Genomic DNA, 56,671 nt, shown 5'->3' on the forward strand with positions numbered 1-56,671 from the left:
CTCCCCCGGCCCGGGCCCCCCAGCCCGGAGTGACCCCATGAGTGAAAAGCCAGAAACGCCAGAGCCCCCGCAAACCGTCGACCTTGCCGCCGCCTTCGAAGAGAGCGGCGTGCGGGAGGTGCTGCGCGAGCTGGATGAAACCATGATCGGCCTCGCCCCGGTGAAGCAGCGGATCAAGGAAACCGCCGCCCTGCTGCTGGTCGATCAGGCCCGCCGCCAGATGGGGTTGGCCACCGACACCCCCACGCTGCACATGAGCTTCACCGGCAACCCCGGCACCGGCAAAACCACCGTCGCGCTCAAGATGGCCGATCTGCTCCACCGTCTCGGCTACGTGCGCAAGGGCCACCTCGTCACCGTCACTCGCGATGACCTCGTGGGCCAATACATCGGCCACACCGCGCCCAAGACGAAAGAGGTGCTGAAGAAGGCCATGGGCGGCGTGCTCTTCATCGACGAGGCCTATTACCTCTACCGCCCGGAAAACGAGCGCGACTACGGGCAGGAGGCGATCGAAATCCTGCTTCAGGTGATGGAAAACAACCGCGACGATCTGGTGGTGATCCTCGCAGGTTACGCCGACCGGATGGACCGCTTCTTCGAGAGCAACCCCGGCTTTCGTTCCCGCATCGCCCATCACATCGAGTTTCCCGATTACACCGATGGCGAGCTTCTGGAGATTTCGCAGATCATGCTGGGCGAGCAGAATTACAGCTTCGATTCCAAGGCCGAGGCGGCGATGGCGGAGTATATCACCGCTCGCCGGGGCCAATCGCACTTCGCCAATGCCCGCTCGATCCGCAACGCGCTGGATCGCGCGCGACTACGGCAGGCCAACCGGCTCTTCTCCGAGGCAAAGGGTCCGCTTGACGCCGAGGCGCTCTCGACCATAACCGAGGCTGACATCCGCGCGAGCCGCGTCTTCAGGGGCGGGCTCGACCATGACCGCCCGCTCAAGGAGGCCGCCGAATGAGCTTTGACCGTTCCATCAAGATCGCCCCATCGATCCTTTCCGCCGATTTCGCCAACTTCGGGGCCGAGATCCGCGCCATCGAGGGGCAGGGGGCCGATTGGGTCCATGTCGATGTGATGGACGGCCATTTCGTGCCCAACCTCACCTTCGGCCCGCCGGCGGTGAAGGCCTTTCGCCCGCATGTGAAAACCTTCATGGATGTCCACCTGATGATCGCGCCGGTCGATCCCTACATCGAGGCCTATGCCGAGGCCGGGGCCGATATGATCGTGGCCCATTGGGAGGCCGGGCCGCACCCGCACCGCACGCTTCAGGCGATCAAGGCGCAGGGCGTGAAATGCGGCATCAGCCTCAACCCCGGCACCCCCGCCTCCGTCATCTCCGAGCTGCTCGACCTCGTCGACATGGTGCTGGTGATGAGCGTGAACCCCGGCTTTGGCGGGCAAAAGTTCATCCCCTCCAGCGTGGCCAAGGTGCGCGCGGTGCGCGAGATGATCGGCGACCGCGAGGTGCATATCCAGGTCGATGGCGGGGTTGATCCCACCACCGTCGGCCCGCTGGTGGAGGCCGGGGCCGATTGCTTCGTGGCCGGCTCGGCGGTGTTCAAGGGCGGCTCGGTCGATGCGCCCGAGGTTTACGGCGCCAACATCCGCGCCATCCGCGAGGCTGCCGAGGCGGCGCAGCGCGCATGAGCCGCCTTGCCGCCCTCCTCGCCCTCGCCGCCACCCCGGCGCTGGCCTCCGAGGACATCGCCGATAAGTATCCGCAGTCGGTGCTCTACGACAAACCTTACGAGGTGATCCCCGGCGTCTGGTCGGCCATCGGGGCCACAGCACCGCCCACCTATGAGAACGCGGGCCATAACAACAACCTCAGCTTCCTCGTCACCGGCGACGGGGTGATCGTTGTTAACGGCGGGGCCAACGCCAAGCTGGCAGAAGCCCTGCACGAAGAGATCAAGACCGTCACCGACCAGCCGGTGAAGCTGGTGATCAACGAGAACGGGCAGGGCCACGCCATGCTGGGCAACAGCTACTGGGCCGAACAGGGGGTGGATATCCTCGCCCATGTGGACGCCATCGAAGAGTTCCTCGACCGTGGCCCGCAGATCCTTGAGGGGATGCGGGGCTATGCCCGCGAAAATGCCGAGGGCACCGTGCTGGTGGAGCCAACGCAAACCTTCGAAGACCGCCACGAGATCGACATGGGCGATATGCACATCGTTGTCATGCACGCGGGCCCCGCCCATGGCGCGGGCGACACGCAGGTCTGGCTGCCCGAGCTTGGCATGATGATCGCGGGCGACATCGCCTTCAACAACCGGATGACGCCGATCTTCACCGACACCTGCACAAGCTGCTGGATCGAAACCTGGGAAACCGTCTTCGCCCCCCTTGGCGCGACCTACGTGATCCCCGGCCATGGCAACCCCACCAACATGGCGCAGGTCGAGAAGGATACCATCGGCTACCTGAAATACCTGCGCGGCGTGGTCGGCGCGCATCTGGAGGCGGGCGGTACCCTGGCCGACGCCTATTACGTCGACCAGGAGCCCTATCGCTACCTGGACACCTTCGACGAGCTGGCCACCAGGAACGCGGGCCAGGTCTTTACCGAAATGGAGTTCGAGTAATCATGGCCCGCATCGTCTTCGACCTCGACGGCACGCTGATCGACAGCGCGCCCGACATCCACGCCGGGGCCAACCAACTGCTGGAGGCCGAGGGGGCGGAGCCGATCACGCTGGCAGATACCCGGAGCTTCATCGGGCAGGGGGCCTCGGTTTTCATCGAAAAGATGCGCGCCGCGCGGGGCATTCCTGACAGCGAGCACGCCCGCCTGCTTGCCGCCTTTGTCGCCCTTTACGAAACCCTCGTCACCCGCACCGAGATTTATCCCGGCGTGGTCGCGGCGCTGGAGGCGCTTGCGGCGGAGGGGCACAGCCTTGGGATCTGCACCAACAAGCCGCTCGTGCCCTGCAAGGCGGTGCTGAACCACCTCGATCTCACCCGCTTCTTCGGGGTGATCCTCGGCGGTGACAGCCTGCCCACCCACAAGCCCGACCCGGCCCCGCTGGAGGCCGCCTTTGCGGCGCTGGGCGACGGCCCCGAGATTTACGTGGGCGACAGCGAGGTGGATGCAGAAACCGCTCGCCGCGCCTGCGTGCCCTTCCTGCTCTTCACCGAGGGCTACCGGAAGACGGAGGTTGAGGCGCTGCCCCACACCGCCGCCTTCTCCGACTTCGCCGATCTTGGCGCGCTGGTCCGGCGGCTGGTCGCGCGGGCCGCATGAGCCTCGCCGCGCTCATCTTCGACGTGGACGGCACGCTGGCCGAAACCGAAGAGGCGCATCGCGAGGCCTTCAACGACACCTTTGCGGAGGCGGGCCTTGGCTGGCACTGGAGCCGCGCGGATTACACCCGCCTGCTGCGCACCACCGGCGGCAAGGAGCGCATGGCGCGGCACCGTGAGGAGATCGGTGCTTCAGGCCCGACTGACGCCGAGATCGCCGCGCTGCACAAACGCAAGACGGCCCGCTACGGCGAGATCCTCGCCGCTGGCGGCCTCGCGCTGCGCCCCGGCGTGGCCGACCTCATCGAAACAGCCCGCGCCAGCGGCCTGCGCCTCGCCGTCGCCACCACCACCAACCGCCCCAACGTCGATGCGCTCTGCGCCGCCTGCTGGGGCCGCCCGGCGGGGGAGGTCTTCGAGGTGATCGCGGCGGGGGATGAGGTGGCGGCCAAGAAGCCTGCGCCCGATGTGTTTCTGCTGGCGCTGGAGCGGCTCGGCCTGCCCGCCTCCGCCTGTCTCGCTTTCGAAGACAGCCGCAACGGCCTCGCCTCCGCCCTTGCGGCGAGTCTGGCCTGCGTGGTCACGCCTTCGCTCTACACCGCGCGGGAGCGCTTTGAAGGCGCGGCGCTGACCCTGCCCAGCCTCGAAGGGCTCACCCCGGACGCGCTGCCGCAGGTGCCCGCCGCAGCACAATGACGAGCGCGCCCAGCAGCGCCAGCCCGGTCGCCTCCGCCCCAAGGCTCACCGCCCCGCCCACAGGCATCACCAGCGCCACAGTCTGAAGCGCGGCGACGGCCACGAAGCCCGCGCGGGTGCCTGCCGTCAGCGGCCTTATCATCCAGCCTGTCAGCGCCGTGCCCGCCGCGAAGGTGCCCGCGAAGGCCGCCACCGTGGCCAGAGCGATGTTCACCGGCGTCCCGATCAGCAGCAGCTCCGGCGCATAGACGAAGAGGAAGGGTGCGACGACCTTCACAAAGCCCAGCCGGATGCTTTCTATCGCCGTCTCGTTCGGCTCCGCCCCGGCAATCGAGGCCCCCGCATAGGCCGCCAGCGCCACCGGCGGGGTGATGGCCGAGAGCAGCCCGTAGTAGAAGATGAACATATGCGCCGCGATCACCGGCAGGCCGAATTGCTCCAGCGCGGGGGCGATCAGGATGGCGAGCAGCAGGTAGGCCGCCGAGGTCGGCATGCCGAGCCCCAGCACGAAGCTGGCAACCATGGTCAGCACCAGCGTCAGAAACAGCGAGCCTGCCCCGGCGGTGAGGATCAGCGAGGAGAGTTTCAGCGCCATGCCGGTGAGGGTGAGCACGCCAATGAGCATTCCAGCGATGGCAACGGCGGCGACGATCGGCAGCACGTTCTTCACCGTTTCCATCATCACCGCGACGAGGCCCACCGGCCCGATCCGGGTGGCCTTGCCGAAGAGCGAGACAACGAGCGTGGTTAAGATGCAGAGCACGGCGGCGGCAGAGGGGGTGTAGCCAACGGCGAGGAAAACGATGAGGCCCACGAGAGGAATGAGCAGGTGGCCGCGCTTCAGCAGCACCTCGCGCAGCGCCGGGATCTCGGCAGGGTCGGCGCGGCCCAGGTCGAACTTGCCCGCCTCCTCCCGCACGCCCACCAGCAGGGCGAAGACGTAGAGCAGCGCCGGGATCAGTGCGGCGGCGGCGATCACGGCATAGGGCGTCTGGGTGACCTCGGCCATCAGGAAGGCCGCCGCGCCCATGACGGGGGGCATGATCTGCCCGGCAGAAGAGGCCGCCGCCTCGATCGCCCCCGCCACCTTGGGCCGGTATCCCGTGCGTTTCATCAGCGGAATGGTGAAGGTGCCGGTGGTGACAACGCCCGCCACCGCCGAGCCGTTGATCGAAGAGAACATGGTGGAGGAGACAACGGCGGTGAGCGCCGGCCCGCCCTGCACCCGCCCCGTCGCGGCATGGGCCAGGTCGACGAAGACCTGCCCCAGCCCGGTCTTCAGCAGCAACGTGCCGAGCAGGGAGAACAGCAGGATATATTGCACCGCCACCCCCATCGGCAGGCCGAACAGCCCCTCGGTGCGCAGGAAGAGGTTGGAGGTGACGCGCGAGAGAGAATAGCCCGCGTGGCCGTAGGTGCCTGGGATCATGTCGCCGAAAAACGCATAGGCCAGCGCCAGCACGCCAAGGCCGACCATGACCCAGCCGATCAGGTAGCGCGCGAGCACCAGCACGGCTGCGGTGCAAATGGTGAAAAGCGCCATGTCGAGCTGGCTGGCGATGCCGCCCGAGCGAACGATGGCGAGGTAATTGATCCAGAGATAGGGGCCGGGGATGAGCACCCCGGCGGCGAGTGCGTAGAGGCCGGGCCGCAACCATCCGGGCCGCTCGGTGGCGACCACGACGAGCCCGGCGGCGACCATCAGCGAAAAGAAGGTGGAGCGCAGCACCAGCGCGGTGATCGAGCCATACCAGGCCGACCAGATGCAAAGCGCGGTGACGGCGATGGATAGCGCGGCCAGCGCGGCGGTTGCTGCGAGGCGTTCCCAGCGGGGCAGGGCGCTGCCGGGGAGAATATCGGTGAGTGGAGTCATTGTGGGTATCCTGCCGCTTGGCGCGAAGGGCGCGCAGGCGGATGGGGCGGGGCCGCGTCAGCCCCGCCAGAGAGGCTTATTGCCCGTCGAAATAGGTCTGCGCGCCGGGGTGCAGATCAATCGGCGTGGCGGTGGCCCGCTCCATGCTGATCTTCTTCGCCGCCGGATGCACCGCACCCAGCTCTTCGAGGTTGTCAAAGAGCGTGGCGGTGATGCTTTCGATCAGCGCCGGGTCGGCATCGGCGGCGGCAAAGAGGATTGCCGGGTCGCCGACGGCCACAACGGCCTCGGATTCGCCCTCATAGGTGCCGCCGGGGATTTCGACGACCTCGTAAAACGGGAACTCTTCAATCAGCCCGATCACGTCATCGGCCACCACGGGCACCAGCTTCACGTCTTCTGTGGTGAAGAGCTCGATGAAGGCCGAGGCCGGGGTGCCCGCAAGGATCATCGAGCCCTCAAGCTGCCCGTTCTTGATCGCCCCGGTGGCCTCGCCATAGCTCAGAAAGCTGACGTTGCCGACGTTGAAGGCCCCCTGCGAGGTCAGCAGCCGCTCGGAAAAGACCGAAGAGTTGGAGCCCGGGGGGCCGATGGAGATTTTCAGGTCGGCCAGGTCTTTCACCCCGGCGGCTCCGCTCGCCTCGGTGGCGGCGATCTGAAGCAAGGCAGGGTAGAGATAGGCGATGGCCGCCACGTTCTGGGCGTCGCCGTCAAAGGCGCCGCTGCCGCTCTTGGCCTCGTATAGCGTGGAGGCAGAGGAGAAGCCGATGGTCATCTCGCCGGCCGAAACCCGGCGGATGTTCTCGATCGAGGCACCCGTCACCTCGGCATTGGCGCTCACCCCGTCGAGCTTGCGCGTCAGCAGGTCTGCCATGCCTGCGCCCACGGCGTAAAACACGCCGCCGGTGCCGCCGGTGCCGATGGAAACCCGCTCCTGCGCGGATGCCGCGAAGGCGGATGCACCGATGAGTGCGGCCGCGAGGCCGATGTGTTTGATCATGATGACCCTCCCGTCATACGTGTTCAGCCGGAACCGCCCTGCGGGCGCCGGATGGCGCAAGCTAGGCAGAAACCTGCTGCAAGCATCCAATACAAATCGCGGTCAGGCTATTCAAAAAGCCGAAAAGCCGCCCCGCCTCCAGCGCTCTGGCCCTCCCGCGCCGTGGCCCCTAAGGTCGCGCCAAACCAGCGGAGGCCCCATGACACAGACACATGCCAACACCCACGCCCTCATTATCGGCGGCACCCAGGGGCTGGGGCGCGCCATCGCCGAGCGCCTTGTGGCCGAGGGCTGCACCAACCTCGTCATCGCGTCGCGCAACGTGCCGCGCGGCGAGGCGGTGGCCGAGGCGATCGGCGCAACCTTCATGCCCGTCGACCTGCTCGACACCGCCGCAACCGTGGAGCTGGTCGAAAAGGCCGCCGCCCACATGGGACGGCTGGATGCGCTGGTGAACTCGGCGGCCCTGACCGACCGGGGCACCGTGCTCGACACCACCCCCGAGCTTTGGGACAGGCTGATGACGGCCAACGCCCGCTCGCCCTATTTCGCCCTCCAGCGCATGGCGCAGCTCGCCATCGAGGCGGGCCACCCGGCGGCGATCCTCAACATTCTCTCCATCGTCGTCCACGGCGGGCAATCGTTCCTGTCGCCCTATGCCGCCTCCAAGGCGCTCATGGTCAATGTCACCAAGAATGCCGCCAGCACCCTGCGCCACCACCGCATCCGGGTGAACGGCCTGAACATCGGCTGGATGGACACGCCGGGCGAAGACGAGATCCAGCGCAAGTATCACGACGGCGGCGATGACTGGCTGGAGAAGGCCGAGGCGAAAATGCCCTTCGGCCAGCTGGTCAAACCCGCCCATGTCGCGCCCCTTGCCAGCTATCTCCTCAGCGAGAACGCGGGCGTCATGACCGGCGCCTGCATCGACTTCGACCAGCAGGTGCCCGGCATGTATCCGGAGTAGAGGGCCGGTTGGGGGGCTGCTCTTCGGCCCTTGGGGTCCTCCTCGCAGCTGCGATGAGGGGCCGAAGCGCCCCGAAGAGCTGCCGTGAAGGGCCTACCCCGGCGCCGAGCCCATCGCCCGCGCCGCGAGTGCGGCCTGCCGCTCCGGGGTCACCGCCTGATGGCGCAGCCGCCCCTTGCCGTCGCGCAGAAAGCGGATCGTCGCGCCGGTGTCGGGATCGGGCGCCCAGAAGTCGGTGATCCGGGCAAACCACGGGCCAATGTCCTCATCCGCCGCCGCCCGCATCATCGGCACAAACACACGTGGGTCATAGTAGCGAAACAGCACCGCCTTGCCGGTGGGCAGCACCACCTGCTGGCATTTGCGCAGGCTGTGGCGCACCTCGCGCATCGGAGCCGGGGAGTAGCAGGCGATGCCCCAGAAGTCTCCCCAACCGACCGACTGGAAGGCCTGCTTGAAGGGGGTGCCGGGCCGGATCGGCACGATCCAGGGCGCGGCGGCGGCCAGCGCCGGGTCGATCCGGCCGCCGAAGAGCGAGCGCGCCTCGGGCTCGGTCTGCACCAGCGGCCAGATCTGCGGCGCGCGGGCGGCGTCCACGAGGGCATAGCGCGCCATGACCTCAGCCCTCCGCCCCGCCGCCGGGGGCCTCCGCGCCATAGGCGCTCATGTGGTCGCCCTCGTCCTGCTGGCGCTCCTTCTCGGCCTCCTCGCGCTGCCGGTCCTGCGTCCGGCCCGCCTCGCAGCAGGCCTCGACGAAGGGCACGCCGCTTTCGGCGGCCTCGCGCAGCCGCTCGGCCTGCGCCGCCACCTCCGACATCGAGGCGGCATCAGATACGCCCTCGGGCACCATGCAGACCATCCCGCTCTCGCCGCTCTCGAGGCTGCCTGTATGGAACCACTGGCCCACCTGGTTCATCACCCACTGCCCGAAGGCGGCCAGCCCGCCCATGCCGCCGCCCGCTGCGCCGCTGGTGCCGATCAGCACGTTCATCGCGCCGGTAGTGATGACCCCGCCGTGCAGCGTGCTGTCGCCCATCCGGGCGGCGGGCATGTTGCCGATGTGCACGTTGAACGCCCCGCTCAGCACGAGGTCGGGCACGCCCGCGCAGGTGCACATGTCGGTCACCCGCGCGGCGGGCGACATCGCCACCAGAACATTGGGCTGCCCGCTCACCACCGGCCCGCCGACATGGGCCACCGGCGGCAGGAAGGGCCCGGGCGGCAGCACCAGCGGGCAGGTGTGAAAATCCATGATCCTTGCAGCAGGCTGGCTCATTGCCGAAACACCTCCACCTTGCAGTTCTCCAGCGGCAGCGCGATCTGACTGTCGCGCAGCGTGACCGCCGCATCGTGGAACCTGTCCGAAATCTCCACCTCCAGCGCGATCCGCCCCAGATCGGCGGGGCGGGCCTCGGCGAAGCGCGAAAACGCTTCGAAGCTCTCCTGCGGGTCGAAAGTGACATGGGCAATCCGCACCTCTCCACCCGCTGTTTCCCACGACGCCCGGAGAGCCAGTGGGGCTGCGCGGTCGGGCCACGGATCTTCCCAATCCGGCGCGGCGTAAATCTCGCGCTCGCCGTTCAGGCTGTCGATCCAGAGGTGACGATGCGTGCCGGGGCAGAACACGGACGGCGTCCAGCCAAACCGCCGCCGCCAGCGGCCCCACTGGCCCAGCGGCACCTTGGCCCCCATCACCGCCGCGCGGCGCGCCTCGGGCAGCGCCCGTGCCCAGCCATCGCGGCAATATCCGGCCAGATCCACCCCCGGCTCTTCCTGCGCCCAGTCCAGCGGCTCCGGCGCGGCCTGAAACCCCATGACCGACCGGGTGAAGGCGCCGTCGGTGAGCCAGACAACAACATCGCCGCCCGGTGCCATGCCGACCGCAAGCTTTGTCCACGCCCCGCGCCGGCCCTCCACCGGGTCGTCGATGCCCTGCGCGAAGAGCCGCGCCAACCGCGAGCGCGGCAGGCTGAAGCTGCCGCCGTAATGCACCCCCTCCGCCAGCGACAGCCACGACAGCTCAACCCGCTCCGGCAGGGGCTTGTCCGGATCGCCGGTCAGCAGGGTCGATCCCACCGCCCCCCAGCCATTGGCCACCGTCCGCCGCAGCGGCAGCGCCAGCCCGCGCGCCTCGCCCTCGGGGAACACGCCGAAATAGGTCAGCTCGGCGGGATAATCGCGTGGCGCGCATTCCGTCGGCAGCCATGCATGGCGGCTCATGCGCCCTCTCCCGCGTCATCCTCGGGCAGGCACTGCTCTTCGCTCCAGTCGATCTGCGCGGGCTCCGGGCCGTCCATCGGGCCGTTCGCGCCGATGTAGCGGCGCCAGCGCTTGGCCAGCCGCGCCCCTTCTGTCACCCAGTAGGGCCGCATCACGAACTCCATATCGTAGTTGGCCGACATGTGCAGATAGGTGTTGCGCAGCCAGCCCGCGCGATAGTCGTCCCACTCGATCCACTGGTCGGGCGTCGAGGCCCCGCCGCCCTCGGTGGCCCGGCAATGATCCATCAGGATGCCGTAGAGCCATGTGAGATCCGGGTGGATGCGGTAGCGGCGCTGGCTCAGTTTCGAGGTGTCGTAAACCACCCCGTGCTCCTGCGCGAAGGTCGCCATCAGCTGCATCGGCAGCCGCCCGTAGTAGCCATAAACGCGCTTGCGGTGCACCTTTGTCACCACGCCGCCGCCGTGCAGCACGATCTGGCCGGGCTTGTACCAGCCGCTCTCGATGAGCCAGTTCCTGTCTTCGACCCGGGCCGCCGCCCCGTTGAACAGCCAGTTGCGGGTGGAAAACGCGATGCTCTTTTCCTCCGCCACCTCGTTGTAGCCGCCGCCGACGTCCGAATGCGCCCCCGGCAGAAATGCCTCGAAGCCGGTGGTCTGGCCCTTGTCGATCGGATTCAGGGCAAAGCCGTAGCGATATTCCTCCGCTGCGGCGAGATGCACGCAATAGGTGGCGTGGCGCGTCGATCCGAGGCCAAGCTGCTGCCAGTCGTTATCCTGGTTGAGCGTGCCGAGCGCCGCCACGGTGTCGAACAGCCCCATGAACTCGATCTTGAAAGACCCGGTGATATCGCCCAGCCGCGCCTCCAGCGGCGCCTTGCCCTCCCGCGCCTCCCAGATGAAGTTGCGCGCGGCGGCCGCGCCCCGGCTGAAGCCGAAGGCGTCAATCTGCAATCGGCTGATCTCGCTCGCGCCGCTCGATTTGTACCTGGCCCGTGCCTGGTTCACCAACTCGGTGTAGCCCCACTGCACCTTCGCGCGGACGCCGGGCAGGGTGTAGCCGAACCTCGGGTGCCAGCCGCTGCCGCCCCCCGCCGAAGAGATCGGATCATCCGCGCCGCCCGTGCGCGTGCCGATCCCCTCGATGTAAATCGGAATGTCGTCGTCCACGCCCTCATAGGGCAGGTAAAGGTTGTGCAGCAGCGCCACGTTCGACAAGTCCGACTGGTAGCTGTCGCTCCAGTCGCTGGTGTCCTCGCCGCGCTTGCGCGCCTCCTTGCCCTCGGTGACGTTATACCTGTTGTTGCCCGTACCATCGAAGTAGAGCCCCGCCCGCAGGGTGATCGGCCTGGGCTGGGGCTCCAGCGGCAAGGCGCACTCCTGCACCGGCAGCGCGCTCACCTCGCCCGCGTTCGGGTCGTCGGTGCTGTAATCCTCGTCCGGCGGGCTGATGCTGGAGCTGCCGCCGGTGTAGTCGATGCCTTCGAAGAAGTCCTCGCTCATCGTGTCGGTCATCGCGCGGCCCTCCGGGCCGGCAGGTCATCGCGCAGCGTCACAAGCTCCGGCACCTCGCCCGTCAGCACCGCGCGCGTCAGGCGCATCACGCGTTCGTCCTCGGAAAACCCGGCGCGGCGCAACAGGTGCGCCTGCCAGCGGGGCAGGGGGATGGCAAAGCCGGTGCGCCGGTGCAGCACCATCAGCTTCTGCACGTTGATCTCGGCAAATACCCGGTGGCGCACCGCGAACTGGCTGATCCGGTCGATGTAGCCGCGCAGCGCATCCTCGCTCTCCCGTCCCGCCGTATCGGAAAAGGTCTGCCGCAGAAAGGGCAGGCTCTTCTGAACGAACCTCTCGTAGGAGGCGGCAGACAGGCCGGAAAGCTGTGCATCGGACAATCGAAACATGAGTGTGCCTTAAATCAATGGCTTGAGCCTACGCGGCAAGGGCCAGGTGCCGCAAGTGACTTACCCTGTCATGACTGCCCCCTTGCGCCCGATGCTTGACGGTGTCAGGCTTTCCCGAAAACCAGGTGATATCCCATGACAAGCTGGCCCGGCCCCCGCATCTTCGACGGACATAACGACACGCTGCTGCGAATCCTGCGCGGCCAGATCACGCCCGAGGACGTGGCCCAGGGCCTGCCCGACGGCCATATCGACCTGCCCCGCGCAAGGGCGGGCGGCTTCGGCGGCGGCTTCTTTGCCATCTTCGTGCCCAGCCCCGCCGACAAGGCGGTGCGCTACGAGGTGATGGAGCATCCGCCCTACGATCTGCCCCTGCCAGACCCGATCCCCCAGCCCGAGGCGTGGGATTTCGTGATGCGCGGCTTCGAGGCGCTCACCGGGCTGGAGCAGGCCGGGGCGATCACGCTTTGCCGCACCGCGGGCGAGATCGAAGAGGCCCTGAAGGGCGACACCATGGCCGCCGTTGCCCATATCGAGGGCGCCGAGGCCGTGAGCGAAAGCTGCGTCGAGCTGGAAGAGCTGCATGCCATGGGCCTGCGCTCGCTCGGCCCCGTGTGGTCGCGGCCCACGGTCTTCGGCGAGGGCGTGCCGTTTCGCTACCCCTCCACCGGTGACATCGGTGGCGGGCTGACCGAGGCGGGAAAGCGCCTTGTCGCCGAGTGCAACCGGCTGAAGATCATGCTCGATCTGAGCCACTTGAACGAGCAAGGGGTGGATGACATCGCCGCGCTGTCAGATGCGCCGCTGGTGGCCACCCACTCCAACGCTCATGCCGTCACGCCGCACTCGCGCAACCTCACCGAGCGCCAGCTTGAGCAGATCGCCGAGAGCGGCGGCATGGTCGGCATCAACTACGCCTCAGCCTTCCTGCGGCCCGACGGAAAGATGCTGGCGGAGTTTTCGCTTGACCTCATGATGCGTCACCTTGACCATCTGATAAAATTTCTCGGCGAGGACGGCGTGGGCTTCGGCTCCGATTTCGACGGCGCGCTCGTTCCCGAAGAGATCAAGGATTGTGCAGGGCTGGTCAATCTCAGGGCCGCATTGCGCAAACACGGGGTGGACGATGCACTGATGAACAAGTTGGCCCACGGTAACTGGTTGCGCGTGTTGCGCGCCACGTGGGGAAAGTAGCGCCATCCATAATGAGGCGGCAGGCAAATGACCGCATCAACAACAGGGAGTTCCAAACCATGAAACATCGCAACTTGCTGCGAACAACAGCCATCGTGGCCGCGCTGATGGGCGGGGTGGCCGCCCCGGTGATGGCCGAGACGCCGCCCAACATGCTGGTGATCGCCAACCGGATCGACGACATCAAGACCTTCGACCCGGCAGAGAGCTTCGAGTTCGCCGGCGCCGACGTGTCGCGCAACGTCTACCAGAAGCTTGTCAACTTCGACCCGATGGACCTCGACGCAGGCTACCAGCCCGACATCGCCGAGAGCTGGGAAGTGGCCGAGGACGGAAAGTCGATCACCTTCACCATCGCCGAGGGCAACACCTTCTCCTCCGGCAATCCGGTGCGCGCCGAAGACGTGGTCTTCTCGCTGACCCGTGCCGTGAAGCTCGACAAGACGCCCTCCTTCATCCTCACCCAGTTCGGCTTCACCCCCGACAACGTGGACGAGATGATCACCGCCGACGGCAACACGGTGACGATCAAGCTCGACAAGGAATACGCCGTTTCCTTCGTGCTCAACTGCCTGACTGCCACCATCGGCGGCATCGTCGACATGGAAACCGCCATGGCCAACGAGGTTGACGGCGACATGGGCAACGAGTGGCTGCGCACCAACACCGCCGGCTCCGGCCCCTACAAGGTGATGGAGTGGAAGCCGAACGAAAGCGTCCTGATGGACCTCAACCCCAACTTCGCCGGTGAAAAGCCCGCGATGGAACGGGTGATCGTGCAGCACATCCAGGAAAGCGCCACCCAGCGCCTTCAGCTTGAGCGCGGCGACATCGACGTGGCCCGCAACCTCTCGCCCGAAGACGTAGCCGGGCTTGAGGGTGTCGAGGGCGTGAAGATCGTCGACGAACTGCGCGGACGGCTGATGTATTTCTCGGCCAACCAGAAGAACGAGATGCTCTCGGACCCGAAGGTGCTCGAGGCGCTCAAGCTGGCGACCGACTACGAGGGCATGGCGAACAGCTTCCTCAAAGGCCAGTATACCGTGCATCAGGCCTTCCTGCCGCTGACCTTCCTCGGCGCGCTGGAAGACAAGCCCTTCTCCTACGACATGGACGCCGCCAAGGCCGCGCTGGCTGAGTCGGGCCACCCCGATTGCGGACCGATCAAGATTTCGGTGCGGGAGGCGCAGGAGCGGCTCGACATCGCCCAGTCGCTCCAGAACACATGGGGCCAGCTTGGTTGCGACATCGAGCTTGTCGTCGGCACCGGCGCCCAGACGCTGGATCGCTACCGCGCGCGCGAGCACGATATCTACCTCGGCGCATGGGGCCCGGATTATCCCGACCCCAACACCAACGCGGGCACCTTCGCCTACAACCCCGACAACTCCGACGAGGCAGGGGCCACCGGCCTGCTGGCCTGGCGGAATGCCTGGGACGCGGGCCCGATGAGCGACGCCACCCTCGCCGCGGTTCAGGAGAACGACACCGACGCCCGGCGCGAGATGTATTTGGAGATCCAGAAGGAGCACCAGCAGGTTTCGCCCTTCGGCGTGATGTTCCAGCAGATCGAGCAGAACGGCATGGGTGCAAGCGTCGAAAACTTCGTCGCCGGTGGGGCAACCACCGCTGTCTCCTACTGGGTCATCACCAAGTAAGTGCCCCTGTAAGTGTCAGAGATTTCACAAACCCGGGACGGCCAGCAGGGCCTGGCCGTCCCCCCTTGGCTCAAGAAGCTGGTCGCCACCCTGCTGACGGTGGCGGTCACCTTGTTGGGCCTCCTCTTCGTGACCTTCATGATCGGTCGCGTCATGCCGATCGACCCGGTTCTGGCCGTCATCGGCGAGCGGGCGACACAGGCGCAATACGATGCGGCCTTCAAGGAGTTGGGCCTCGACAAGAGCCTGCTGGAGCAGTTCCTCATCTACGTCCGCGATGTGCTCTCGGGCGATTTCGGCAAATCCATCCGCACCGGTCAGGAGGTGACAACCGACATCGCCCGCGTCTTCCCCGCCACGCTGGAACTGGCGACGCTGGGCACGGTGATCGGCATCGTGCTGGGCGTGCCGCTGGGCGTGATGGCCGCCGTCTACCGGGGCTCGTGGATCGACCAGCTGGCCCGTTTCGTGGGCCTCATCGGCTACTCCATGCCGATCTTCTGGCTCGGCCTCGTGGGCCTGCTGATCTTCTACGGCATATTGGACTGGGTCGAAGGCCCGGGGCGCCTCGGGGTGTTCTACCAGGGCCTCGTGCCCGAGCGGACAGGGCTGTTGCTGGTGGACAGCGCCATCGCGGGGGACTGGACGGTGTTCAAGAATGCCTTCGGCCACATCATCCTGCCCGCCTCGCTGCTGGGGTATTATTCGCTGGCCTACATCAGCCGGATGACCCGCAGCTTCATGCTGGAACAGCTCAACTCGGAGTATGTGACGACCGCGCGGGTGAAGGGCCTCAGTGAGCGCAAGGTGATCTGGCGCCATGCCTTCCGCAACATCCGCATCCAGCTCATCACCGTGATCGCGCTGGCCTATGCCAACCTGCTGGAGGGCTCGGTGCTGACCGAGATCATCTTCGCCTGGCCGGGGCTCGGCAGCTACATCACCACCTCGCTGCTGGCCAATGACATGAACTCGGTGCTCGGCGGCACGGTGGTGATCGGCACCATCTTCGTGGCGCTCAACATCTTCTCCGATCTGCTCTACCGCGTCTTCGACCCGAGGGCGAAATGAGGGCGGCGCAGCTCATCGGGGTCTTGCCTCACGGCGCGACCCCTCTTCGCAGCCGGGAGGGCGCATGACCGAACTTCCGAACCCCCAGCCCAAGCCCGGCTGGCGCGAATGGCTTCTGACCGATGCCCCCGCCTCGCGCGGGCAGGCGCGGGCGGCGGCGTGGTATGCTGGCTGGCTCGCCCTGCGCGGCAACACGCTGGCCATGTTCGGCCTGCTGGTTCTGCTCTTTCTGATCCTCTGTGCCCTCTTCGCGCCGCTGCTCGCCAGCCAGGACCCCTTCGTGCAAGACCTCGGCGCGCGCCTGCTGCCGCCGGGCAGCGAAGGCTACATCTTCGGCACCGACAGCCTGGGCCGTGATATCTATTCCCGCCTGCTCTACGGCGCGCGCATCTCGCTTTATATCGTGGCGCTGGTGGCGCTGGTGGCCCCGCTGCTGGGCCTCATCATCGGCACCATCGCGGGCTACGCGGGCGGCTGGGTGGACGTGGTGCTGATGCGCTTCACCGACATTTTCCTCGCCTTCCCCCGGCTGATCCTCGCGCTGGCCTTCGTGGCGGCGCTGGGCGCAGGCATCGAGAACGCGGTGCTCGCCATCTCGCTCACCGCCTGGCCGCCCTATGCGCGGATCGCCCGGGCCGAAACGCTGACGATCCGCAACTCCGACTACATCCACGCGATCCGCCTGCAAGGGGCGGGGCCGGTGCGGATCATCACCCGCCACGTCTGGCCGCTCTGCATCTCGTCGCTGGTCATCCGCGTCACGCTCGACATGGCCGGAATCATCCTCACCGCCGCCGGCCTCGGCTTCCTCGGCCTCGGCGCGCAGCCGCCCTCGCCGGAATGGGGGGCGATGGTGTCGGAGGGGCGCAAGTACATTCTCGATCACTGGTGGGTGGCGACCATCCCTGGGCTGGCGATCTTCGCCATCAGCCTCGCCTTCAACCTGCTGGGCGACGGGCTGCGCGATGTGCTGGATCCGAAGGAGAGCAAGTCGTGACGCACAGAGATGAGGGCAGCGCCCGCACCGCACGGGGCGGCCCGAATGGCAGACCAACGGCCCCAAAGTCCCCGACGCCTGCGCATGGCACCTTCCTCGCCAAAAGCGCCCGCCCCGTGGGGGGGCGGTGCGGGCGCTGCCCGGCGTGCCGCCGGGCAGGAGGCATCTGTTATGTCTGACACCCTGCTCGACGTCGAAAACCTCTGGGTGAAGTTCCCCACCCGCAACGGCATCTTCGATGCGGTGCGCGGCATCTCCTTTTCCCTCGGGCGCGAGCGGCTCGGCATCGTGGGCGAAAGCGGCTCGGGCAAGTCGATGACCGGGCGCGCGGTGCTCAAGCTCATCCGCAAGCCCGGCTTCGTGGAGGCCGACCGGATGGTGATGGGCGGGACCGACCTGCTCACCGCGACCGAGAAGGACATGCGCGCCATCCGGGGCCGCCACGCCGCGATGATCATGCAGGACCCGAAGTTTTCGCTGAACCCGGTGATGACCGTGGAGCAGCAGATGGTCGAGGCCCTGACCACCCATGAGAAGGTGAGCAAGCGCGAGGCCCGCACCCGCGCGCTGGAAATGCTCGACGCGGTGGCGATCCGCGAGCCAGAGCGGGTGCTGAAGCTCTATCCCCACGAGGTCTCCGGCGGCATGGGCCAGCGGATCATGATCGCGATGATGCTGATCCCCGATCCAGAGATCCTCATCGCCGACGAGCCCACCTCGGCGCTGGATGTCTCGGTGCAGCTTCAGGTGCTGGAGATCATGGACAAGCTGGTGAAAGACCGGGGCATGGGGCTGATCTTCATCAGCCACGATCTCAACCTCGTGGCCAATTTCTGCGACCGGGTGGCGGTGATGTATGCCGGGCGGATCGTGGAGGTCTGCGAGGCGGGCAAGTTGCACGAGGCGCAGCACCCCTACACCCGCGGCCTGCTCAATGCCGTGCCCGACCTCGAACATCCCCGCGAGCGTCTGGAGGTGCTGGAGCGTGACCCGGCCTGGCGGGAGACACCTTCGGTGAGTGCAAGGTGATGGCAAACGAGATGAACGCAGACCGGACAGGCGCTATCGACATCCACGACCTTCATGTGTGGTTCGGCGTCGGCGCGGCGCGCAACATGGCGGTGAAAGGGGTGAATCTCACGGTCGACGCAGGCCAGAGCTATGGTCTCGTGGGCGAAAGCGGCTCGGGCAAATCCACCGTGCTGCGCGCCATCGCCGGGCTGGTCGAAAGCTGGGATGGCACCATTGCCGTGGGGGGCGAAACCCTGAAGCAACGCGGGCGCTCCAAGGCCTTCTACAAGACCGTGCAGATGGTCTTCCAAGACCCCTACGCCTCGCTCCACCCGCGCCACACGGTTGACCGGGTGCTGGGCGAGACCCTGCAACTCCACGGCTTCTCCGATATCGACGCCCGCATCGCCCGCCTGCTCGACTCGGTCGGTCTCGGCGGCGGTTTCCGCTTTCGCTACCCGCACCAGCTTTCGGGCGGCCAGCGCCAGCGCGTCGCCATCGCCCGCGCCCTCGCGCCCGAGCCGCGCATCCTGCTGCTGGACGAGCCGACCTCGGCGCTGGACGTGAGCGTGCAGGCCGAAATCCTCAACCTGCTCAGCGACCTGCGCAGCGAGATGGGGCTGACCTACCTGATGGTCAGCCACGACCTGGGCGTTGTGGGCCACATGTGCGAGCAGATCGCGGTGATGCAGCAGGGCGAGATCGTGGAAGAGCTGGGCGTGGCCGAAATGCGCAGGCTCCAGGCCAACCACCCCTACACCCAACACCTGCTGGACAGCTCGCTGGGTGCGATCCGCTAGAGGATCGGGCCGCACGCGGGCGGCCCCTGCGGGATTGAGTATTTGCAGCAAGAAAATGCAGCAGGATGCGCTCCGTTTCTGCGGGCGCACAAATATCAGGCAGCGCGCCCGAGGATTGCGCAGGGCCGAAGCGCGGGGACTTGAGGCACACATCAGGCCTCGCCACCGCTTGCTGGCCGCTGCGCTGCAGCATAGGCATGGGCGGCCAAACCGGATTGCCTATAGATGTCGGACAAGCTCTCCATCATCGTGGTCGAAGCCGACCGCGAACGTGCCCTTCTCATCGTCGACAGCCTGCGCGATGCGGGTGACTTCGATGTCACCGTGATCTCCGAGGTCACCGGCCTCTCCCGCCGCATTTCCGAATTGAACCCCGATGTCGTGCTCGTCGATGTCACCTCGCCCTCGCGCGACATGCTCGAAGAGCTCACGCTGGCCTCCGGCCCGATGGACAGGCCGGTGGCGCTTTTCGTGGATCGGGACGAGGGCGGGCTGACCCGCGCGGCGATCGAGGCGGGGGTGTCGGCCTATGTGGTCGACGGGCTGCGCCGCGACCGGATCAAGCCGATCATGGATGCTGCCATTGCCCGCTTCCACATGTTCAGCCAGATGCGCGCCGAACTGGCGGCCACCCGGCAGGCGCTGGAGGAGCGCAAGATCATCGACCGCGCCAAGGGACTGCTGATGAAGGCCAAGGGGCTGGATGAAGACGCCGCCTATGCCCTGCTGCGCAAGACGGCGATGGACCAGGGCGTGAAGCTGGCCGATGTGGCGCAAAGCCTGGTGACGGCGGCGGGGCTGCTCTCATGAGCGCGCCGCTTGTCGCGGGGTTCATCCCGCTGGTCGATGCCGCGCCGCTGGTGATTGCCCGCGAGATTGGCTTTGCCGAGGAGGAAGGGCTGGCGCTGGAGCTGCGGCCCGCCGCCTCCTGGGCCACGCTGCGCGACATGGTTTCGCTGGGGCAGGTCGAGGCCGCCCACATGCTCGCCCCGGTGCCGGTGGCCATGGCGCTGGGGCTGGGCGGCGGCGGTGCCCGGCTCGACGTGCTCCAGGTGCTCTCGGTCAACGGCAATGCCATCGGCGTCTCCACCGCGCTGGCCGACATCATGCGCGAGGCGGGCCACCCCTTCGACTTCGCCGATCCGGTCGCGGCTGGCCAGGCGCTTCTGGCCGCCAAGCCCGAGGGCCTGCGCATCGGCGTGCCCTTCCCGTTTTCCGGCCATGCGGAGCTGCTCTATCACTGGCTCGGCGCGCTGGGCGCCGCCGTGCCGCAGGCGCTCTCGGTGCACACCGTTCCGCCCCCGCTGATGGCCCAGGCGCTCGCGGCGGGCGAGGTGGAGGCCTTCTGCGTCGGCGCGCCCTGGGGCACGCTGGCGGTGGAGAGCGGGGCAGGGGAGCTGCTGCTGCCCGGCACCGCCATCCGCCGCTTCTCGCCCGAGAAGGTGCTGGCCGCGCGCCACGACTGGGCCGAGGCCGAGCCGGAGCTGGCGGGGCGGCTGATGCGGGCGATCTGGCGGGCGAACCGCTGGCTGGGGCAGGGGCAAAACCTCACCACCGCCTCCGAGATCCTCGCCCGCAAGCCCTACCTCGACACACCCGCCGAGCTGATCGAGCGGGCGCTCTCGGGGAAGCTCATCGTGACCCAGAAGGGCGAGATGCGCACGGTGCCGCGCTACGTCACGTTCTTCGAGGGGGCGGCCACCTTCCCCTGGCGTTCCACCGGCGCGCTCATCGCCGACCGGATTGCCGCGCGCACCGGGCTCGACAGGCCCGCCGCCCGGGCCGAGGGCGCGCGCGTGTTCCGCTCAGATCTCTACCGCCAGCACCTCGCCCGCACCACCGCCGACATGCCCGGCGCCTCCGAGCGGATCGAGGGCGCGCTCACCGAAGACACCCCCGTCGCCTCCCCCTCGGGCCGACTCACCCTTCCGGCGGACTCGTTCTTCGATGGCTTCATTTTTGACCCTTCCGGCGAAGAGTGACGCGAAAATAGGCAGAAACCAACGGGTTTCGCCGCGAAGGCTCATGCTGCACCGCGGAAATTAGGAACATCTTGACCCTGTGCGCAGGCTTGGGCATCTAGGCGGCAGATGAGGCAAGGGCGTCTCATCCGAAGAATTCACCCTCGAAGATGCGGGTAACCCGAGCACAGCCGCTCGACCCATTGCGCCTCAAACGCGCGATGACGGTCAGCGGCTTTTTTGTTGTTTCCGGGGCTTCGAACAGCCCTCAATCCAAAGGACGACCCTAAAGATGAAACACCTCTTCGGAATCGTTGCCACCACGGCGACCCTTCTGACCGGCACCGCCTTCGCCCAGTCCCTGGAGCTGGAAAAGGACGAGCTGACATTCGGCTTCATCAAGCTCACCGACATGGCGCCGCTCGCCGTTGCCTACGAACAGGGCTACTTCCTCGACGAGGGCCTCTTCGTCACGCTTGAAGCCCAGGCGAACTGGAAGGTGCTGCTGGATGGCGTCATCGGCGGCCAGCTTGACGGCGCCCACATGCTCGCAGGTCAGCCGCTGGCGGCCACCATCGGCTTCGGCACCGAGGCCCATATCATCACCCCCTTCTCGATGGACCTGAACGGCAACGGCATCACCGTGTCCAACGAGATCTGGGAGCAGATGAAGCCGAACATCCCCACCATGGAAGACGGTCGCCCGCAGCATCCGATCAGCGCCGAGGCTCTCGCCCCGGTGGTTGAAAAATACAAATCCGAGGGCAAGCCCTTCAACATGGGCATGGTCTTCCCGGTCTCCACCCACAACTACGAGCTGCGCTACTGGCTCGCCGCAGGCGGGCTGCACCCGGGCTACTACTCGCCGGAAAACATCTCGGGCCAGATCGGGGCCGATGTGCTGCTTTCGGTGACGCCCCCGCCGCAGATGCCCGCCACGCTGGAGGCCGGCACCATCTATGGCTACTGCGTGGGCGAGCCGTGGAACCAGGCCGCCGTGTTCAAAGGTATCGGCGTGCCGGTGATCACCGACTACGAACTGTGGAAGAACAACCCCGAGAAGGTCTTCGGCATCACCGCCGCCTTCGCGGAGGAGAACCCCAACACCACCAAGGCCGTGGTGAAGGCGTTGATCCGCGCGGCGATCTGGCTGGATGAGAACGACAACGCCAACCGGATGGAAGCCGTGGAGATGCTCGCCAGGCCCGAATACGTGGGCGCGGACGCCGAGGTGATCGCCAACTCGATGACCGGCACCTTCGAGTACGAAAAGGGCGACGTGCGCGAAGTGCCCGACTTCAACGTGTTCTTCCGCTACAACGCGACCTACCCGTTCTACTCCGACGCCGTGTGGTACCTCACCCAGATGCGCCGCTGGGGGCAGATCCCCGAGGCCAAGAGCGATGAGTGGTATGCCGAGACGGCCGCCTCGGTCTACCGCCCCGACATCTACCTCGAAGCCGCGCGGCTGCTGGTGGATGAAGGGCTGGCGAACGAGGCCGACTTCCCCTGGGACAGCGACGGCTACAAGGCGCCGACCCCCGCCGCCGACGTCATCGACGGCATCCCCTACGACGGCAAAGCCCCCAACGCCTACCTCGACAGCCTGCCGATTGGCCTGAAGGCCGAGCAGAAGATCGTCGGCAACGAGGTGCAGGGCTGAGGCCCGGATGGCGGGTGACGCTCGCGCTGCCGCGCATCGCCCCACCCGCCATCCCGCAACACCGCACGTCCCCGCCCGATTGGGTGCGTGCAGCCCGTTAACCCGGTCGGACGGCTGAATTCTCGTCTGCATGGGTTCTGCATGGGATGTGCATCGAATGTGCATCTGAAGTTTTCATCGTTAACCCGGCCACAACGGCGTGGCTTCAGCAAAAACGCACACATCTGAGAGATCTCGAATGACCGCAATCGACCCTCAATCGCTGGACGCCGACGCCGCCAAGGAGGCCCGCCGCGCCCGCCTCTTCACCCGGATCAACAAGGCCGACAAATGGTTCTCCGTGCTTGGCCTGGCCTGGATCACGCCGATGCTGAAGGCCGCCGCCGGCGACAACCCGAAGGCGCAAGCCTCTGAAATCTGGCGGCTTCTCGGTGTGCCCCTGCTCGCCATCGCCATCTTCCTCGCGGCATGGGGCGCGCTTGCGCCCCGTGTGCAAACCTCGCTCGGCGCGGTGCCCGGCCCGGCGGAGGTGTGGCATGAGGCGGTGCTGCTGCATGAGGATGCGCAGGCCAAGGCGGCCAAACAGGCGAAATTCGAAACGATGGTGGCCAAGCGCAATGAAAAGCTGATCGCCGAGGGTAAGGAAGATCAAGTCAAATCAATCGCTTACACCGGCTCGCCCAGCTACTACCAGCAAATATGGACCTCGATCAAAACGGTGTTCTTCGGCTTCCTGATCGCCACCGTCGTCGCCGTCCCCCTCGGCATCGCCGCCGGCCTCTCAAGCACCGCCAACGCGGCGCTTAACCCCTTGATCCAAATCTTCAAACCCGTCTCCCCGCTGGCCTGGCTGCCGATCGTCACCATGATCGTCTCGGCGCTCTACGCCACCAATGACGGGCTCTTTTCCAAGTCCTTCCTGATCTCGGCCATCACCGTCACCCTCTGCTCGCTCTGGCCGACGCTGATCAACACATCTCTCGGGGTCGCCAGCATCGACAAGGACTTGGTCAATGTCTCCAAGGTGTTGAAAATGAACACCTATACCAAGATCACCAAGCTGGTGCTGCCCTCCGCCCTGCCGCTCATCTTCACCGGTCTGCGGCTTTCGCTGGGGGTGGGCTGGATGGTGCTGATCGCTGCCGAGATGCTGGCGCAGAACCCGGGGCTGGGCAAATTCGTCTGGGACGAGTTCCAGAACGGCTCTTCCAGCAGCCTCGCCAAGATCATGGTCGCCGTCTTCACCATCGGCATCATCGGCTTCCTGCTGGATCGGGTGATGTATGCCCTCCAGTCCCTCTTCACCTTCTCCAACAACCGGTGATCCCCATGGCCATCCTGAAATTGCAAGACGTTTCAAAGAGCTACGGCGAGGGGATTCATGAAACCCCGGTGCTGCAAAACATCGACCTCGAGGTGGAGGAAGGCGAATTCCTGGTGCTCCTTGGCTTCTCCGGTTCGGGCAAAACGACCCTCATCAACCTGCTCGCCGGGCTGGATGCGCCCACCAAGGGCCGCGTCACCTACAAGGACAAGGAGATCACCGAGCCTTCGCCCGAACGCGGGGTGATCTTCCAGAGCTATTCGCTCATGCCCTGGCTCACCGTGGCGGGCAATGTGGGGCTGGCGGTGGATACGGTGTTCCCCGGTCTCTCCAAGGCGGAGAAGGCGGAGAAGGTGGCGCATTACGTGCAGATGGTGGGCCTTTCGCACGCCACCACGCGCCGCCCGGCGGAGCTTTCGGGGGGCATGCGCCAGCGGGTCAACGTGGCGCGGGCGCTGGCGATGAAGCCCGAAGTTCTGCTGTTGGATGAACCCCTTAGCGCGCTCGATGCGCTCACCCGGGCCAACCTCGCCGACGAGATCGAGGCGATCTGGCAGGAAGAAAAGCAGACCTGCGTGCTCATCACCAATGATGTGGACGAGGCGATCATCCTTGCGGACCGTATCATCGCGCTCAACCCCGACGGCACGCTGGGCGAAGAGTTCAAGGTGAGCATCCCGCGCCCCCGCGAGCGGGGCGAGATGAACCATGACGACACGTTCAAGAAGCTGCGCGCGCAGGTCACGAACTACCTGATGGACGTGGGCATCGAGGCCAAGGCCGAGGGCGTGCGCAACCTGCCCAGCGTCACCCCGATCCACGGGTTGCCGGCGGCGCAGGCCAAGGCGCAGGAGGGGCTGATCGATGAGCGCTTCCTCGATTTCTCCCAGCTCCACAAGGTTTATCCCACGCCGAAGGGTCCGTTAACGGTTGTTGAAGATTTCAACCTCAAGATGGACCGTGGCGAATTCATCTCGCTCATCGGCCACTCGGGCTGCGGCAAATCCACCGTGCTCACCATGGCCGCCGGGCTGAACGAGATCAGCAAGGGCGCGATCAAGCTCGATGGCCGCCACGTGATGGGCGCCGATCCCGAGCGGGCGGTGGTGTTCCAGTCGCCCAACCTTTTCCCGTGGCTCACCGCGCGGGAAAACTGCGCCATTGGTGTCGACAAGGTCTATCCCAACGCCTCCCAGGCCGAACGGCAGGAGGTGGTGGAATACTACCTTGAGCGTGTCGGCCTCGCCGACGCGATGGACCGTGGCGCGGCAGATATGTCCAACGGCATGAAGCAGCGCGTCGGCATCGCCCGCGCCTTCGCTCTCTCTCCCAAACTTCTCCTGCTCGATGAACCCTTCGGCATGCTCGACAGCCTCACCCGCTGGGAGCTGCAGGAGGTGCTGATGGAGGTCTGGGACCGCACGAAGGTCACCGCGATCTGCGTCACCCATGACGTCGACGAGGCGATCCTGCTGGCCGACCGGGTGGTGATGATGACCAACGGGCCGCAGGCGACTATTGGCAAGATCGTTGATGTGGACCTGCCTCGCCCGCGCAGCCGCAAGGCCCTTCTGGAACATCCGGATTACTACCTCTATCGCGAGCAAGTTCTTAATTTCCTTGAGGAATATGAGCATGGCGCGAAGGGCAAGACTGAACAGAAAAGCGAGGCGTCCGGCGCGAAGAAGGCGGCCTGAACGGGCTGGCTATCCGCAGGGCAGTCACAGGGATCACGGGCGGACGCAGGAGCGCGCCCATGCAGTTGAAAGGAGACGGCATCATGGATGTCGCAGTTGATACCCCGGCCAAGACCTTCATCCAGGTCGCCGAAATCTGGGTGCCAGAGGGCGAGACGCTGGTGCACGGCGGAGGCAGCTACGGCGACCTCGGGGCGTTCGAAGCCGCCTCCCGGCGCGAGAGTTTCGCCAAGGGCGAGGGCCTGCCGGGCAAGGCCTGGGCCGAGGCGCGCCCGGTTGTGCTGAAGGGCTTTGACGGCAGCTATTTCAAGCGCACCGAGGCCGCCACAGAGGCCGGGCTGACCACGGCGGTGGCGATCCCGGTTTTTGCGGGCAAGGCGCTGAAGGCGGTGCTCGTGGTGCTCTGCGGAGACGACGCAAACCGCACCGGCGCCATCGAGATCTGGCGCGAGGCCGACGGGCTGCTGATGCTGGATGATGGCTACTATGGCGCCGCGAAGCACTTTGAATGGGTTTCCCAGCACACCCATTTCCCGGCGGGGCAGGGGCTTCCCGGCGGGGTCTGGGCCTCTGAAACGCCGATGCTGATGCGCGATCTTGGCTCCGGCTACCGCTTCATCCGGGCCGACAGCGCGGGCAAGGCGGGGCTGACGACCGGCCTCGGCGTGCCCATTCCCGTTCCCGGCGAAAACACTTTCGTGCTCACGCTGCTCAGCGCGCGCGGCACCCCCATCGCCCGCCGGTTCGAGCTGTGGGATGCCCGCGCGGCCAAGGTCGGCAAAGACGGCGGCGCGGCGCTGGTGGATGGCATCTGCGCCCGCGAAGGCGCGCTTTGGGATCCGGAGAACGCGGGCAACGAGCGCCGCGCGGAGGCCTGGCAGGGCAGCATCGGCAAGGTGCTGGGCTCTGGCCTGCCGGTGGTGGAAAGCGGCAAGCCGGGCCTCGCGGCTGGCTATTCCTCGATGGTCGCGCTGCCGATCTATCTCGGCGGCGAACTGGCGCACATCGTCGCCTGGTACGTGTGAGGCCGCGCCCATGATCCAGTTTGTCTTCGACCTCTTCGTTCTTCCGCAGCCCGTGCCCCAACCGGTGCACGTGGCGCGCGTAACCCCCTGTAAAGGAGGCAGGAAATGACCGAGAAACTCGTTGTCATCGGCGCAGGCATGGCCTCGGGCCGGATGCTCGAAAACCTCTTCGAGATCGCGCCAGACGCTTTCGATGTCACCCTCTTCAACGCAGAGCCGCGCGGCAACTACAACCGCATCATGCTCTCCCCCGTGCTCTCGGGCGAGAAGAGCTATGAAGAAATCGTCACCCATGATGCCGCATGGTACGAGGCCCATGGCGTGACCTGCCGCTTTGGCGAGCGCGTCACCGCGATTGATCGGAGCCGCAAGGTGGTGATCGCCCCGAATGGCGAGGTGCCCTACGACAAGCTGGTGCTCGGCACCGGCTCCTCCGCCTTCATCATTCCCTGCCCGGGCCATGACCTCCCTGGCGTCGTCGCCTTCCGCGACCTAGAGGACACCACGGCCATGCTGGAAGCCTCCAGCGGTCAGGGGGCCAAGGCCGTTGTCATCGGCGGCGGCCTTCTGGGGCTGGAAGCCGCGGCGGCCCTGCGTCTGCGCGGCATGGAGGTGACGGTGCTGCACCTTGCCGGGCACCTGATGGAGCGCCAGCTCGATGAGAGCGCGGGTTACCTGCTTCAGAAAGACCTTGAAAAACGGGGCATTACAGTGCTCACCAAGGCCTCCACCAAGGCGATCCAGGGTGAGGGCAAGGTCGAGAAGGTGGTGCTGGAAGATGGCACCGTTCTGGAGGCCGATATCGTGGTGATGGCCGTCGGCATCCGCCCCGCCGTCTCCGTTGCCGCCGAGGCCGGGCTGGAGATGGGCCGCGCCGTGAAGGTGGACGCCCAGATGCGCACCTCCGACCCTGACATCTTCGCCGTGGGCGAATGCGTGGAGTTCAACGGCCAGCTCTTCGGCCTAGTCGCGCCGCTCTACGATCAGGCGAAAGTGCTGGCCAAGACGTTGACCGGCGAGGAGGAGGCCTTCACGCCCAAGGAGCTCTCGACCAAGCTCAAGGTCACCGGCTGTGACCTGTTCAGCGCGGGTGACTTTGCCGAGGGCGAGGGGCGCGAAGACATCGTGTTCCGCGACCCGGCGCGCGGCGTCTACAAGCGCCTCGTCATCGAGGGCGAAAAGCTGGTGGGCGCGGTGATGTATGGCGACACCGCCGACAGCAACTGGTTCTTCGGTCTCATCAAGGATGGGACGGATGTGGAAGAGATGCGCGAAACGCTCATCTTCGGCCCCGCCTTTCAGGGGGGCGGCTCCGTGGACCCTATGGCGGCCGTTGCAGCCTTACCGGCTGACGCAGAAATCTGCGGCTGCAACGGCGTGTGCAAGGGCCAGATCATCGAAGCCATCGAGGGTGGGGCAACCACCCTCGGCCAGATCAAGGCCACCACCAAGGCCTCGGCTTCCTGCGGCACCTGCACCGGGCTGGTCGAGCAGGTCATGGCCGTCACGCTGGGCGACGGCTTCGAGCTGCCCAAGGCGGTCAACATCTGCGGCTGCACCGACCTCTCCCATGAGGACGTGCGCCGGTTGATCAAGAGCAAGGAGCTGAAGAGCCAGCCCGCCGTCTGGCAGGAGCTGGGGTGGAAAACCGTCAACGGCTGCCACGTCTGCCGCCCGGCGGTGAACTTCTACCTCCTGGCCGACTGGCCGCTTGATTACGCCGACGACCCGCAAAGCCGTTTCATCAACGAGCGGGTGCATGCCAACATCCAGAAGGACGGCACCTACTCGGTCGTGCCCCGGATGTTCGGTGGCATGTGCACCCCCGACGAGCTGATCGCGGTGGCCGAGGCGGCGCGCAAGTTCGGTGGCACGCTGCACGTCACCGGCGGCCAGCGGGTTGATATCCTCGGCATCCGCAAGGAAGATCTGCCCGCCATCTGGGCCGACCTGAATGCGGCGGGCCTTGTCTCGGGCCACGCCTACTCCAAGGGCCTGCGCACCGTCAAAACCTGCGTCGGCACCAACTTCTGCCGCTTCGGCACGCAAGACAGCACCGGCCTCGGCATCAAGCTGGAGCAAAAGCTCTGGGGCTCCTGGACACCCCACAAGGTCAAGCTCGCCGTCACCGGCTGCCCGCGCAACTGCGCCGAGGCCACCTGCAAGGATATCGGCGTAGTCTGCGTCGACTCTGGCTACCAGATTGGCGTCGGCGGCGCGGCGGGGATGGACGTGAAGGAGACCGAGCGGCTGGTGGACGTGAAAACCGAGGAAGAGGTGATCGAATGGACCACCGCCTTCCTCCAGCTCTACCGCGAGCACGGCAAATACCTCGACCGGCCCTATAAATGGCTCGCCAAGGTGGGGCTCGACTGGGTGAAGGAGGTGCTGGCAGACGCGGACGAACGCGCCGCGCTGAACGATCGCTTCGAGGTGTCCCAATCCGTCTATCGCAAAGACCCGTGGGCCGAACTGGCCAAACCCGAACCGGCGAAGAGCTTTCTGCCCATCGCCGACCTGACCCAGGAGGCTGCCGAATGAGCTGGATCGACATCTGCGCCATCGAGGACATCCCCGAGCGCGGCGCGCGCATCGTGAAGACGGCGGAGGGCTGCGTGGCGGTGTTCCGCACCGGGCCCGAGGAGGTCTTCGCCACCTCCAACAGCTGCGCCCACAAGGGCGGCCCGTTGTCGGAGGGCATCGTGCACGACCGCAAGGTCACCTGCCCGCTGCACAACTGGGTTTATTCGCTGGAAACCGGCGAGGCCCAGGGCGCCGACCAGGGCCAGATTGCAACCTACCCCGTCCGGATCGAGGCCGGGCGGGTTCTGCTGGACGCCGAGAGCCTTGCGAGGCGGTCGGCAGCCTGAACGGACCAGGCCGCGCAACGGCGTGCGGCGTCACCATCACCGTCAACGGCGACGGCGTAAAGACCAAACGAAACCAGTTATTTAGGGGACTGCACCCATGTCTTACGTCATGCCCAAGGAATTCGCGGCCAAGATGGTTGATGCCGGCGAATCCAAGATCTTCATGGCCACCAAGGATACGCTTATCCGCGCCTTCATGGCCGGGGCCATCCTTGCGCTCGCCGCCGCCTTCGCGGTCACCATCGCCGTCAACACCGGCAACTTCCTCGTCGCCTCGCTGCTCTTTCCGGTTGGCTTCTGCATGCTCTACCTGCTGGGCTTCGACCTGCTGACCGGCGTGTTCACCCTCTGCCCGCTGGCGGTGATCGCCAAGCGCCCGGGCTGCACCTGGAACGGCGTTTTCCGCAACTGGGGCCTCGTCTTCGTCGGCAACTTCGCCGGGGCGATGACCACGGCGGTGATGATGGCGGTGATCTTCACCATGGGTTTCAGCCAGGAGCCGAATGCAGTGGGTCAGAAGATCGGCGTGATCGGTGAAAGCCGCACCGTGGGCTACGCTGCCGCGGGTGCCGCGGGCATGCTCACCGTCTTCGTCCGCGCAGTGATGTGCAACTGGATGGTCTCCACCGGCGTGGTCGCCGCGATGATGTCCAGCTCGGTCTCGGGCAAGATCATGGCGATGTGGATGCCGATCCTCGTGTTCTTCTACCTCGGGTTCGAGCACTCCATCGTCAACATGTTCCTCTTCCCCTCGGGCATCATGCTGGGCGGCGAGTTCACCTGGTTCGACTACCTCGCCTACAACGAGATCCCGGTGATCCTCGGCAACCTCGTGGGCGGCCTCACCTTCGTGGGCGGCATGATCTACATGACCCACTTCCGCGAGAGCCCCAAGCGCAACGCGCACCTCAACACCGACACCGGCGTTCCCGCCGAGTGATGTGACCCTCGCGGGCCCCGCCGCCCCCGTGGGGCCCGCCTCTTCCTCTCGCCGGAGCACGCCCATGCCGAAGGACAGCACCATAGCCCGCGACGGCCTGCGCGTGAGCCTCGGACAGTTCTCTACGGCCGGGAAGAAGCCGGTGAACCAGGATTTCCACGGCGCCAGCGTGCCCACGGGCTCCGCGCTCAGGATGAAGGGCATGGTCCTGGCCGTCGCCGATGGCATCAGCTCCTCACCGGTCAGCCGCGAGGCCTCCGAGACGGTCGTGAAGGCCTTGCTGACCGACTATTACGCCACCGCAGATGCCTGGTCGGTGCGCACCGCCGCCACCCGCGTGATCCAGGCCACCAACGCCTGGCTCCATTCCCAGAACGCCGCCTTTGACGATATCAACGCAGGCCGCGTCTGCACCCTCTCTGCGCTGATCCTCAAGGGCAGCGAAGCGCATGTCTTCCATGTCGGCGACAGCCGGGTGTCGCGCCTCTCGGGCGGCAGCCTTGAGCCGCTGACCCGCGAACACCGGGTGGCCTTGCCTGCCGGTGTGCACCACCTTGCCCGCGCCATGGGGGCGGCGGCGGAGGTGGAGATTGATTATTACGCCCAGCCGGTGAAGGCGGGCGATATCTTCGTGCTCACCACCGACGGCGTGCACGAGCACCTCGGTTTTCATGCCCTGCGGGACAGCATGGGCCAGCCCAGCCTCGATGCGGTGGCCGAGGCGCTGGCGATGTCGGCGCTGGAGGCGGGGAGTGACGATAACCTGACAGTGCAGGTGCTGCGCATCGACGCGCTGGCGCAGGATGATGCCGGCTTCGCGCTGGACCGCGCCGACCTGCCGGTGCCGCCGCTGCCCAAGTCAGGCGACAGGATCGACGGCTTTCGTATCGTCCGGCCCGTGCAGAGCACCGCCCGCAGCCATGTGTTTCTGGCCGCCGACGAGGCCGGGCGGCAGGTGGCGCTCAAGGTGCCCACCCGCGAGATGGCCGATGACGCCGACTACCGCCAGCGGTTCGCGCTTGAAGAGTGGATCGCCCGGCGCATCCGCAGTCCCCACGTTGTCGCCGCCTCGCCCGCGCCCGACGCCCGCAGCTGGCTCTACTCGGTCACCGAATGGGTCGAGGGCGTGACCCTCCGCCAATGGATGACCGACAATTCCCAGCCCTCCCACGACGCGGTGCGCGACATCGTCCGCCAGATCGCCGAGGGCCTGCGCAGCCTGCACCGGCGCGACATGCTGCACCAGGATATCCGCCCCGAGAACGTGATGATCGATGCCGAGGGCACGGTGAAGATCATCGACCTCGGCTCCACAACCGTCGCCGGGGTGGAAGAGGCCGCCCACGGGGCGCTGGGCGCGATGCCGGGCACCTTCCAGTACACGGCGCCCGAATACCTGTCCGGCGACACGGTGAGCTGGCGCTCCGACCAGTATGCCCTCGCGGTGATCGCCTACGAGATGCTCACCGGTCGCCTGCCCTACGGCACCCAGGTCGCCCGCATCCGCAACCGGCAGGACCAGCGCCGCCTGCGCTACATGCCTGCCCATGACGACGTGACGGGCGTGCCGCTCTGGCTCGACGATGCGCTGGCCCGCGCGCTCCACCCCGACCCGCTGCGCCGCTACGACGCGCTTTCGGAGTTTCTTGCCGACCTCTCCCGCCCCGGCGCCACCTACAAGGCCCGCCATCACGTGCCGCTGGCCGAGCGCAACCCGCTCCGCTTCTGGCAGGGCGTCTCTGCCGTTCTGGCCCTGCTCTGCATCATTCTCGCCCTTCAACTCGCCAACTGACCCAACAGGAGCAAGACCCATGAAAGACGTTGTCGCAAACGACATCCTGACCAAGGAAGACGCCACCGCCCTGATCATCGCCGCCAAGAAGCAGGCCGGGCTGACATGGGAGGGGATCGCCGGTGAGATCGGCATGTCCCCGGTCTGGACCCATTCCGCCTGCATGGGGATGAACGCTTTCCCGGCGGACAAGGCCGCGGCGCTCTGCGCCCTGCTGGAGCTGCCAGAGGGCGCCGCCGAGGCGCTGGAGGAAAGCCCCACGAAGGTCTGGGCGCAAACCGTGCCGACCGATCCCTGCATCTACCGCTTCTACGAGATCGTTGGCGTCTACGGCCCCACGCTCAAGGCGCTGATCCACGAGAAGTTCGGCGACGGCATCATGTCGGCCATCGACTTCGACATGGAAGTGACCCGCATCCCCAACCCCAAGGGCGACCGGGTGGAAGTGAAGATGAGCGGCAAATACCTTGCCTATAACGCGTGGTGATCTGATGACCCTTGCGCCCTCCTGCCAGATCAAGACGACCTGCCCCTATTGCGGCGTGGGCTGCGGCGTGCTGGCCGAGCCTGATGGGGCAGGGGGGCTCAAGGTGGTGGGCGACAAGGCCCACCCCGCCAACTTCGGGCGGCTCTGCTCCAAGGGCTCGGCCCTCGGCGAGACGGTCGGGCTGGAAGAGCGGCTGCTGAGCCCCCGGGTGAATGGGGCGAAGGCGGGGTGGGACGAGGCCCTGGGTCTCGTGGCCGACCGCTTCCGCCAGACCATTGCCCGGCACGGGCCGGATTCTGTGGCCTTCTACGTCTCCGGCCAGCTGCTGACCGAAGATTACTACGTGGCCAACAAGCTGATGAAGGGCTTCATCGGCTCTGCCAACATCGACACCAACTCCCGCCTCTGCATGGCCTCCTCGGTGGCCGGGCACAAGCGGGCCTTCGGCACCGATACAGTGCCCGGCACCTATGAAGACCTCGAAGAGGCCGATCTGATCGTTCTCACCGGTTCCAACCTCGCCTGGTGCCATCCGGTGCTCTACCAGCGGATCGTGGCGGCCAAGGCGGCCCGGCCCGGCATGAAGATCGTGGTGATCGACCCGCGCCGCACCGCCACCTGCGACGCGGCCGACATGCATCTGTCCATCGCACCGGGGGCTGACGTGGCGCTCTTCAACGGCCTTCTGCGCCGTATCCGTGATGCCGGTGCCGTGGACTCGGCCTTCGTGCGCGGATCGGTCGACGGATTTGACGAGGCCATCTCGGCGGCGACCAGCGAGATCGGGGCGACAGTTGGCGTGGAGGGAGGCCTGCTGCGCCGGTTCTACGACCTCTGGCTGCGAACGGAGAAGGTGGTGACGGTCTATTCCCAGGGCGTCAACCAATCCTCGCAGGGCACCGACAAGGTCAACGCGATCATCAACTGCCACCTCGCCACGGGCCGCATCGGCAAGCCGGGCATGGGGCCGTTTTCCGTTACCGGGCAGCCGAACGCCATGGGCGGGCGCGAGGTGGGGGGGCTCGCCAACATGCTGGCCTGCCACCTCGACATCGAGAACGCCGAACACCGCATGGCGGTGCGGGATTTCTGGCAGGCCCCCGCGATGCCCGAGAAGGCCGGGCTGAAGGCGGTGGAGATGTTCGATGCCATCGAGCGCGGTGAGATCAAGGCGCTCTGGGTCATGGCCACCAACCCGGCGGTCTCCATGCCCGAGGCCGACCGGGTGCGCGCGGCCATCGCGGGCTGCGATTTCGTGGTGGTTTCCGACATCACTGCCAACACCGACACCGCCCGCCTCGCCCATGTGCTGCTGCCTGCCACCGGCTGGGGCGAGAAGGACGGCACGGTGACCAACTCCGAGCGCCGCATCAGCCGCCAGCGCACCGCGCTGCCCGCGCCCGGCGAGGCCCGGCACGACTGGCGCATCCTCAGCGATTTCGCCGCCCGGATGGGCTGGGGCGCGGCCTTTGATTACTCCTCTCCCGCCGAGATCTTCCGAGAATACGCCGCGCTTTCAGGCATCGCCGCAGGCATGGGAAAGGATTTCGACATCTCCGGCCTTGCCGATATTTCGGACGCCCAATACGCCGACCTCGCCCCGGTGCAATGGCCGGTGAGCGCCACCCGCAGCGGTGGACGCTTCTTCGGCGATGGCCGGTTCTTCACCGAAAACGGGCGGGCGAAGATGCTGCCCGTGCGCACCACGGCCCCGGCCACGGCGGTTGACCGGCGCTACCCGTTCCGGCTCAACACCGGCCGCGTGCGCGACCACTGGCACACCATGACCCGCACCGCCAAGTCGCCGCGCCTGAGCCAGCACATGGCCGAGCCCTATGTCGAGGTGCACCCTGATGACGCTTCCCGCCTCGGGTTGCGGCCCGCCGGGATTGCCGATGTGGAAAGCCCGTCCGGGCGGATGCTGGCCCGTGTGATCGTGACCGAGCGGGTGCGCCCCGGCGAGGTATTCGTGCCGATGCACTGGACTGCGGAAACCGCCTCGCTGGGGCGGACCGATGCGCTTGTGGCCTCTGTGACCGATCCGATCAGCGGCCAGCCCGACAGCAAGGGCGCGGTGGTTGGCATCGCGCCATTCGCTGCCGCGTGGTTCGGCTTTGCCGTCTCCGCCGCCAAGCCCCGCCCCGATGCGCCCTATTGGGCGATGGCCCGGGCCCGGGAGGGCTGGCGGCTTGAATTGGCTGGCGTGGAGGCCCCGGAGGATTGGGAGGCCTGGGGCCGGATGGTCTTTGGTCTTCCGCCCGAGGCCGAGGCGCTGGTTGTCATCGACGCGGCACGTGGCGGCGCGCGGCTGGCCTTTCTGTCGGAGGGCAAGCTGGCCGCCGCGCTCTTCGTGGCTGCCGAGCCGGTGGCGGTCTCCCGCAGCTTCATGGCGGCTCAGCTCGGCGCGCCAGCGGCCCCCGCCCAGCTCTCCGGCCAGCCCGGACAAGACATGCCCGACCCGGGCGCAACCGTCTGCGCCTGTTTCGACGTTGGGGTGAACACCATCCTCGCCGCGATCCAGAGCCAGCACCTCGCCTCTGTCGAGGCGATCGGCGCGGCGCTTCAGGCGGGCACCAACTGCGGCTCCTGCCGCCCGGAGCTGGCCGCGCTGTTGGCTTCCGCCACCAACCGGGAGGCCGCCGAATGAGCCTTGCACCCTACGTTCGCATCCTTGGCCGGGGTCCGGGCCGGTCGCGCTCGCTGACGCAGGAGGAGGCCCGCGAGGCCATGGCGCTGATCCTCTCCGGCGAGGCCGCGCCGGAGGCCGTGGGCGCGCTGCTCATGCTGATGCGCTTCCGGGGCGAGACGGCTGGCGAGGTGGCGGGCTTCGTCGAGGCGGCGCGCGCCACCCTCGCGCCCTGGCCCGGCGCGGCTCCCGCGCTCGACTGGCCGAGCTACGCGGCGGGCCGCACCCGGGGCTTGCCGTGGTTCCTGCTCTCGGCCCGCCTTGTGGCGCGGGCCGGGGCGCCGGTGTTGCTGCACGGCTGGAACTCACACCAGAAGGCGGCGGCCTCGGTGCGGGCTGCGCTGCCTGCGGCGGGCATTGCCGAGGCGCAGTCGATGGAAGAGGCCAGCGAGGTGATGGCGCGCGATGGCATCGCCTATTTGCCGCTTGAGGCCTTCGCCCCGCGCCTCCTTGAACTTCTCCGCCTGCGCGACGTGCTGGGCCTGCGCTCCGCCGTCAACACCGTGCTGCGTGTGCTCAACCCCGCGCGCGCCCCCGCGGCGGTGCAGGGCGTCTTCCACCCGCCCTATCGCGCCCTGCAGGCTGATGCCTGCGACTTGCTCGGCCAGCCCGCGATGACCGTGCTCAAGGGCGGCGGTGGCGAGTTTGAGCGGCACCCCTCCAAGGACATCGCGCTTTACGGCACGCGCGGCGGCACCCGCTGGGAGGCTTCGGCCCCCGCGCTGGAGGAAGAGACCCGCCGCCTTGCCGATGAAGCCCCAGACCCGAATGACCTTGCCCGCCTCTGGCACGGCGAGAGCGAGGATGACTTTGCCCGCGCCATCGTGCTGGGCACCGCCGAGCTGGCGCTGGAAACCTGTGGCCTCGCGCCCGGGCTGGCGCAGGAGCTTTGGGCCAACCGCCACGCCGCCCGCGCGGCCTGACTGGAGAGAAGAGATGAAGACCTTTCCGATGTTCCTTGCCATGGCAGGCCGCCGCGTGGTGATCGCGGGGGGCGGAGAGCAGGCCGCGCAGAAGGCCCGGCTGATGCTGAAGACCGAGGCGAAGCTGGTGTTTCTGGCCGAGGCGCTGGAGGACGAACTGGCCGCGCTGGTAGCCTCGGGCCGGGCAGAGCACCACGCAGACGGGATGAGCGCAGACAGTTTCGCTGGCGCGGCGCTGGCCTTCATTGCCACAGGCTGCCCGGGGCGCGATGCCGCCTTCGCCGACCTCGCCCGCGCCGCCGGGGTGGTGGTCAACGTGGTCGACCAGCCCGACCTCTGCGATGCCTACACCCCCTCCATCGTCGACCGCGACCCGCTGGTGGTGGCCATCGGCACCGAGGGGGCGGCCCCGGTTCTGGCGCGGCAGGTGAAAACGCGCGTGGAAGAGATGCTGGAGCCGCGCCTTGGCGATTTCGTCTCCATGGCAGGCCGGATGCGCGAGGCCGTGGCCCGTCGCGTGCCCCGCGCCGCCCGGCGGGAATTCTGGCGCTGGGCCTTCTCCGAAGCGCCCCGCCGCCTGCACGCCGCTGGCGCCGAGCGCGACGCCGCAGCCGCGCTCAAGCAGGCAATTGCGGCAGGCGGCGCGCCCGATACCCGGTCCGAAGGGCTCATCTCCCTCGTCGGCGCAGGCCCCGGCGCCCGTGATCTGCTCACGCTGCGCGCCGTCCAGCGCCTGCAAGAGGCCGATGTGATCTTCTATGATCGGCTCGTCGACCCCGATGTGCTCGAACTGGCCCGCCGCGATGCCGAGCGTGTCTTTGTCGGCAAGGAGGTGGGGGCCTGTGCCTGGCCGCAAGAGCGGATCGACGCGGTGATCGTCGCTGCCGCGCGCAAGGGGCAGCGCGTGGTGCGGCTCAAGTCGGGCGATCCCGGGATCTTCGGGCGCGCCACCGAAGAGCTGGCCGCCGCCCGCGCGCATGGGATCACGGTTGAAATCGTTCCCGGCGTCACCGCCGCCTCCGCCGCCGGGGCTGCCATGGGCCGCTCGCTCACCGAGCGCGGCGAGACCGACCGGGTGGTGTTTGCCACCGGCACCTGCCGCGAGGGGGATGCCGCGCCGGACTGGGGCGCCATCTGCATTCCCGGCACCACGCTGGCGCTCTACATGGGCGTGCGCAAGGCGCGCGAGATCGAGGCGAGCTTGCTGGCCGCCGGGGTGCCGGCGGCGGCGGAGGTGGAGATCGTCTGCGCCGTCTCCACCCGCGACGAGCGGCACTTCGCCTGTCGGCTCGACGGGCTGGCTCACGCGGTGGCGGGGCAGGGGGTGACGAACCCGGCGATCATCTTCGTCCGCCATCCGAAACCCCGCGTGGAAGCGCTCGTGGCGCCGAACCCCGCCGCGCGCTTCGCCGTGGCGGGGTGACCGGCTCGACAGGCCGGAAGTTTCGCGCAAGGCTGCCGGCATGAGTGCAACAGACAGCCTTGCGCAGGCCGCAACCGCCCTGCTTGGCGCCACGGCCAGACGCATCACGCCGCTCCATGGCGGCGATCTGAGCGATGTGCTTCTGCTGCAGCTCTCGGATGGGCAGGCGGTGGTGGCCAAATCCGGCACGGCACCCGAGGCGGAGGCGCGGATGCTGCGGGCGCTGGCCGAGGCGGGTGCGCCGGTGCCGCAGGTGCTCGCGGTGTCCGGCGCGGTGCTGGTGTTGAGCCATGTCGAAAACGACGGCGGGCCGGATGAGGAGGGCTGGGCCGACCTGGGCACTGCCCTGCGGCGGCTCCATGCCACGCAGGCCCCGCAAAACGGTTGGCCCGAGCCTTTCGCCTTCGCCAACCTTCCCATCGCCAACAGCCCGGCCGCAACATGGCCCGCCTTTTGGGCCGAGCGCCGCCTGTTGCCCGAGGTGCCCCACCTGCCGCCTGCCCTGGCCCGCCGCATCGAGGCGCTCGCCGCCACCCTGCCGGAGCATCTGCCACGCAACTCCACCGCCCTGCTGCATGGCGATCTCTGGTCCGGCAACCTGCTGGCGCGGCGGGGCCGGCTTGCCGCGCTGATCGACCCGGCCTGCTACCACGGCGACGGCGAGGTGGACCTCGCCATGCTCCACCTCTTCGGCAGCCCGGGCCCCGCCTTTGCCGAAAGCTACGGACCGCTGCCGCCCGGCGCCGAGACCCGTCGCGCCATCTACCAGCTCTGGCCCGCCATCGTGCACGCCCGGCTCTTCGGCGCGGGCTATCACGGGATGATCGACGCGCTCCTCTCCCGCACCGGCCATTGATGGCCATTTGCACAGCAAAGAGGCATCTGCCCCTATTGAGATCAAATCCAACCCCTCCGCGCCTTGAAAGCGCTTTGGCTTTGATGTTTTACCTGAAGAGATGCCTCCAGCACGGACCCGCCCGATGAACAAACCTACGCCCTCGGTCAAATCCAGAACCGCCACGCTGCTGGAACAGATCTACCCCGAACACGATTGCCACGCCCTCGCCGCGCAGGTGCAAGAGGCCTTCTGGCCCGAAGGCGCGCATGTGCGTTCGCGGGCGCGGACGGCTGGCAACAACCTGTGGAGCGAGGCGGATACGCTCGTCATCACCTATGCCAACAGCCTTGTGGACGGGCACCACAAGCCGCTCGACCTGCTGCGTGACTTTCTCACCCATTATCTCCAAGGGGTGATCTCGGGCGTGCACATCCTGCCCTTCTTCCCCTTCACCTCCGACGATGGCTTTGCCGTGGTCGATTACCGCGCGGTGAACCCGCAGGTCGGCGACTGGCCCGACATCCGGCGAATTGCCGAAGAGTTCAAGCTCATGTCGGACCTGGTGCTGAACCACGTGTCGAGCTTCTCGAAATGGTTTCACGACTATCTCCAGGGCCATGAACCTTACGACAAGTTCTTCTTCGAGGCCTCGCCGGACGACGACATCAGCCAGGTCGTGCGCCCCCGAACCTCCTCGCTGCTGCGCGAGGTGCAAACGCCCTCTGGGCCCAAGCACGTGTGGTGCACCTTCTCGCACGATCAGGTGGATCTGAACTTCGCCAACCCCGAGGTGCTGCTGGAATTTCTGCGCATCATCCGGCTGCACATCGACAATGGCGTGCGGGTGATCCGCCTCGATGCGGTGGCCTTCCTCTGGAAGGAGATCGGCACCAACTGCATCCACCTGCCGCAAACCCACGCCATCGTGCGGCTGATGCGCCTGCTGTTCGATTATGCCGTCGAGCCGGTGATCCTGCTGACCGAAACCAATGTGCCCAATGCCGAAAACCTCAGCTACTTCGGGAACCGCAACGAGGCCCATGCGATCTACAATTTCTCGCTGCCGCCACTGGTGCTGCACGCGCTGCTGACCGGCTCCAGCCGGGCGCTCAACCAGTGGCTCATGGCCATGCCACCCGCCCAGCTCGGCTGTGCCTACCTCAACTTCACCGCCTCACATGACGGTATCGGGATGCGCCCCGCCGAGGGGCTGCTTTCGGAGGAGGACATCCAGAAGGTGATCGGCGCCGTGAAGGCAAACGGCGGCCTCGTCTCCATGCGATCGCTGCCGGGCGGGGGCGAGAAGCCCTATGAGCTGAACATCACCTATTTCGAGGCGCTGAAGGGCACGGTCGACGGCCCCGACGCGCACCAGATCGCGCGCTTCCTGTGCAGCCAGACCATCGTGCTTTCGCTCGAGGGTATTCCGGCCTTCTACATCCATTCCCTGCTGGCCACGCCGAACGACCATGACGGCGTGGAGAAAACCGGCGTGAACCGCGCGATCAACCGGCACCGCTGGGATTATCCTTCGCTGCGCAAACTGCTGGACGATCCGGAGACGATCCACGCGCAGGTTCTCGCGCGCCTCAAGCGCCGCATCGCCATCCGCACCCGGCAGCCCGCCTTCCACCCCAATGCCACCCAGTTCACCCTGCAACTGGGCGAGGGGATCTTCGGGGTCTGGCGGCAAAGCCTGGACCGCTCCCAGTCAATCTTCGCGCTGCACAACCTGACGGGCGAAACGATTGCCCTGCCGGTCTTCTCGATCAACCTGATCGGCGGGGAAAACTGGGTCGATCTGCTCTCTGATGAACCGGTGGACGCCGCGCGCGGCGAGATCGAGCTGGCGCCCTACCAGTGCCGGTGGATCTCCAACCGGCACTGAACAGGCTGCGCCAGCCCGAGGTGCGGCCTCAGGCGGCCAGCGCCTGAACCTGCGTGTCGATGAGGCCCCGAGCCTCGGCGATGGAGGCCTCGCGCGGCTCGGGGCCCATCGCCAGGTTTTCGGCGCGGATCACGGTGATGTCGGTGATCCCGATGAAACCGAGGAGGGTGCGCAGATGCGGCTCCTGGGCGTCGAACGCCGTGCCGGGCCCTTCGCTGTACTGCCCGCCGCGGGTGATGAGCGCGATGGCGCGCTTGCCCTTCAGCAGGCCTTCGGGGCCGGCCTCGGTGTAGCGGAAGGTTTCACCGGCGCGCAGCACGTGGTCGAACCAGGCCTTGAGGGTGGAGGGGATGCCGAAATTGTACATCGGTGCGCCGATCACCAGTGTGTCGGCGGCCTTGAGTTCGTCGATCAGCGCCTCGGTGCGGGCGCGCACGGCCTTCTGCTCGGCGCTGGCGGGCTCTGGCACGGCATTGTCGGCTACGAAATGCGGCAGCGGCGCGGCGCCGATGTCGCGGTGGATCACCTCCGCATCGGGCTCGGCGCGGGTCAGCACGTCGAGCGTGCTCTGGACCAGTTGGCGTGAAACCGAAGCGTCGCCGAGGGCGCTGCTGTTGAGTGCGAGAATGGTTGTCATGGTGGGGCCTTTCATCTGGAAATCTCTCGTCGGCCCCTATCTATTGTTGCAGCCCGTGCGCCGGAATGACCATAAGCTGCACAACTTTGTTGCATCCAAGGGAACGCGATATGGACGACCCGGAAGACCTGCGCGCCTTTGTCGAAGTTGTGCACAGCGGCGGGTTCAGCCGCGCGGCCGGACTGCTGGGCGTGTCGAAATCCATGGTAAGCCGGCGGGTCTCGCACCTCGAGGACGGCCTCGGCACACGCCTGCTCGACCGCAATACGCGCGGCGTGCGGCCGACGGCGGCGGGAGAGGAGCTGCTGGTGCGGGCCGAGCGCATCCTGGCAGAATACGAGGAGGCGCGCGAGGCGGTCTCGGCGCGCGGAGGCCGGGTGATCGGCACCCTGCGGGTGACGGCGCCGATCTCGCTCGGGGTGTTGCACGTGGTGCCGGTGCTCGGGCGGCTCGCGGCGGAAAATCCGGGCCTGCATGTCGACGTGGATTTCTCGGATGGCGTCGAAGACCTGATCCAGGGGCGTTACGATGCCGCCATCCGCGCCGGTACGCCGCGCGATTCCAGCCTCGTCATCCGCCGCCTTGCCAGCGCCCGCGGGCTTCTGGTGGGCAGCCGTGCCTATCTGGACGGGGCGGGCTGGCCGAGGGAACCCCGCGACCTTGCGCAGCACGAATGCCTGATCTACGGCAACGCCCCTTCCAGTGACTGGCGGTTCATGGCGGGCGACGATCTGGTTCTGGTGCGCCCGCGCGGGCGGATCGTCACCAACAACGGCGAGGCGCAGCTGCAATGGGCGATAGACGGGCTGGGGCTTGCCTTGCTGCCCGACTTCATAGCCCGCAAGGCAGTGCGCGATGGGGTGCTGGAGCACCTGTTGCCGGAGTATCCGACGCCCGAGTTCCCCATCAGCGTGATCCGCCCGCCCGGGGCCTTTGTTCCGGCCAAGGTGAGGGTTCTGATTGACGCTCTGGTCGAGGCCTTCAGCGCCTGCCCGGATATCGGCACCGAGCCGGTCTAGGCGGCGAACTCCTCGTTATCGGCCCGGATCGCCGCCGACATGTCGCGCATCAGGTCGGGGTCGGCCGAATGGACCCGGCTCCAGTTGGGGATGAAGGGTGTTTCCATCGGATTTTCGAGGAAGACCTGGCCCGCCTCGACGATGTTGGAGGCAAAGAGCTCCACTGTTGTCTCTTCGCGGTGCCGGTCCACATAGAGGCCGTTCATCGCGGCGTCATGGGCGTAGATCTCGATCATGTCGAGCGCGATCCGGTAATAGGTGGCCTTCAGCGAGCGGAAGACGTTGGGCGTGAACACCGTGCCATCCGTCGCCAGCTTCCGATAGAGCGCCTTGCAGATGTCGATGGACATGCGATTCAGGCCGGTGGTCTTGTCATCCTCGCTCACCGTCTGGTGCTTGTGGTCGTAACGGTCTGATATCTCAGCCTGACACACCGCCTTGGGGCTGAGGTTGCGCCAGGCCTCCGAGAGCACGCCGATCTCCAGGCCCCAGTCGGAGGGGATGCGCATGTCGGGCAGGATGCTGGTGCGCATGGCGAACTCCCCGGCCAGCGGGTAGCGGAAGCCGCGCAGGTAATCGAGGTAGTCGTGGTCGCCCAGCACCTTCTTCAGCGCCAGGAGAAGCGGGCTGACCAGCAGGCGTGAGACCCGGCCGTTAAGCTTTCCGTCAGCAATCCGCGGATAGTATCCCTTGCAGAGCTGGTAGGGAAAATTCGGGTTGGCCACGGGGTAGACGAGGCGGGCCAGCATATCGGTGTCATAGGTGAGAATGTCGCAATCGTGCAGGGCGACCACGGCGCTATCGGCCTGGGCCAGCGCGTAGCCCATGCAGAACCAGACATTCCGGCCCTTTCCCGGCTCCTGCGGCGAAAGGTTGAGCCCTTTCAGCCGCGCGTCGATGGCCTGAAGCCGCGGGCCGTCGTTCCAGAGCACCATGTGCTCTTGCGGAAGCCGCGAGAAGAACTTCTTGGCGTCGCGATACTGGCTTTCATTGGCCCGGTCGAGGCCGATGATGATCCGGCTGATGAAGCGCACCTTGGAGAGCTCGTCGAGAATGGCCGGCAGGGCCTCGCCCTCAAGCTCCGAGTAGAGCGAGGGCAGCACCAGAACGATCTTTCGGGTGGCGGTGATGGTTTCGAGTTCGCGGGCCATGGCCGCCGGATCGAGCGTGCGCAGGTTGTGCAATGTGGCGACGCTTCCGCTCTGATGAAAATCGGCCAATGCTCGGGCTCCCTTGGTGTTGTTCCGGTCTGTCTGGCGCTCAGTCCCGCAGCTTTGCGGGGGCCAATGTGTCAATCATGTCGAGCACCGCTTCGTTCCATCCCTCCGGCCCGGGCCTCGTGCTGCGACGGATCCGGCCGGTGGATTCACCCGCCAGTGTATCAATTTGCGCGCCCTGTGGATTGGCAATGATGATGCCGGTATCGGCGGCCTCGAGCATGCCGATATCGTTGGGCGCGTCACCCAGGGCCATGACGTGGGCGCCGGGCGCGATCCTGTCGGCAACCTCGCGCACCCGATCCGCCTTGTCGGCGCCGAAGGACAGGGTCAGAAACCGCCCACCCTGCCGAGCCGTCACACCGCCCTCCGCCAGAGCTTCGATGAAGGCCGCCCGTGTTGCCGCGTCACCGCGCCAGAGGCCCGGCTCGGAAAACGCCCGGCGCGCGGCCAATGCGGCTTGTGCGCGGGGCAGCCCGGTTTCGCGCGCCACGCCCTCCGGCCCCCAGTCCGTGAACCCTTCGAAGGGGGCGCGCAGCGCGGGCGGCAGAGCATTCAACACGGCCATGAGGGCGGGGTGACGGGCCTCTGCCTGCGCGTCTTCTCCGGCCCAAATCACGCCCGCGCCATTCTCCACGATGAGCGCGGGGACACGTAGGGGTAGATCTTGTGCAAGCCCTTGCATCTCATGCGAAGTTTTGCTGCTGGCGAGCACCAGTGGCAAATTTTTTTTGCCCAGACACTCCAAGGCGCTCTGCGCTGCAGAAAACGCATAGGTCTGATGGTCGAGCAGGGTTCCATCAAGATCGGAAAAGACGATCAAGTTGGGCTGCAAGGTATCGGATTCTTTGAACATCTGGCGTGAGACTAGCGGCTTCTCCATCGCTTGACCACAGCGACTCACCGCTTTTGCCTGGCCCGTCCACTGCGATCGCGGCGCCGTATTACGCTGCAGTGCAGCAAAGAGATGCCTTTGGGAAACCTGCGCAAAGGCTTAGGATCGCCTCGTTTCTCTGCGTTCACAGAGAGAAACCAGCGCGGCGTCCAGCCGTCCGTAACAGAGTGTTAGTGAGACCCATGCAAAGTTTTGCAACCTAAGTCGACCCGGAGTTCGAAGTGCAGTTTCTCAACATCATTATTTTCCTGGTGTTCGGTTTCGGCGCTGTCGGTCTCGTCAACCAATTCTTCTCGCCACACTGGTTTTGGCTGGTCGCAGCCTATTGTGCCGGCAGCGTGCTCGGCCTTGGCGCGATCTACCTCGCCTACGCGTTTCCAACGCGCGCGCGCAGGCCCCCCCCTGTCGAAACCCGCGAGACCTCGGCCGAAACGGTCAATAACAGTTCCTGAAGCGCTTGCTTCCTGCTTGCCCCTGCGGACCTGCACGATAGGTTCCGGTCCAACATGAAACGGCAGGGACGACCTCCAGATGAAGATGCAAAAGCTCGGCCAGAGCGACCTTGAAGTGCCGATCTGGTGCCTCGGCACCATGACCTTCGGCAACCAGACCCCTGAGGCCGAAGGCCACGCTCAGATTGATGCGGCCCTTGAGGCGGGGCTCACCTTTCTCGACACCGCCGAGATGTATCCGGTCAACCCGGTGCGGGCAGAGACGGTTGGGCGCACCGAAGAGATCATCGGCAACTGGGTGGCCAAGTCGGGCAAACGCGACGACGTGGTCATCGCCACAAAGATCGTTGGCCCGAGCAAGCTGGTCCGCGATGAGCGCGGGATCACGGCTGAAACCCTGCGCGAGGCGGTGGAGACTTCGCTGCGCCGCCTGCAAACCGATGTGATCGACCTCTACCAGTTTCACTGGCCGCAGCGCGGATCGTATCACTTTCGCCAGCATTGGGAGTTCGCGCCCGAACAGCAGGACCGCGCCGCCACCCGCGCCAACATGGAAGAGGTGATGGCCGAGATGGCGCGCCTGCGCGATGCGGGCAAGGTGCGCCATTTCGGCACCTCGAACGAAAGCGCCTGGGGCATGACCCGCTGGAACCAGCTTGCCGCAGAGACGGGTGGCCCGCGCATGGAGACGGTGCAGAACGAATACAGCCTGCTCTGCCGGATGTATGACACCGACATGGCCGAGATGTCGCACCAGGAGGAGGTTTCGCTGCTGGCCTACTCGCCGCTGGCGGCCGGTTTGCTCACTGGCAAATACGCGGGCGGCGCCCGTCCCGAGGGCAGCCGGGCGTCGATCAACGGGGATCTTGGCGGGCGGATCACGCCCCGCGCGGAAGCGGCCACCGCGGCCTACGTGGCGCTGGCCGAAGAGCACGGGGTGGACCCGGTGCACATGGCCCTGGCCTGGGCGGCGGAGCGGCCCTTCATGGGATCTGTCATCTTCGGGGCGACGACGATGGCACAGCTCGAGCACATCATCGCGGGCATGGATTTTGTGCTGACAGATGAGCTGCGGACAGGCATCGCGGAGATATACCGGGCGCATCCTTTGCCATATTGAGGTTCACGATCTCGTCAGCCCCCCATATATAGCGGTTCCGGCTGGACTTTTGCCGCGTATCTGGCAGTCTCCCCGCGACCTGTGAGGAGCCTAGGCGTGGTGCGAAAACTGTGGATCGGAACCCTCGGGCTGGCCGTTGTGCTGGCTCTGGGCGGCTGCCAGCTCCCCGGTGGCCTGGGAAGCAAGGCGGAGGTGCCCGCCGAGGTCACCGAAGCCGGGCCCGATGATCCGCGCCCACGGCCAAGGCCCGGCAGCAAAGCCGCTCGGCCCGCGCCTGCCGCGCCGAGTTCGCCCGACCTCGAGCCGCCAGCGCCGGCGCGCACCCCGGATGCCGAGGATGATCTGTTGCCCCAGGCGGCAGAGACCGAGGCCAGCGCCGAGGAGGAAGCGGCAACTCCTGCGCCCGAACTGCCCGACGAACTCTACAAGGCCCCCGAGCCGCCCCCGGTGCCCGCCGCGCTCACCGGACAGGCGGCGCAATGCACCAAGAAGAAGGGCCGCTTCGTGCAGCGGGGCGAGGGCGGCACCTTCACCTGCGTCCTGCCGACCCGCGATGCCAACAAGCGCTGCGATGACGGCTCGGATTGTCAGGGCATCTGCTTTGCCAAGTCCCGCACCTGTGCGCCCGTCACGCCGTTGTTTGGCTGTTATGACGCGCTGGAGAATGGGCGGGTGGTGAACATATGCACCGAATGATCCCGGCGCTCCTGCTCGCCGGCTGCCTCGGGGCGCCCGCATCCGACGGCTATCGCGACGCCACCGCACCGATCAGCTCCATCGCGCTTTTCGACAGCGCCAAGCTTGCGGGCGAATGGCGCGAGGTGGCCTCGTTCCGCGAGGCTGGGGCCTGCCTGGTTTGCCGCGCGCGCTTTGCGGCGACGCCGGGCGGGGTCGAGATGCAAAGCGCGGCAGGGCAGGCGCGGCTCGTGCCTGCCGGTCCCGGTCGGTTGGCGCCGAAAGGTCTGAAGGGCGCGCTGTCAGAGCCGTGGTGGGTGCTGTGGGTGGATGCGGACTACCGCACGCTTGTCATTGGCACGCCCTCGGGCCGGTTCGGGGCCATCCTTGACCGCGGCGAGATTGGCCCGGATCGCCGCAGGGCCGCCGAGGAGATTCTGCGCTGGGCGGGCTATGATATTGCCCGTCTGCGCGCTGCCGCGATGTGAGGCACGCGGGCCGGGGTGCCGCTTAGGCAAACGGATCGTCCGGGTAATCCACGGCCCGCAAATAGAGCCCGTAGGGCGGGCAGACGGGGCCGCAGGCGGCGCGGTCCTGCGCCTCCAGCACAGCCTTCACATCCTCGGGCGCCCAGGCCCCGGCACCGACGCGTTCCAACGTGCCGACGAAGCTGCGGACCTGGTTGTGAAGGAAGCTCCGGGCCGAAAGGTGAAAGCGAAACTCGCGCCCGCCGGGATAGTCGAGTTCTTCGATGTCGAGACGGTCGAGCGTTTTCACCGGCGATTTGGCCTGGCATTCCGAGGCGCGGAAGGTGGTGAAATCATGCCGCCCGAGCAGATGTGCCGCGCCCTCTTGCATGGCGGCAAGGTCGAGCGGCTGCATCACCCGCCAGGCCAGCCCCGCGTCATGGGTGAGCGGCGCGCGGCGCACCACGAGGCGGAAGAGGTAGTGCCGGGCCTCGGCCGAGAAGCGCGCGTGCCAGTCGTCATCGACGGCGGCACAGGCGACAACGGCCACAGGGGCGGGCTTCAGGTGATAGTTCAGCGCCTCCGAAAGCCGAAACGGCTCCCAATCCTTCGCCATGTCGCAATGCGCGACCTGCCCGAGCGCATGAACGCCGGTATCGGTGCGCCCCGCCGCCGCGATCGTGTGCTCCCCCGGCTCCAGCATCGCCAGCGCCGCCTCGACCGCGCCTTGCACCGAAGGAAGCTCGGCCTGGCGCTGCCAGCCGTTGAAGGGCGCGCCGTTGTATTCGATTTTCAGGGCATAGCGGGGCATTTCGGCGGTTTACGACCCCGGAGGCGGCGGCGCAATCATTTGCGGGGCTTGGCGCGCAGGGTCGGGTCGGCCACCGTCGGGTCGTCCGGCCAGGGGTGCTTGGGGTAGCGGCCCCGCATGTCCTTGCGCACGTCGGCGTAGGAGCTGGCCCAGAAGCCGGGAATGTCCATCGTCGTCTGCACCGGGCGGCCTGCGGGGGAGAGCAGGGTGACGCGCAGCGGCTGCCCGGCCACGGCGGGGTGGGTGGTTTGGCCGAACATCTCTTGCAGCCGCAGAGAGATTTCGGGGGCCTCGCCAGAATAGTCGATGGGTATGGCGCGCCCAAGCGGCGTGGTGAAGCTGGGCGGCGCGGCGCGATCGAGCGCCTGCATCCCGTCCCAACCGATCCGGGCCTTGAGCGCCTCGGTGATGTCGAGCGCGGCGATGTCGGCGGCGGTGCGGACCTTGCCGAGCCAGGGCAGCAGCCAGTCTTCCGCCTCCGCCAGCAGGGTGTCTTCGGAGCAATCCGGCAATTCGGGCATCAGCGCGATGCGCGCCAACAGACGCCGGGCCTTGTCACTCACCGGCAGCCCAAGCTCGCGCACACCCTCCAGCGCGGCGGCGGCGAGCGCCTCGTCGGGCGCATCTTTCCAGTGCCGGTCATCTAATACCAGCGCGCCCAGACGTTCCTGCCGCCGGGCCACGACACGGCGCTCGCGCTTCGACCATTCGGCCACCTCCTGCCACGCGGGTTCAACCCCCGGCGTGCTGCGCAGCTCGCTTTCACTGATCGGCAGGGCCAGGCGGATGCGGGCATCGCGGCCCTCACCCTCGACGTCGGCCACCACGATGAGGCGCTGCCCGGCAAGGTCGTCCTCCGCCCCCATCTGAGCCCCGCGCCCGCCGGAGAGCAGGAAGCGCGGCAAATCGCCGGGACGGCGCAGGCCGATACGGTCTGGATAGGCGAGGGCGAGGGATTGCGCCGGGGTCAGATCGGAGGGCGGGCCACCGAGGCGCGCGAGCCGCTTGCTCTCCTGCGCAATGCGTTTCAGGGCCGGGCGCGCGGCCTCGGGTGCACCGCCGGGATTTTGCAAGGCGCGCAACTGCTTGGAGAGGTCGGCTCCTGCATTTCGGAGCGGGTCGCGTTCATTGAGCAACGCCGCAATCGGGGCGGCATCAGACCCCGAGAGCGCCAGCATATGGCCAAGGCGCGGATGCACCGGCAGGGCGGAGAGGGCCTTGCCATGGGGTGTGATCCGCCCGGCGTCGAGCGCGCCCAGCTCTTCCAGAAGCCGGGTGGCGGCGGCCATCGCGCCCTCGGGGGGCGGGGTGAGAAAGCGCAGGCCATCGCCGCCGCCCCAAAGCGCCAGTTCCAGCGCCAGCCCTGTGAGGTCGGCGGCCTCGATCTCGGCGGGGGGGAAGGCGGGCAGGGCCCCGTGGCCCCCCTTCGTCCAAAGGCGGTAGACGCGGCCCTCTTCCACGCGCCCGGCGCGGCCCGCGCGCTGGGTGGCCTCGGCCCGGCTCACCGGCTCGGTCACGAGGCGCGACATGCCTGTGCCCGGGTCAAAGCGCGCGCGCCGCGCCCGGCCACTGTCGACGACGGTGCGGATGCCGGGGATGGTCAGCGAGGTTTCGGCGATGGAGGTGGCGAGCACCAGCTTGCGGGTTTGCTTGCCGCCGGTGCGCAGAGGGCGCATCACTGCGCGTTGCTCGGCGAAAGGCAGGGCGCCGTAGAGCGGCATCACCGCGACTGTTTCCGGCAGGCGCAGCGCGGCGGCGAGGCGGCGGATTTCGCCCTCGCCGGGCAAGAAGGCTAGCATGTCGCCCGTGGTCTCGTTCATCGCTCGCGCGATCAGCTCGGCCATCGGCCCTTCCAGCCGCGCGCCGGCGGGCAGCGGGGCTTCGGCCCAGTGCTCCTCGACCGGAAAGCTGCGCCCTTCGGAGGTGATAATCGGGGCCTCGCCCATCAGCGTGGCCACCGGCGCGGCATCCAGCGTGGCCGACATCACCAGAAATTTCAGATCGGGCCGCAGCGCCTCGCGCGCTTCCAACGCCAGCGCCAGCCCCAGATCGGCCTGAAGGGAGCGCTCGTGGAACTCGTCGAAGATCACCACCGAGACGCCGGAAAGCTCCGGGTCGGACTGGATCATCCGGGTCAGGATACCCTCTGTCACCACCTCGATCCGGGTGGCGTTGCTCACCTTCGCTTCGCCACGCATTCGGTAGCCCACGCCTGCGCCAACCTTTGTGCCAAGAGTCTGGGCGAGGCGCTCGGCGGCGGCGCGGGTGGCGAGGCGGCGGGGCTCAAGCATCAGGATGCGGCCCGCTTCCGCCAGCCCGGCCTCCCAGAGCGCAATGGGCACGCCGGTTGTCTTGCCCGCGCCCGGCGGGGCCTGAAGCACGGCCTGCCCGCCCGCCTTCAGCGCCGCGACGAGCTGGGGCAGCACCTCCTCGATCGGCAGGGTGATGGCAAAGGGGTCGTCAACCTTTCGCATGGGGTGGACATAGCCCGCCGCGCCGGGGCAAACCATGGAAAATCGAGAGGGCGGCAGTGTGGACACGGGCGATCTGGCAGAACGGGTGAAGGCGGGCGAGCGACGGGCGCTGGCGCGGGCGATCACGCTGGTGGAAAGCGCCCGGGCGGATCACCGGGAGGCCGCGGCGGAACTGGTGGCTGAGGTTGGCAAGGCCGGGCAGCAGGCCTTGCGCATAGGCCTTTCGGGCACGCCGGGCGTGGGCAAGAGCACCTTCATCGAGGCCTTCGGGCTGTTTTTGGTGGAGAAGGGGCTGAAGGTGGCGGTGCTCGCCGTCGATCCCTCTTCCGCCCGCTCGGGCGGCTCGATCCTGGGCGACAAGACCCGGATGGAACAACTCTCGCGCCACCCTATGGCCTTCATCCGGCCCTCCCCTTCGCAGAGCCAGCTTGGCGGCGTGGCGCGCCGATCCCGCGAGGCGGTGGCGCTTTGCGAAGGGGCGGGCTTTGACGTGGTTCTGGTTGAAACCGTGGGCGTCGGCCAGTCGGAGACCATGGTGGCCGGGATGGTGGACCTCTTCCTGCTGCTCCTCGCGCCGGCGGGCGGCGACGAGTTGCAGGGGGTGAAACGCGGGATCATGGAGATCGCCGACATCCTCTTGGTCAACAAGGCGGACGGCGCGTTGAGAGACGTGGCCCGCCGCACCTGCGCCGACTACGCCGGTGCCCTGCGGCTGCTGCGCAAGCGCCCGCAGGATCCGGAGGGCTTTCCGAAGGCGCTGCTGGTTTCTGCCGTCGAGGGCACCGGGATGGAGGAGGCCTGGGCCGAGATGGAGGCGCTGGTGAACTGGCGGCGCGACAGTGGCGCGTGGGACCGCACGCGCGCCGAACAGGCACAGCACTGGTTCGAGGAGGAGGTGCGCCATGGGCTGATGCGGCGGCTCACCGAGGACAAGGCGCTGGCCGCGCGGATGCGTGAGTTGGGCGCGGCGGTGGCGGGCGGTGAGCGCAGCCCGGCCGAGGCGGCGACGGAAATTCTGTCGCGCCTGGGTTAAGCCATTTCCGGAGGCAGCTTTGGAAAGGCGATCTGGATGCCAAAGCCCTTGTCGGCCTCCAGCAATGTCAGCTTGGCCCCGTGCCGCGTGGCGATGGCGCGCACCAGCGCCAAGCCCAGCCCGTGGCCCGCCACCTCGCGGTCGCGCTCGGCGCGCGCAAACCGCTCGAACACCGCCTCGCGCTCTTCGGGGGGCACGCCAGGCCCGGTGTCGGAAATGCTGAGAATGTGACGCTCGGCTGTCTCCTCCAGCGAAATGGTGATCGCATCGCCCTCCCGGCAGAACTTGATCGCGTTATCGACAAGGTTGGAGAGCAGCTGGGCGATCAGGTTGCGATCTCCCAGCACCTTGCAGCCCGCCTCGATCACCGCGCCATAGTCCAGCGCCTTCTCTTCGGCGAGCGGTTCGTAAAGCTCTGAAACTTCGCGGGTAATCTGGCTGAGAGAGACCGGAACCAGACCGGTGCCGCCGCCACTCGCGGCCTCGGCGGAGGAGATTTCAAGCAGGCTGTCGAAGATGCGCACGGTGCCGCGGATTTCCGATGACACGGCGGCGATGGCCTCGGGGTCGCCCTCCAGCTTGTCGAGCTTGCCCTGTATCCGGTTGAGTGGGGTGCGCAACTCGTGGGCGATGGTATCGGACAGGCGGCCATGGGCACGGGTGAGGTGGCCGATGCGGTCCAGCATGGTGTGAATGTGCCGCTCCAGCGCGCCAAACTCATCATCGGCGCGCGGGCCGGGCAGGCGGGCGGAGAGATCACCGGCTGCCACCTGATCGGCAAGGCAGTTGAGCCTGTCGATCCGGCGCATGATGAAGCGGGAGGCGAGCCAGCCCGCCACGAGCGAAAGGCCGATGAGCACAAGGGCCGTGGCGAAGATTTGGGCGCGGGTCGCCGCCAGGGCGGCCTCGGTGGGCGCGCGGGAGCGAGCGACAAGCATCGGGAAGCCGCCGCGCAACTCGCGGGCCACGCCGAGGTAGCGGGTGTCGGCAAACGTGAAGGCGACGGGGTTGGAGGCATCTATGTCACCGGGAACTGGGGAAAGGCCCCGCGGCAGAGCGTCGATATTGCCCGCGAGCTTCGTGCCTTCGCGGTCTTCCAGCAGGTAGAGCATGCCGGTTTCGGGCGCGGCAGCGGAGCGAAACTCCATGGCCTGCCGCAGCGCGATGATGCGGCGCTGATCGTAGAGCGCGGCGAGGCCGGCCAGATCGGCGGCCAGCAGGGTGCGTTCCCGCCTGTCCAACTCGGCCGCCGTGGCCCGGTATTGAAGCGCCATTGCACCGAGCGAAAACACGATCAGCAGGGCGGAAAGCCCCAGCGCGAGCCGGAGCGAGGCCTTGCCGCGAAGTCTGCGCACCCGCGCCTCAGGCTTCGGGCGCGAAGACGTAGCCCTCGCCCCGCGCGGTGATGATGATGGGCCGACCAGCAGCGGCTTCAAGCTTGCGGCGCAGCCGCCCGACATGCACATCCACCACGTTGGTCTGCGGATCGAAGTGCAGATTCCAGACATTCTCCAAGAGCTGCATCCGGGTCACCGTTTCACCTGCGTTGCGGGCGAAAAAGGTAATCAGTTCAAACTCCTTCGGGCTGACGGCAACGTGGGTTCGGCCGATGTGCACGGTCCGCGCCTTGAGCCTTATTTCAACATCGCCGAAGGCCATCAGATCATTGTCGAGCACCACCATCTGGTTGCGGCGCAGCAGGGCCCGCAGGCGGGCCTTGAGCTCGTCACCATCGAAGGGTTTGGCCAGATAGTCATCGGCCCCCTTCTCCAGCCCTTCGATCTTGGCGCCCGAGGTGCCGAGGGCCGAAACCACCAGCACAAGGGCGCTGGAGCCCCGGGCCCGCATCTTCGCAATTGCATCCACCCCGTCGCCGCCGGGCAGCATCCTGTCCATCACGATCACGGCGAAATCCGCCAGTTCGGTGGCTTTCAGGCCGCTTTCCCAATCGCGCATCACCACCGGTTCGCAGCCGAGCGAGGCCACGGCCTCGGAGACGGTATCGGCCGTCGCGCGGTCATCTTCCACGATCAGGATGCGGGGGGTGGCCTCGGTTTCGGGGGCGTCGGGGGCGGTCTGTTCCATGGTCAGCATCTCAGAGCACCACCACGTCGGGGTCAAGCACGTTGCCGCCGCCAACAGGGCGCAAGCGCGGGGTTTTATCCCATGGGTCCAGCAGGATGTGCTCCGTCCGGCCCTCGGCATGGCGCACCAGAAGCACCATCGGCTCGGTGATCCGCAGGCCTGCGAGCCCGCCTTCGATCTCGGTCAGCGGCTTGCCGTTGACCGCCAGCACCTCATCGCCCCGGCTGAGACCGGCAAGATAGGCGGGGGAATTCTCGGAGATATAGGTGACCTCCGCGCCAGCGAGGCGCACGCCGAGGCGCGAGAAGGTGAAAGCCGGGCGGGCCGAGGGCAGCGTCGCCCGGTCGATCCCGGCGGTTTCCAGGTGTTCGGCGCGGTCGAGCGGCATGGTGGCCAGCACAGTCTCGCCGCCTCGCAGGATCTGCACGGCGATGCCATCGGTGCCCAGCACGGCTTCGACGGCGAAGCCCACGTCGCCGGGCTGGGCCACTTCGCGGCCGGCGACCGAAACGATCACGTCACCGGCCCGGATGCCGGCGCGGTCGGCCGGGGAGGCCTCGGCCACGCTGTCGACCAGAACGCCCTGTGCAGGCACACCCAGCGCTTCGGCCAGTGCAGCATCCAGCGGACGAACCTGAAGGCCGAGCGTGGGCATCTCCTTCAGCGTTCCCGCAACGAGCTGCGGCACGATGCGGGCCAGGTCGGCAGCGGAGATGGCATAGGCCACGCCCACGTAATGGCGTGAGCCATCGGCGATCTGGCTATTCATTCCGAGCAGTTGGCCGTTGCCATCCACCAGCGGGCCGCCCGAGCTGCCGGGGTTCACTGCGGCATCGTGCTGGACCAGCCGGATCGGCACGGCGGCCTCCACCTGCCGCGCCATGGCTGAGATCACGCCGCGCGTAAGGGTAAACTCGATGCCGAGCGGTGCGCCCATGGCATAAACCTGCGTGCCGAGCCCGGCGGGCGTTGCGGTAGGCTCAAGCCCTGGCCCGAAGGCCCCGTCGACGACCAGCACAGCCACGTCGCGCACCGGGTCACGCGCCAAGACCTTGACCTTGCGGCGCTCGCCGGTGGCGCTGATGACGATCACTTCACCGGCACGTCCGATGACATGGGCATTGGTCACGGCCCAGGTGCCATCGCGCCACAGAAAGGCGGAGCCGAGAAAGCGCTCATGCCCGTCGGCAGACTTCACGATGAGGGTGGCATCCATGGCCCGGTCAAGCTCGCCCGCGCGAACGGACACGGGCAGGGCGACCATGACAATGAGAAAGAGAGGGAGGAAGAGGGCGCGCATGTGCTTTGTCCTTCAGGTGTTTTCGGATTTCCTCTTGGCTAGCAGCGGCCCTTTGCGTTGCCACGTGACAAGTCTCGTCACAAAAGGGTTTCTGGCCTCTGCGCAGTTGAACGGCACCCGGTGGCGGGGCAATCTGATACTCGAAACTGATGCTCTTGCTGGAGAAGACCCGATGTTGCGTGCAAGCCTGCTTGCCCTGTCCCTGGCGCTTTCTGCGATGCCGTCGCTGGCGTCCGCCGAGGTGCCGCCCCTGCGTGTGATGGAGTTGTCGCGCCAGCTCTTCGAGGCCGGTCAGGCTGCACGTGACCCGCTGCTGATGGTGACGGCTGCGCGCCTTCGGAAGGGCGTTTCTTTGGAGGCCGTTGCCCGTGCCGGGAGCGCAGGCGAGGCGGTGGAGGGCGCGGCCCCATTGGGCTGGGAAGAGATGCTGGAGGCCGCCGAGGCCGCCGCCGGAGAGGATGCGGCGATGTTGTCGGTGATCGGCGATATTCGCGCCTCTGCCACCAAGGGCGTTTCGACCGGGCCTGTCTATTCGATCTCCCGGCTGGAGGGGAACAAGACCGATACCTACCAGCCCTTCCCCTTCGACGGCGGCAAGTATGCCGAGGTTTACGTGGAGGGCGCGCGCGACTCGGACCTGAACCTTTATGTCTACGATGCGCAGGGGATGCTGGTCTGCGCCGACACCGATGTGTCGGAGGTGGCCTACTGCGGCTGGCGCCCCGCCGAGAGTGCCGATTTCACCGTGATGGTGGAGAACAAGGGCGCCGCGACGAACCGATATTCGCTAATGACGAACTGAGGATTGATCATGAAACTCAAGGCTTTGCTTCTTGCCGGCGTCGCTACGCTGGCTGCGCTTCCGGCGCTTGCGCGCGAAAATCACGCGCTGCTGGTGGGGGCTTCAACCTATCCGGCGCTGGACGAAAAGTTCTGGCTCAAGGGGCCGGCGAATGACATCGACCTGGTGCAAACCTACCTGCTGACGAACGAGTCGATTCCCTTCGATGCGGAGGATATGATCGTGCTGGCGGACGGGATCGAGGGCAAGAAAGCGCCCACGCTTCAGGCGATCCGGGATGCGTTCAAGGAACTGGCCGAGAAGGTGCAGCCCGGTGATTTCGTCTACCTGCATTTTTCCGGGCATGGCAGCCAGGCCCCGGCGAAAGACCCGGACAGTGAACTGGACGGGCTGGATGAGCTGTTTCTGCCGGTGGATATCGGGCCGTGGAACAACACGGTGGGCGAGGTCGAGAATGCGCTGGTGGACGACGAGATCGGCGAGCTGATCGCGATGCTGCGCGCCAAGGGTGTGGACGTCTGGGCGGTGTTCGACAGCTGCCATTCGGGCACCGTGACCCGGGCAGCGCCGAGCGGCGACGGTGACGAGAAGATGCGCAAGCTGGAGCCCGGCGCGCTTGGCGTCCCGCAGGCGGCCATTGTGGATGCAGCAGGTGCCTCACGCGGCCTGGAAAGCCCGCGCGACCGCGCCGATGCACCGGTCACCGAGCCTGAGGAGCGCAGGGAGGGCGAGGGGACTTTCGTGGCCTTCTTTGCGGCGCAAACCAATGAAACCACGCCCGAAAAGCTGATGCCGCGTTCCACCAAGGACCGGGTTCAGGGGGTGTTCACCTATACCGTCTTCGAGACCCTCGCGGAGCGGCCCGGCATCACCTATCGCCAGCTCGGGCAGGAGGTGCTGCGGAAATACTCGGTGAAAAACCTCGCGCGCTCCACGCCGCTCTTCGAGGGAGATCTGGACGGGGTGGTGTTCGGCTCCGGCGAGACGGCGGATGTGCGGCAGTGGCCTGCCGAGAAGGGCGAAACCAAGCTGCGGCTGAAGGCGGGCACCCTGCACGGGCTGGCCAAGGGCGAGCGGTTGGCGGTGCTGGCCTCGCCGGCGGATTCCACCGAAGACGCAATAGGTTACGTCATGGTCGATACCGCGAGCACCTTTGGCGCGACGGCGGTGCTGGAAGACGGCCAGACGCTGGAGGACATCCCGCGCGGGGCTTTCCTTCGGAAGATCGACGCGGGCGTGGACCTGACGCTGCGGGTCGCTCTGCCCGAAGGCGAGGGCGCGGCGCAGAAAGCCATGGTGGCTGCGGTGCAAGCCATTGAAGAAGAGGGGATTCTCGGCGAACGCTTCGTCTTCGTGGCGGCGGGCGAAGAGGCGGATATCCGGCTTGCCGTGATCCCTGAAAGCCCGCGCCCGGATGCGATCTGGATCCTCGATGGCACCGGGGCGGTCCCGGTTCTCGACGGCGAGGGCGCGCCGGTGCTCAACTTCGGCACCCTGCCCAGCGTCTCGA

At 67.1% G+C, this 56,671-nt stretch carries 51 protein-coding genes and 1 pseudogene (1 of these 52 cut by a window edge); 36 read left to right on the forward strand and 16 right to left on the reverse strand.

Annotation, left to right across the window (positions count from 1 at the left end):
• Positions 1–37 precede the first annotated feature (37 nt).
• The 5 genes from cbbX to DYI42_RS09210 are packed head-to-tail and all read left to right on the forward strand — an operon-like array spanning position 38 to position 3,960.
• Positions 38–973, forward strand: coding sequence for a CbbX protein (gene cbbX, locus DYI42_RS09190; RefSeq protein WP_213545637.1), 936 nt, complete (start codon positions 38–40; stop codon positions 971–973).
• The gene (gene rpe, locus DYI42_RS09195) at positions 970–1,665 is read left to right on the forward strand and encodes a ribulose-phosphate 3-epimerase (RefSeq protein ID WP_213545638.1); all 696 of its coding nucleotides are present in this window, start codon (positions 970–972) and stop codon (positions 1,663–1,665) included. Before cbbX ends, rpe begins: the two co-directional genes overlap by 4 nt.
• Complete coding sequence (locus tag DYI42_RS09200) at positions 1,662–2,606, forward strand: MBL fold metallo-hydrolase (RefSeq protein ID WP_213545639.1); 945 nt, start codon at positions 1,662–1,664, stop codon at positions 2,604–2,606. The genes rpe and DYI42_RS09200 overlap by 4 nt, the downstream gene beginning before the upstream one ends.
• Before the next feature lie 2 nt (positions 2,607–2,608).
• The gene (gene gph, locus DYI42_RS09205; RefSeq protein WP_213545640.1) at positions 2,609–3,265 is read left to right on the forward strand and encodes a phosphoglycolate phosphatase; all 657 of its coding nucleotides are present in this window, start codon (positions 2,609–2,611) and stop codon (positions 3,263–3,265) included.
• On the forward strand, positions 3,262–3,960 hold the full coding sequence (locus DYI42_RS09210) for an HAD family hydrolase (protein ID WP_213545641.1): 699 nt from the start codon (positions 3,262–3,264) through the stop codon (positions 3,958–3,960). Before gph ends, DYI42_RS09210 begins: the two co-directional genes overlap by 4 nt.
• Here DYI42_RS09210 and DYI42_RS09215 read toward each other — a convergent pair.
• Together DYI42_RS09215 and DYI42_RS09220 are read right to left on the reverse strand one after the other, a co-directional pair.
• The gene (locus DYI42_RS09215; protein ID WP_213545642.1) at positions 3,917–5,833 is read right to left on the reverse strand and encodes a TRAP transporter permease; all 1,917 of its coding nucleotides are present in this window, start codon (positions 5,831–5,833) and stop codon (positions 3,917–3,919) included. The two genes, DYI42_RS09210 and DYI42_RS09215, sit on opposite strands and share 44 nt — an antisense overlap.
• Positions 5,834–5,909: 76 nt before the next feature.
• A complete protein-coding gene (locus DYI42_RS09220) occupies positions 5,910–6,833 on the reverse strand; it encodes a TAXI family TRAP transporter solute-binding subunit (protein ID WP_213545643.1) in 924 nt (307 codons plus the stop codon).
• Positions 6,834–7,032: 199 nt separating this feature from the next.
• On the opposite strand from DYI42_RS09220, the gene DYI42_RS09225 reads away from it, so the two are divergent.
• Positions 7,033–7,803 carry an SDR family oxidoreductase gene (locus tag DYI42_RS09225; protein WP_213545644.1) on the forward strand — a complete coding sequence of 257 codons (771 nt, stop codon included), beginning with the start codon at positions 7,033–7,035 and terminating at the stop codon, positions 7,801–7,803.
• Positions 7,804–7,896: 93 nt separating this feature from the next.
• Here DYI42_RS09225 and DYI42_RS09230 read toward each other — a convergent pair whose 3' ends face one another.
• From DYI42_RS09230 to DYI42_RS09250, 5 genes are read right to left on the reverse strand one after another with little or no spacing between them, the layout of a single operon-like run.
• Complete coding sequence (locus DYI42_RS09230; protein WP_213545645.1) at positions 7,897–8,418, reverse strand: DUF4123 domain-containing protein; 522 nt, start codon at positions 8,416–8,418, stop codon at positions 7,897–7,899.
• 4 nt (positions 8,419–8,422) lie between these two features.
• Entirely contained in the window at positions 8,423–9,079 is a 657-nt protein-coding gene (locus DYI42_RS09235; RefSeq protein WP_213545646.1) for a PAAR domain-containing protein, read from the reverse strand.
• Positions 9,076–10,023: a DUF2931 family protein gene (locus tag DYI42_RS09240; protein ID WP_213545647.1), complete on the reverse strand. Its 948-nt coding sequence runs from the start codon at positions 10,021–10,023 to the stop codon at positions 9,076–9,078. Before DYI42_RS09240 ends, DYI42_RS09235 begins: the two co-directional genes overlap by 4 nt.
• Positions 10,020–11,537, reverse strand: coding sequence for a T6SS phospholipase effector Tle1-like catalytic domain-containing protein (locus DYI42_RS09245; RefSeq protein WP_213545648.1), 1,518 nt, complete (start codon positions 11,535–11,537; stop codon positions 10,020–10,022). The genes DYI42_RS09240 and DYI42_RS09245 overlap by 4 nt, the downstream gene beginning before the upstream one ends.
• On the reverse strand, positions 11,534–11,926 hold the full coding sequence (locus DYI42_RS09250) for a hypothetical protein (RefSeq protein ID WP_213545649.1): 393 nt from the start codon (positions 11,924–11,926) through the stop codon (positions 11,534–11,536). Before DYI42_RS09250 ends, DYI42_RS09245 begins: the two co-directional genes overlap by 4 nt.
• Positions 11,927–12,061: 135 nt before the next feature.
• On the opposite strand from DYI42_RS09250, the gene DYI42_RS09255 reads away from it, so the two are divergent.
• From DYI42_RS09255 to DYI42_RS09360, 22 genes are all read left to right on the forward strand, one after another.
• Positions 12,062–13,120, forward strand: a complete 1,059-nt coding sequence (locus tag DYI42_RS09255) for a dipeptidase (protein ID WP_213545650.1) — start codon at positions 12,062–12,064, stop codon at positions 13,118–13,120.
• Between the two features lie 59 nt (positions 13,121–13,179).
• Positions 13,180–14,778, forward strand: a complete 1,599-nt coding sequence (locus tag DYI42_RS09260) for an ABC transporter substrate-binding protein (protein WP_213545651.1) — start codon at positions 13,180–13,182, stop codon at positions 14,776–14,778.
• A gap of 12 nt (positions 14,779–14,790) precedes the next feature.
• Positions 14,791–15,849 (forward strand): ABC transporter permease, encoded by a 1,059-nt coding sequence (locus DYI42_RS09265; protein WP_213545652.1) that lies wholly within the window; start codon positions 14,791–14,793, stop codon positions 15,847–15,849.
• A gap of 64 nt (positions 15,850–15,913) precedes the next feature.
• A complete protein-coding gene (locus tag DYI42_RS09270) occupies positions 15,914–16,846 on the forward strand; it encodes an ABC transporter permease (RefSeq protein ID WP_213545653.1) in 933 nt (310 codons plus the stop codon).
• Positions 16,847–17,017: 171 nt separating this feature from the next.
• On the forward strand, positions 17,018–17,875 hold the full coding sequence (locus tag DYI42_RS09275; protein WP_213545654.1) for an ABC transporter ATP-binding protein: 858 nt from the start codon (positions 17,018–17,020) through the stop codon (positions 17,873–17,875).
• A complete protein-coding gene (locus tag DYI42_RS09280; protein WP_244867758.1) occupies positions 17,875–18,657 on the forward strand; it encodes an ABC transporter ATP-binding protein in 783 nt (260 codons plus the stop codon). The genes DYI42_RS09275 and DYI42_RS09280 overlap by 1 nt, the downstream gene beginning before the upstream one ends.
• A 225-nt stretch (positions 18,658–18,882) precedes the next feature.
• Positions 18,883–19,467 (forward strand): ANTAR domain-containing response regulator, encoded by a 585-nt coding sequence (locus tag DYI42_RS09285; protein WP_213545655.1) that lies wholly within the window; start codon positions 18,883–18,885, stop codon positions 19,465–19,467.
• Positions 19,464–20,639: an ABC transporter substrate-binding protein gene (locus DYI42_RS09290; RefSeq protein ID WP_213545656.1), complete on the forward strand. Its 1,176-nt coding sequence runs from the start codon at positions 19,464–19,466 to the stop codon at positions 20,637–20,639. The genes DYI42_RS09285 and DYI42_RS09290 overlap by 4 nt, the downstream gene beginning before the upstream one ends.
• A 271-nt stretch (positions 20,640–20,910) precedes the next feature.
• On the forward strand, positions 20,911–22,281 hold the full coding sequence (locus DYI42_RS09295) for a CmpA/NrtA family ABC transporter substrate-binding protein (RefSeq protein ID WP_213545657.1): 1,371 nt from the start codon (positions 20,911–20,913) through the stop codon (positions 22,279–22,281).
• Between the two features lie 238 nt (positions 22,282–22,519).
• A complete protein-coding gene (locus DYI42_RS09300; RefSeq protein ID WP_213545658.1) occupies positions 22,520–23,605 on the forward strand; it encodes an ABC transporter permease in 1,086 nt (361 codons plus the stop codon).
• A gap of 5 nt (positions 23,606–23,610) precedes the next feature.
• Positions 23,611–25,302 carry an ABC transporter ATP-binding protein gene (locus tag DYI42_RS09305; RefSeq protein WP_213545659.1) on the forward strand — a complete coding sequence of 564 codons (1,692 nt, stop codon included), beginning with the start codon at positions 23,611–23,613 and terminating at the stop codon, positions 25,300–25,302.
• 59 nt (positions 25,303–25,361) lie between these two features.
• Complete coding sequence (locus tag DYI42_RS09310) at positions 25,362–26,327, forward strand: GAF domain-containing protein (protein WP_244867760.1); 966 nt, start codon at positions 25,362–25,364, stop codon at positions 26,325–26,327.
• A gap of 105 nt (positions 26,328–26,432) precedes the next feature.
• Entirely contained in the window at positions 26,433–28,868 is a 2,436-nt protein-coding gene (gene nirB, locus DYI42_RS09315; protein ID WP_213545660.1) for a nitrite reductase large subunit NirB, read from the forward strand.
• The gene (gene nirD / locus DYI42_RS09320; protein ID WP_213545661.1) at positions 28,865–29,197 is read left to right on the forward strand and encodes a nitrite reductase small subunit NirD; all 333 of its coding nucleotides are present in this window, start codon (positions 28,865–28,867) and stop codon (positions 29,195–29,197) included. The genes nirB and nirD overlap by 4 nt, the downstream gene beginning before the upstream one ends.
• A 97-nt stretch (positions 29,198–29,294) precedes the next feature.
• Positions 29,295–30,137, forward strand: a complete 843-nt coding sequence (locus DYI42_RS09325; protein ID WP_213545662.1) for a formate/nitrite transporter family protein — start codon at positions 29,295–29,297, stop codon at positions 30,135–30,137.
• A gap of 64 nt (positions 30,138–30,201) precedes the next feature.
• Positions 30,202–31,929: a protein kinase domain-containing protein gene (locus DYI42_RS09330; protein WP_213545663.1), complete on the forward strand. Its 1,728-nt coding sequence runs from the start codon at positions 30,202–30,204 to the stop codon at positions 31,927–31,929.
• Between the two features lie 19 nt (positions 31,930–31,948).
• The gene (gene cynS / locus DYI42_RS09335) at positions 31,949–32,416 is read left to right on the forward strand and encodes a cyanase (protein ID WP_213545664.1); all 468 of its coding nucleotides are present in this window, start codon (positions 31,949–31,951) and stop codon (positions 32,414–32,416) included.
• Positions 32,417–32,420: 4 nt separating this feature from the next.
• Positions 32,421–35,063, forward strand: a complete 2,643-nt coding sequence (locus DYI42_RS09340; protein ID WP_213545665.1) for a nitrate reductase — start codon at positions 32,421–32,423, stop codon at positions 35,061–35,063.
• On the forward strand, positions 35,060–36,025 hold the full coding sequence (locus tag DYI42_RS09345) for a glycosyl transferase family protein (protein ID WP_213545666.1): 966 nt from the start codon (positions 35,060–35,062) through the stop codon (positions 36,023–36,025). Before DYI42_RS09340 ends, DYI42_RS09345 begins: the two co-directional genes overlap by 4 nt.
• 13 nt (positions 36,026–36,038) lie before the next feature.
• Complete coding sequence (gene cysG, locus DYI42_RS09350) at positions 36,039–37,448, forward strand: siroheme synthase CysG (RefSeq protein ID WP_213545667.1); 1,410 nt, start codon at positions 36,039–36,041, stop codon at positions 37,446–37,448.
• Between the two features lie 40 nt (positions 37,449–37,488).
• Entirely contained in the window at positions 37,489–38,304 is an 816-nt protein-coding gene (locus DYI42_RS09355; protein WP_213545668.1) for a fructosamine kinase family protein, read from the forward strand.
• A gap of 124 nt (positions 38,305–38,428) precedes the next feature.
• Entirely contained in the window at positions 38,429–40,174 is a 1,746-nt protein-coding gene (locus DYI42_RS09360) for a sugar phosphorylase (protein WP_213545669.1), read from the forward strand.
• Between the two features lie 28 nt (positions 40,175–40,202).
• On the opposite strand, the gene DYI42_RS09365 is transcribed toward DYI42_RS09360, so the two are convergent.
• Positions 40,203–40,826, reverse strand: a complete 624-nt coding sequence (locus DYI42_RS09365) for an FMN-dependent NADH-azoreductase (RefSeq protein WP_244867767.1) — start codon at positions 40,824–40,826, stop codon at positions 40,203–40,205.
• Between the two features lie 95 nt (positions 40,827–40,921).
• On the opposite strand from DYI42_RS09365, the gene DYI42_RS09370 reads away from it, so the two are divergent.
• Positions 40,922–41,830 carry a LysR family transcriptional regulator gene (locus tag DYI42_RS09370; protein WP_213545670.1) on the forward strand — a complete coding sequence of 303 codons (909 nt, stop codon included), beginning with the start codon at positions 40,922–40,924 and terminating at the stop codon, positions 41,828–41,830.
• Here the strand turns inward: DYI42_RS09370 and DYI42_RS09375 are convergent.
• The 3 genes and pseudogenes from DYI42_RS09375 to DYI42_RS24575 all read right to left on the reverse strand — a co-directional run.
• Positions 41,827–43,050: a glycosyl transferase gene (locus DYI42_RS09375; protein ID WP_213545671.1), complete on the reverse strand. Its 1,224-nt coding sequence runs from the start codon at positions 43,048–43,050 to the stop codon at positions 41,827–41,829. The genes DYI42_RS09370 and DYI42_RS09375 overlap by 4 nt on opposite strands.
• A 40-nt stretch (positions 43,051–43,090) precedes the next feature.
• Complete coding sequence (locus DYI42_RS09380) at positions 43,091–43,666, reverse strand: HAD-IIB family hydrolase (RefSeq protein WP_342344634.1); 576 nt, start codon at positions 43,664–43,666, stop codon at positions 43,091–43,093.
• A gap of 57 nt (positions 43,667–43,723) precedes the next feature.
• Positions 43,724–43,930 (reverse strand): annotated as a pseudogene (locus DYI42_RS24575) (HAD hydrolase family protein); the annotation flags it as partial.
• 233 nt (positions 43,931–44,163) lie between these two features.
• Between DYI42_RS24575 and DYI42_RS09385 the strand changes: the two are divergent.
• The 4 genes from DYI42_RS09385 (at position 44,164) to DYI42_RS09400 (ending at position 46,677) form a co-directional block, all read left to right on the forward strand.
• Positions 44,164–44,394, forward strand: a complete 231-nt coding sequence (locus DYI42_RS09385; protein ID WP_213545673.1) for a hypothetical protein — start codon at positions 44,164–44,166, stop codon at positions 44,392–44,394.
• A gap of 79 nt (positions 44,395–44,473) precedes the next feature.
• Positions 44,474–45,514 carry an aldo/keto reductase gene (locus DYI42_RS09390; protein WP_213545674.1) on the forward strand — a complete coding sequence of 347 codons (1,041 nt, stop codon included), beginning with the start codon at positions 44,474–44,476 and terminating at the stop codon, positions 45,512–45,514.
• 96 nt (positions 45,515–45,610) lie between these two features.
• Positions 45,611–46,210, forward strand: coding sequence for a hypothetical protein (locus tag DYI42_RS09395; protein WP_213545675.1), 600 nt, complete (start codon positions 45,611–45,613; stop codon positions 46,208–46,210).
• A complete protein-coding gene (locus DYI42_RS09400; RefSeq protein WP_244867769.1) occupies positions 46,207–46,677 on the forward strand; it encodes a lipocalin family protein in 471 nt (156 codons plus the stop codon). Before DYI42_RS09395 ends, DYI42_RS09400 begins: the two co-directional genes overlap by 4 nt.
• Positions 46,678–46,699: 22 nt before the next feature.
• Here DYI42_RS09400 and truA read toward each other — a convergent pair whose 3' ends face one another.
• Positions 46,700–47,467, reverse strand: coding sequence for a tRNA pseudouridine(38-40) synthase TruA (truA, locus tag DYI42_RS09405; protein ID WP_213545677.1), 768 nt, complete (start codon positions 47,465–47,467; stop codon positions 46,700–46,702).
• 35 nt (positions 47,468–47,502) lie between these two features.
• The gene (hrpB, locus tag DYI42_RS09410; protein WP_213545678.1) at positions 47,503–49,941 is read right to left on the reverse strand and encodes an ATP-dependent helicase HrpB; all 2,439 of its coding nucleotides are present in this window, start codon (positions 49,939–49,941) and stop codon (positions 47,503–47,505) included.
• 58 nt (positions 49,942–49,999) lie between these two features.
• On the opposite strand from hrpB, the gene meaB reads away from it, so the two are divergent.
• Complete coding sequence (gene meaB, locus DYI42_RS09415; RefSeq protein ID WP_213545689.1) at positions 50,000–50,974, forward strand: methylmalonyl Co-A mutase-associated GTPase MeaB; 975 nt, start codon at positions 50,000–50,002, stop codon at positions 50,972–50,974.
• Here meaB and DYI42_RS24235 read toward each other — a convergent pair.
• From DYI42_RS24235 to DYI42_RS09430, 3 genes are read right to left on the reverse strand one after another with little or no spacing between them, the layout of a single operon-like run.
• Positions 50,971–52,329, reverse strand: a complete 1,359-nt coding sequence (locus DYI42_RS24235) for a sensor histidine kinase (RefSeq protein ID WP_213545679.1) — start codon at positions 52,327–52,329, stop codon at positions 50,971–50,973. The genes meaB and DYI42_RS24235 overlap by 4 nt on opposite strands.
• A gap of 7 nt (positions 52,330–52,336) precedes the next feature.
• The gene (locus tag DYI42_RS09425) at positions 52,337–53,059 is read right to left on the reverse strand and encodes a response regulator transcription factor (RefSeq protein ID WP_213545680.1); all 723 of its coding nucleotides are present in this window, start codon (positions 53,057–53,059) and stop codon (positions 52,337–52,339) included.
• Positions 53,060–53,069: 10 nt separating this feature from the next.
• Complete coding sequence (locus tag DYI42_RS09430) at positions 53,070–54,359, reverse strand: S1C family serine protease (RefSeq protein WP_213545681.1); 1,290 nt, start codon at positions 54,357–54,359, stop codon at positions 53,070–53,072.
• Between the two features lie 172 nt (positions 54,360–54,531).
• Between DYI42_RS09430 and DYI42_RS09435 the strand changes: the two genes are divergently transcribed.
• Positions 54,532–55,161, forward strand: coding sequence for a hypothetical protein (locus DYI42_RS09435; protein WP_213545682.1), 630 nt, complete (start codon positions 54,532–54,534; stop codon positions 55,159–55,161).
• A 9-nt stretch (positions 55,162–55,170) separates the two neighbouring features.
• Positions 55,171–56,671 carry the 5' portion of a caspase family protein gene (locus DYI42_RS09440; RefSeq protein WP_213545683.1) on the forward strand. Its footprint extends 641 nt past the window's final position, so 1,501 of the gene's 2,142 nt are visible here — the first part of the coding sequence; it begins with the start codon at positions 55,171–55,173; its stop codon lies beyond the right edge, outside the window.

Origin of the sequence: Vannielia litorea, assembly GCF_018424695.1 — a bacterium.
Classification (GTDB): domain Bacteria; phylum Pseudomonadota; class Alphaproteobacteria; order Rhodobacterales; family Rhodobacteraceae; genus Vannielia; species Vannielia litorea_A.

Excerpts from the sequence above, each read along its gene's own strand:
- DYI42_RS09250 (WP_213545649.1), bottom strand. The coding sequence starts at position 11,926 with ATGTTTCGATTGTCCGATGCACAGCTTTCCGGCCTGTCTGCCGCCTCC.
- truA (WP_213545677.1), bottom strand. The coding sequence starts at position 47,467 with ATGCCCCGCTATGCCCTGAAAATCGAATACAACGGCGCGCCCTTCAAC.
- cysG (WP_213545667.1), top strand. The coding sequence starts at position 36,039 with ATGAAGACCTTTCCGATGTTCCTTGCCATGGCAGGCCGCCGCGTGGTG.
- DYI42_RS09280 (WP_244867758.1), top strand. The coding sequence starts at position 17,875 with ATGGCAAACGAGATGAACGCAGACCGGACAGGCGCTATCGACATCCAC.
- DYI42_RS09330 (WP_213545663.1), top strand. The coding sequence starts at position 30,202 with ATGCCGAAGGACAGCACCATAGCCCGCGACGGCCTGCGCGTGAGCCTC.
- gph (WP_213545640.1), top strand. The coding sequence starts at position 2,609 with ATGGCCCGCATCGTCTTCGACCTCGACGGCACGCTGATCGACAGCGCG.
- DYI42_RS09215 (WP_213545642.1), bottom strand. The coding sequence starts at position 5,833 with ATGACTCCACTCACCGATATTCTCCCCGGCAGCGCCCTGCCCCGCTGG.
- DYI42_RS09230 (WP_213545645.1), bottom strand. The coding sequence starts at position 8,418 with ATGGCGCGCTATGCCCTCGTGGACGCCGCCCGCGCGCCGCAGATCTGG.
- DYI42_RS09300 (WP_213545658.1), top strand. The coding sequence starts at position 22,520 with ATGACCGCAATCGACCCTCAATCGCTGGACGCCGACGCCGCCAAGGAG.
- DYI42_RS09295 (WP_213545657.1), top strand. The coding sequence starts at position 20,911 with ATGAAACACCTCTTCGGAATCGTTGCCACCACGGCGACCCTTCTGACC.
- cynS (WP_213545664.1), top strand. The coding sequence starts at position 31,949 with ATGAAAGACGTTGTCGCAAACGACATCCTGACCAAGGAAGACGCCACC.
- DYI42_RS09430 (WP_213545681.1), bottom strand. The coding sequence starts at position 54,359 with ATGCGCGCCCTCTTCCTCCCTCTCTTTCTCATTGTCATGGTCGCCCTG.
- DYI42_RS09325 (WP_213545662.1), top strand. The coding sequence starts at position 29,295 with ATGTCTTACGTCATGCCCAAGGAATTCGCGGCCAAGATGGTTGATGCC.
- DYI42_RS09255 (WP_213545650.1), top strand. The coding sequence starts at position 12,062 with ATGACAAGCTGGCCCGGCCCCCGCATCTTCGACGGACATAACGACACG.
- DYI42_RS09285 (WP_213545655.1), top strand. The coding sequence starts at position 18,883 with ATGTCGGACAAGCTCTCCATCATCGTGGTCGAAGCCGACCGCGAACGT.
- DYI42_RS09200 (WP_213545639.1), top strand. The coding sequence starts at position 1,662 with ATGAGCCGCCTTGCCGCCCTCCTCGCCCTCGCCGCCACCCCGGCGCTG.
- DYI42_RS09425 (WP_213545680.1), bottom strand. The coding sequence starts at position 53,059 with ATGGAACAGACCGCCCCCGACGCCCCCGAAACCGAGGCCACCCCCCGC.
- DYI42_RS09210 (WP_213545641.1), top strand. The coding sequence starts at position 3,262 with ATGAGCCTCGCCGCGCTCATCTTCGACGTGGACGGCACGCTGGCCGAA.
- DYI42_RS09225 (WP_213545644.1), top strand. The coding sequence starts at position 7,033 with ATGACACAGACACATGCCAACACCCACGCCCTCATTATCGGCGGCACC.
- nirD (WP_213545661.1), top strand. The coding sequence starts at position 28,865 with ATGAGCTGGATCGACATCTGCGCCATCGAGGACATCCCCGAGCGCGGC.
- DYI42_RS09245 (WP_213545648.1), bottom strand. The coding sequence starts at position 11,537 with ATGACCGACACGATGAGCGAGGACTTCTTCGAAGGCATCGACTACACC.
- DYI42_RS09340 (WP_213545665.1), top strand. The coding sequence starts at position 32,421 with ATGACCCTTGCGCCCTCCTGCCAGATCAAGACGACCTGCCCCTATTGC.
- DYI42_RS09365 (WP_244867767.1), bottom strand. The coding sequence starts at position 40,826 with ATGAAAGGCCCCACCATGACAACCATTCTCGCACTCAACAGCAGCGCC.
- DYI42_RS09310 (WP_244867760.1), top strand. The coding sequence starts at position 25,362 with ATGCAGTTGAAAGGAGACGGCATCATGGATGTCGCAGTTGATACCCCG.
- cbbX (WP_213545637.1), top strand. The coding sequence starts at position 38 with ATGAGTGAAAAGCCAGAAACGCCAGAGCCCCCGCAAACCGTCGACCTT.
- DYI42_RS09400 (WP_244867769.1), top strand. The coding sequence starts at position 46,207 with ATGATCCCGGCGCTCCTGCTCGCCGGCTGCCTCGGGGCGCCCGCATCC.
- DYI42_RS09305 (WP_213545659.1), top strand. The coding sequence starts at position 23,611 with ATGGCCATCCTGAAATTGCAAGACGTTTCAAAGAGCTACGGCGAGGGG.
- rpe (WP_213545638.1), top strand. The coding sequence starts at position 970 with ATGAGCTTTGACCGTTCCATCAAGATCGCCCCATCGATCCTTTCCGCC.
- DYI42_RS09260 (WP_213545651.1), top strand. The coding sequence starts at position 13,180 with ATGAAACATCGCAACTTGCTGCGAACAACAGCCATCGTGGCCGCGCTG.
- DYI42_RS09370 (WP_213545670.1), top strand. The coding sequence starts at position 40,922 with ATGGACGACCCGGAAGACCTGCGCGCCTTTGTCGAAGTTGTGCACAGC.
- hrpB (WP_213545678.1), bottom strand. The coding sequence starts at position 49,941 with ATGCGAAAGGTTGACGACCCCTTTGCCATCACCCTGCCGATCGAGGAG.
- DYI42_RS09275 (WP_213545654.1), top strand. The coding sequence starts at position 17,018 with ATGTCTGACACCCTGCTCGACGTCGAAAACCTCTGGGTGAAGTTCCCC.
- DYI42_RS09345 (WP_213545666.1), top strand. The coding sequence starts at position 35,060 with ATGAGCCTTGCACCCTACGTTCGCATCCTTGGCCGGGGTCCGGGCCGG.
- DYI42_RS09435 (WP_213545682.1), top strand. The coding sequence starts at position 54,532 with ATGTTGCGTGCAAGCCTGCTTGCCCTGTCCCTGGCGCTTTCTGCGATG.
- DYI42_RS09355 (WP_213545668.1), top strand. The coding sequence starts at position 37,489 with ATGAGTGCAACAGACAGCCTTGCGCAGGCCGCAACCGCCCTGCTTGGC.
- DYI42_RS09240 (WP_213545647.1), bottom strand. The coding sequence starts at position 10,023 with ATGAGCCGCCATGCATGGCTGCCGACGGAATGCGCGCCACGCGATTAT.
- DYI42_RS09360 (WP_213545669.1), top strand. The coding sequence starts at position 38,429 with ATGAACAAACCTACGCCCTCGGTCAAATCCAGAACCGCCACGCTGCTG.
- DYI42_RS09235 (WP_213545646.1), bottom strand. The coding sequence starts at position 9,079 with ATGAGCCAGCCTGCTGCAAGGATCATGGATTTTCACACCTGCCCGCTG.
- DYI42_RS09220 (WP_213545643.1), bottom strand. The coding sequence starts at position 6,833 with ATGATCAAACACATCGGCCTCGCGGCCGCACTCATCGGTGCATCCGCC.
- nirB (WP_213545660.1), top strand. The coding sequence starts at position 26,433 with ATGACCGAGAAACTCGTTGTCATCGGCGCAGGCATGGCCTCGGGCCGG.
- DYI42_RS09270 (WP_213545653.1), top strand. The coding sequence starts at position 15,914 with ATGACCGAACTTCCGAACCCCCAGCCCAAGCCCGGCTGGCGCGAATGG.
- DYI42_RS09290 (WP_213545656.1), top strand. The coding sequence starts at position 19,464 with ATGAGCGCGCCGCTTGTCGCGGGGTTCATCCCGCTGGTCGATGCCGCG.
- DYI42_RS09390 (WP_213545674.1), top strand. The coding sequence starts at position 44,474 with ATGAAGATGCAAAAGCTCGGCCAGAGCGACCTTGAAGTGCCGATCTGG.